The following is a 57,671-nucleotide window of genomic DNA, read 5'->3' as shown; positions in this document are numbered from 1 at the left end:
GATACACAATGATGATTTTAAACATTGGATAGATATAATGGGAGAGGATCCTATTGAAGGTGATAAAAAAATTAGACGAACCGTTTCTCGCCCAAGACCTGGTCATGCTGACTTAAACGGAGCATTGAAATATGGTCATCGCGATATGCGCAATGTACTTGAACGTTCTTCGGCACGTGAAACGGCTGCTCGAGTTGCAGCAGGCGCGGTTGCTAAAACACTTTTAAAGCAGCTGGGAATAGAAATTACAGGCTACGTTAAAGAAATTGCTGGTATCGTAGCAGAAGACAATCTATCAATGACAATGGAAAAGAGAAAATCGACTTCTGAAGAATCACCTGTTCGAACACTTGATAAAAATGTAGAACAGCAGATGATGGATGCGATTGATCAGGCGAAAAAAGAAGGAGATTCAATTGGTGGAGTTGTCGAGGTGTACGTAGAAGGAATGCCTGCTGGGATTGGATCATATGTACATTATGACCGGAAGCTGGATGGCAGAATTGCTGGCAGTGTTATGAGTGTAAATGCTTTTAAAGGGGTTGAGTTTGGCTTAGGCTTTGAGGCAGCCCGAAAAAATGGCAGTAAAGTCCATGACGAAATAGCCTGGAACGAAGATGTTGGCTATTACCGGAAAACAAATCGTTTAGGTGGGTTTGAGGGAGGAATGACAACAGGCATGCCCCTTGTAATCAAGGGAGTAATGAAGCCGATTCCTACCTTGTACAAACCTCTTCAAAGTGTTGACATAGAGACGAAAGAGGCGTTTAATGCAAGTGTTGAGCGCTCAGATTCCTGCGCAGTGCCTGCTGCTTCAGTTGTAGTGGAACATGTTGTTGCGTTTGAACTTGCAAAAGCAATTACCGAGCAATTTCCAAGTGATCAATTTCCAGCTCTACAGAAAGCAGTTGAAGATTATCGTGAAGAAACAAGGTGTTTTTAGTGAAAGCAACAAAAGTAAAATCCGCTTCAAATATCTACCATGTTTATGTAGGTGAAAATATAAGGTATGATTTAAATTCCTATTTGCCAAAAGATTACTCATCTATCTTAATTGTAACTGATGAAATTGTTGCAAAGTTATATCTAGAGGATATAAAGAATAGCTTATCCGATAAGCATGTTCACTCTTCGACAATTCCATATGGTGAAAAATCAAAGAATCTAGATACGTTTTATCAATTGCATACGGATGCAATTGAATGCGGATTAGATAGACAGTCACTTATTATTGCACTTGGTGGTGGAGTAGTTGGTGATGTAGCGGGTTTTGTTGCAGCAACCTATATGCGCGGGATTGATTTTATCCAAATGCCAACGACGATTCTTGCCCATGACAGCAGTGTAGGCGGAAAAGTTGCGATAAATCATGAACAGGGAAAAAATCTGATTGGTAATTTCTATCCCCCTGCTGCGGTTGTCTATGATGTACAAACCCTTCAAACTTTAGACGAAAAAGAAGTAAGATCAGGCTATGCTGAATTGATTAAGGAAGCATTAATAAAGGACGAGGTTTTCTTCCACTCATTATTAGCTTCAGACGTTTCTGTATTAACGAACGATGTCTTAGCTAATCAGTTAAACAGAGGAATTGAAATTAAAGCTTCAATCGTTGAGTTGGATGAGCGTGAATCAGGTATTCGTAAACATTTGAATCTGGGGCACACGTTAGGGCATGCATTAGAATCTATTCTCGGCTATGGAACTCGTACACACGGAGAATTGGTTGCCATTGGATTATTATTTGCCTTACAAGTAAGTGAAAAGCTATTTTCGGTTAAGCTCCCTTATGACCAACTGTTGCAATGGTTAGAAAGAAATTCGTATCCAATACAGTTGACAAATATAAATAAAGAACAAGTACTGAACCGAATGAAATTAGATAAAAAGACAGTGGATACAACAATACAAATGATTCTTTTAAAGGATATCGCTCAACCTGTTGTAGTTAAAATAAGTGACGAGGACATATTGCGTTATCTGGTTTCTTTTTTAAAAGAACTAGAGAAAATTAGCTAACTGAAGAATGGGGGAGTAAGAAATGAATGGAAAACGAATTTTGAAGGAAATGACCCCGTATAAACAAGGAAAACAAATGCATGAAGTGAAAAAAGAATTTGGATTAGAACGAATTGTAAAACTGGCATCAAATGAAAATCCGTTTGGATACTCTAATCAGATAGATAAATACCTTTCAGCTCAATTGCCTTCATTTGACATGTACCCTGATGGATATACATCGGAATTACGTACAGCGGTGGCAAACAAACTGGATGTTAACGAAGATCAACTTATATTTGGTAGTGGAACAGACGAAATTGTTCAAATGGTAGGACGGGCATTCCTTTACCCAGGTGTAAACACAGTAATGCCTGCACCAACATTCCCGCAATATAAGCATAACGCCAGAATTGAGGGAGCAGGAATAAAAGAGGTGCCAACCGTAAATGGTTATCATGATCTCGATGGAATGCTTAACGCAATTGATGATAAAACAAATGTAGTCTGGTTGTGCTCACCAAATAATCCAACAGGAAGTCTAATTCCAAAAGATGATTTTGATGCTTTTATGGAAAAGTGTCCAGAGCGTGTACTTGTTGTTTTAGATGAAGCTTATTATGAGTATGTTGAAAAAAGTTTGCAATCAACTATTTCAGATAGATTTTCGGGCTACAATAATTTACTCGTATTACGTACGTTCTCTAAAGCTTATGGATTGGCAGGTTTACGGATCGGCTATGGGATAGCAGATAAAGCTCTTATTGCAAATTTAGATGTGGTTAGAGGACCGTTTAATACATCGTCCATGGCACAAAAGGCGGCATTGATAGCACTTGATGATGATGAGTTTCTTTTGGATACAACATCGAAGAACAGTAACATAAAGTATAAATTTCAAGAGTTTTTAGATTCGATAGGTTGGCATTATTATGATTCACAAACAAATTTCTTACTTGTTTCTACGCCAAAAAGTGGAGACGAAATATTCCAGCACTTACTGGAAAATGGGTTTATTGTAAGATCTGGTGATGGGCTAAGCTGTCCGAACACGGTACGCATAACAATTGGGAATGAGGATGACATGAAACAACTGCAGGATATTATCTACCAATTACACTTGGATATAAGCAAGGAGAGGTAGTCATGGAAAGAAAAATTCTCGTAATTGGTTTAGGGTTAATCGGGGGCTCACTTGCTAAGAGTATTGGCGAATCAGGCGAGAACCACATAATTGGCTATGATACAAATAAAGAAACGCTTGAATTTGCGCTCATGAATGAGATCATTCATGAGTCTTGTTCCACTATTGCAGATTCCGCTTCAATGGCAGATATTATTATATTGGGTACTCCAATAACAGAAACAATTAAATTTATGAAGCAACTAGATCAACTAACCTTTGATCATGATGTAATTGTTACAGATGTGTCGTCAGTCAAAAAACCAGTCAATGATGTTGCAAAAGCACTAACAAATAAACAAATTAAATTTATTGGCGGTCATCCGATGGCAGGGTCACATAAAAAGGGAATCAAAGCTGCTAAAGGGCATTTATTTGAGAATGCCATATATGTTCTCACTCCTGCTGATGAATGCACTGACCCGATGATAAACTCATTAAAAGCTGTACTAAAAGATACAAAGAGTAACTTTGTAGTGCTGCAAGCAAATGATCATGATGAAATGACTGGAGTTATCTCGCATTTCCCTCATTTGATAGCATCTGCCCTCGTTCATCAGGCCAAGAAGTGGCAGAATACACATTCATTTATCCCAAAGCTTGCAGCTGGTGGGTTTCGGGATATTACTCGCATAGCATCCAGTAACCCTGAACTGTGGCAGGATATCTTTTATCATAATAAAGGAAAAATGATGCACCTGATTGATGACTGGATCATGGAAATGAATGAACTAAAGCTGATGCTCGAACAAAATGATAAAGTAAGTTTAAGCTCTTATTTGCACCAGGCAAAGGATTACCGAGACGGTTTGGGAACAACCAAAAAAGGAGTAATTCCGTCTTTTTATGACTTATATGTTGATATACGAGATCAGACTGGTGCGATTGCGTCTGTTGCTCAATTATTGGCTCAGAAGGAAATCAGTATTAAAAATATGCAAATATTGGAGATACGAGAAGGAATTACTGGCGTTTTACGGTTAAGTGTACCAACAATAGAAGATCAGCAGGAAAGTTATCAATTATTACATAATAACGGATATGAATTGATGCTTGAGAAATAGCGAGAAATAATGAAGGAAGTGAATAGATTTGAAGGATATGAAGTTATCACCTTGTTCAAATGCTCTTAACGGCGAATTGCAAGTCCCAGGAGATAAATCTATATCGCATCGTGCAGTTATTCTTGGTTCACTTGCGAAAGGAACTACAAAAATCACTCATTTTCTAACTGGCGAAGACTGTCAGCGAACTATTAATGCGTTCCGTTTGCTGGGGGTAGAAATTGAGGTAGATAATACAACAGTGCATATCCACAGTAATGGTTTATCTCATTTTAAGGAACCAATCGAACCAATTTACTTTGGGAATTCTGGAACAACTGCCAGACTAATGCTTGGGGTGTTATCCGGCTTGCCATTCTTTACTACTGCTTATGGAGATGCTTCGTTAACATCTCGACCAATGGATCGTGTTATCATCCCCTTAAAACAAATGGGAGCTACTATTGACGGACGAAGAGATGGCAGTTATTTACCATTGGCAATTAAAGGGGGAGGACTGAGCGGAGTCCGATATACCTTACCTGTAAAAAGTGCCCAAGTTAAATCGGCAATATTATTAGCGGGCCTGCTTGCTGATAGAACTACTGAGGTTACTGAACCAACAGCAACCAGAAACCATTCTGAGAAGATGTTGAAAGCTTTTGGGGCGGATATTTCTATAAAAGATACAACGATAACGATTAGAAGCAAGCCCTTGACTGCTATAGATGTATTTGTACCTGGCGATATTTCCTCCGCGGCATTCTTCATGGCAGCTGCCGCAATTGTTCCAGGTAGTAAATTGACCTTGAAGAATGTCGGATTGAATGATACACGTACAGGGGTTATTGATGTATTAAAAGAAATGGGGGCTTCTATATCTATAACAAATAAACAAACAATCAGCGGAGAAGATTCTGGGGATATAACCATCTCCTACCGAAAATTACAAGGGATCGAAATTAAAGGTGATATCATTCCACGTTTAATTGATGAACTTCCGATCATTGCACTTTTGGCTACTCAGGCTGAAGGCGAGACTGTGATAGGTGATGCAGAAGAACTACGATTAAAGGAAACAGATCGAATAGAAGCTGTAGTAGAAGGACTAACCAACATAGGTGGTAACGTGAAGCCAACAAAAGATGGTATGATTATTAAAGGGAATACTGCACTTATTGGCGGGAAAGTTAATTCTTATAATGATCATCGTATTGCTATGATGCATGCGATTGCATCTTTAATAACTCGTGAGGGAGTTATTATTGATGATGTAGCTTCTGTGGCAATTTCATATCCGAATTTCTTTCAGGATCTTAAATCAATAAGTAATTAATATAGAAAAGAATCTGTTTATGTGCAGATTCTTTTCTGTTTGAACAAAAATAGACTTTTCTGTATGATAAAATGCATCAGATAGTTTTGCACGAACAAAAGAGAGGAAGTTCATAGTGGACACCAATATTATGGAAGCCGTTAATTTAATGGAAAATAAGCAATCAGAGAAAGCTATTTCACTCTTGGAAAATTATTTACCAAAAGCTGATGATGAAGAAAAATATACAATTGCAGAACTTTATATTCAGTGGGGTTTTCTAAAAGAGGCAAGTAACGTACTGCAAGAATTACTGCATAAATTCCCAAAGGAAAGCGAAATTAAAGTAATGCTTGCAGATGTATATACGGAACTTGAGAATGATGAAGAGGCAATTAATCTACTTAGTGAAATAGAAGAAGATGATCCAGCATCTGTTCAGAGTATGATTCAGCTGGCAGATCTATATCAGGCGCAGGGTCTTTTTGAAGTAGCAGAACAAAAACTGTTAGTTGCGAAACAATATGAGCCAAATGAGCCGATCATTGACTTTGCTCTAGCTGAATTACTGTTTTCTACCGGTTCATATAAAAATGCTATTACGTATTATGAAAAGATACTGCCTATTACAAATGAAATGGCTAATGTACCAATTAATGACCGTATAGCTGAAGCTTACGCAGCAATAGGGGAATACGAAGTTGCGTTAAGTATCTTTCAAGATATAGATAGTGAGAATCCAGACACAATATTTAAATACGGTTTCACAGCCCTGCATGCCGGTCGACGAGATATAGCAATTAAAGCATGGAAGCAAGTGATTGAACTTGATACCTATTATCATGCTGCATACTACCAATTAGCAAAGGCATATGAAGCAGAAGAAATGCCTAAAGAAGCATACGAAACAGCGAAGCAGGGATTACAGGTTGATGAATTTAATAAGGAACTATATTTCTTTACCGGTTCTTTAGCACACCAATTAAATGAAGATAGTGAAAGTGAAAAATTGGTGCGAGAGGCAATAGCACTTGATCCTGACTATAAAGAAGCAGTTTTATTCTTAATTGAGCTGCTGAAAAAACAAAATAATCAGGAAACAATAGTTGAGCTTATAGTTGAAATTAAAGGAATGGGTGCTAATGACCCACTATATGAATGGGAACTTGCACGAGCATATAATGAAATTGAATCGTATGACAATGCATTAAAACACTATAATGAAGCATATAATAGCTTAAACCAAGACAGTGACTTTCTGAAAGAGTATGGATATTTTCTAACAGAAGAAGGGAGGATGGAAAAAGCAATCCGTATATTTGAAGAATATTTAAATCAACAACCATTAGATGTTGATGTCGAAGAATATATTGCTCGACTAAAACAATCAAGAGAATTATAATATAACAAAAGCGCAATTGCCTGTTCAACGCCGTATGGACTGTGCTAAGCGCTGCGGTTAGGTCCACGTTGTGGCGCAAAGCGGCGGTCTCAGTCCAACTTCCTTTCCTAAAGATAAAGGATACTCGAAGAGCGTAATCTACCACAGGACGTGGTGGTTTATCATAGACACATGGAGGAAAGTCCACTATGCGCTGGCCGGTGAGAACACCACATCGCGTGGTGTTTCCGGCACTAGTACGACGGAGTTGGACGTGGCTAATTTGGAAGGCCAGTTATCCACAGCACTTAAATTTTATAATTTCAAAGACAATAAAAAATATGGATGTTAAGGGAGGTTAGTTTCACGAATGCATACTCCTATTTCCGTGCAGGACAAGAAAAGTTTTATTCAGTGGTTTTTAAATCATTATCAGTTAAAGAAACGTGAAAGTGTTTGGATATTAAATTATTTAATAAATCATAAAAAGATATTATCTAACGTACATTTCGTCCGCGAAGCAAAATTTTGCCCAAGAGGTATTATAATAACCAGCCATTGCTCTGAAGAGGTTCCATTTCGATTTTATAAGAATCAATTAGTAACTACTGATGCAGAAAAATCATTTCATGATATCAGAATGAATCAACATGAGCCCTTATACATCCAATTGAATTTTAAAAAATCTTATCAGAACGTATTATATGCAGCAGTTTTGGTTGAAAATCCATTTATTCCTGATGAGTACTTTATTACTAAAAAAGATCAAGATATTGCAAAACAACTACTGGAGAAATCACTATACGAGTATCAAAAGAATCAATTGCAGGTTAAAATAGATCGTGCCCTTGATGAAAAAGATCAGCAAACTTTTCAGGAGTTGGCAAAAAAACTACATAGACTGGATAGCATGAAATTAAATCAACCTAATTTACAAAGGTAATAGGTTGATTTTTTTTGTTGATCTAAGATAAAATTTAAGTCAGCGACATATTTTTTCCAATATGAAGAAGAATAGATAGCAAGGAAGGGTTGTATACTATGAAATGGACAAAGAAAGATTTACAGCAATATGTCAATGCAAAAGAATATGTGGATACAATAATAGTCCCGCTGTTACCCTTTCAATTATCAAACGAATCTCTACTTGAGAAGGATGCATTTCAGTGCGAGGTATTAATCGCTTTTTCCCAAGAACTTGAAAAAGAACTGACAGGCAGGGTACTGCTTACACCAAATTACCATTATCTTAAATCATCCAAAAGAGAACAGGAAATAAATCGAATAAATTCTTGGATGGATGACATGGAACAACAGCCTTTTAACCATGTTTTTTATGTTACATTTGATTCTACTTGGAAAAAGAATGAGCAAGCACTGAATGGTACTTTAATTTGGCTGCCAGGCATTACAGATGGTACTCTGCAATCAAATGAAATGCATTCCATCATTCGAAGCAATGTTGAACAGGTAAGTGAACTTATTAGATCTTACTGGAAAGATAAGGACTAGGACAATATAATTACTAATTTATCATTAATTTACGAAACTTTTATGTCAAAAAAGATTATTTATTGACCAGATAAACAGTTTGCGCTATTATGGTAATGTCCTAGTAATCTGATTAATATAATCTTGTCCGTGAAAAATGTATAGAGGGGGGAAATTCATGAGCGAAGAGAAGCAGCAAGTATCCCGTCGTCAATTTCTAAATTATACACTAACTGGTGTAGGTGGATTCATGGCAGCAGGTATGCTTGTTCCCATGTTACGTATGGCTGTTGACCCAGTATTACAAGAATCAAGTGCTGGGGATTTGGCAAATGTTAGCTTGGCAGTAGAGGATATTACAAACGAACCACAACGTGTAGATTGGAAGATTAAACAGGTTGATGGCTGGTATGAGTCAGAAGTTACTAAATCCGCATGGGTGTACAAAGATGATAATGGCGATATAGTAGCACTTTCCCCAATTTGTAAGCACCTTGGCTGTGTTGTTTCATGGGAAGGCAGTGAAGACTATCCAAATCAATTTTACTGTCCATGTCATGACGGTCGTTACTACAAGAGTGGCGTAAATGTGCCAAATACACCACCAACAGCGGCATTGGATGTATATGAACATAAAGTTGAAAATGGGATGTTATATCTTGGTATGGCACATCCACGAGGGGAGGCTAAATAGTATATGCTACAGAAAATATATGATTGGATTGATGACCGCGTAGATATTTCGCCTTTGTGGCGTGATATTGCAGACCATGAAGTACCTGAGCATGTTAATCCTGCCCACCATTTCTCAGCTTTTGTTTATTGCTTTGGAGGGTTAACATTTTTCGTTGTCGTTATCCAGATATTATCAGGTATGTTTTTAACGATGTATTATGTACCGGATATCGAAAATGCGTGGAAATCAGTTTATTATTTACAAACGGAAGTTGCGCATGGCCAAATTGTACGAGGCATGCACCACTGGGGTGCCAGTGTCGTTATTGTAATGTTGCTACTACATACACTGCGGGTATTTTTCCAAGGTGCATATAAAAAACCACGTGAACTAAACTGGATAGTTGGGGTTCTTCTATTCTTTGTTATGCTTGGACTTGGTTTTACTGGATATTTATTGCCTTGGGATAATAAAGCCTATTTCGCGACTCAAGTTGGTCTTGAGATAGCAGAACAGGTTCCATTTATGGGAGAACAAATTAAAACTTTACTTGCTGGTGACGCGAATATTGTTGGTGCACAGACACTGACCAGATTCTTTGCCATCCACGTGTTCTTCTTACCAGCTGCCTTGTTCGGTTTAATGGCAGCACACTTTGTATTAATACGAAGACAAGGAATTTCCGGACCACTATAAACAAAAAGGAGGTAAAGCTGTGCATAAGGGTAAAGGAATGAAATTCGTCGGTGATTCACGGATTTCAGCCGAGCGCAAACCAAACATACCAAAAGATTATTCTGAATATCCCGGAAGAACTGAAGCATTTTGGCCCAACTTCTTATTAAAAGAGTGGTTGGCAGGTTCTGTATTTTTAGTTGGCTTTATGTGCTTAACACTTGCGCATCCATCTCCGCTTGAAGGAATGGCTGATCCAACAAATGCAGGTTATATACCTCTGCCAGACTGGTACTTTCTATTCTTATATGAACTTTTAAAATATGAATTTGCTAGTGGACCATTTATTTTGCTGGGTATTTTGGTAATTCCCGGACTAGCATTTGGTGGACTGTTATTGGCACCATTTTTGGATAAAGGGCCAGGCAGACGACCGCACCAACGTCCAATTGCTGTTGGAATGATGTTATTGGGATTAGCTTCTGTTATTTGGCTAACATATGAGTCAGCCTCACATGTTGATTGGGCACAGCGAGCTGAAGCAAATAAACCAATACCACCATCTGAAGTCGAAATTGATAAGCAAGACCCCGGCTATGCAATTTATGAAAAAAATTGTATGACCTGTCATGGCGGGGATTTATCTGGTGGAGCAGCAGCACCACCTTTAATAGGTATTGATCGTTCCGCTGAAGAAATAGCAAAAATTGCTCGTGAAGGTATAGGTTCAATGCCAGCAGATCAATTTACAGGCTCGGATAAAGAATTGAAGAAATTAACTGACTTTATAGTTTCTGTAAATAAACAAGCCAAATAATTTAAGGACACCTTTGCCAAACAGCTGGTGAAGGTGTTTTTTTACTGTAAGGATCGGATCATGTAAAGAAGGGATTCAATATATGTTAAAATATATACTTTTGGATAAGCGTTTTTTGTTAGGTTTATTCATTGTAAACCTACTAGGTACTATTTATGGCTATTATTGGTATCGTTCTCAGCTTTCCATAACACCCGATATTTTTTTAGTGTTTGTTCCGGACAGCCCGACTGCAAGTTTATTCTTTACTGTTTTTTTACTATTTTTTTTATTCAATAGAAATACGCCTTACATAGAAGCTCTGGCAATTATCACGCTTTTTAAGTACGGTATTTGGGCAGTTGCAATGAACCTATTCACGCTTTACGTTGACGGCTCGTTAAGCTGGCAAGGATACATGTTGATGGCCTCACATGGAGGTATGGCAATCCAGGGTTTATTATATGCACCGTTTTACGCCATAAAAGTACGCCATATCATGTTTGCTGCCTTATGGACATTACATAATGATGTGATTGACTATGTGTTTGACATGATGCCGATGTATTCCTCCATTTCAATGTATATGAAAGAAATAGGGTACTTTACTTTTTGGTTAAGCATTTTGTCGATTCTCATAGCGTATAAGTTAACGATAAAACCCGAAAATTCGTTATCATAACCTGTTATATTAAACTATAGCCGCACATACATTAGTGGGAGAAGATGTTATGTGAGGTGAACTCTATGAAGCATAGTCCTTTAGATAAATTTATAATTTCAACGGTCATAGGGGTTTACATTTACTTACAACTAACCAAAACAATAAGTTATGCAAAGCAATTAATTCCAGTTAATAATCAATATATTATGTCAGCTAATAATAATGCAGAAATGATTCCGTTCTACTGGATGGTGACAATTGTTGGTGGGTGTATAGCTATTACATTAACTTATGTAAGTTGGAGAAAATATAAAGGTGAGAAACAGAAACAAAACAAAAGAGATTCAAACAGTTGACTATGTACCCCTTTTTGACTAAAATTGACCATAAGGTATTATATACTTTAATGATGGAGGAATGAACATGCTAGGTGGCCTTGGTGGATATATAATATATATAGCACTGTTAATGATTATCCCAATTTGGGCTCAATCAAAGGTTAAAAAAACGTACAAAAAATATTCAAAAAAAGGGACTTCATCACAAATGACTGGTGCCGAAGTTGCACGTAAAATTTTAAATGATAATGGAATATTTGATGTGAATATAGAGGTAACAAAAGGTGTTTTATCCGATCATTACGATCCTCGTAAAAAAGTGTTAAGACTTTCAAAGGATATATATTATGGTCAGTCGATGGCTTCATCCGCAATTGCAGCTCACGAAGTAGGTCATGCAATACAGGATGCGCAGGATTATGCATTCTTGCGGTTCAGACATGCATTGGTTCCTGCAGCAAGCTTTGGTTCTAAGATGTCGTTTTTCCTAATATTTGCCGGTATTATTTTTACAATGCCTAATATGCTTCTATTCGGAATCATTTTCATGTCTGCTGCGGTGTTATTCCAATTAGTAACACTGCCAGTCGAATTTGATGCATCGAATAGAGCAATGGGGCAATTGGTTTCAACCGGTGTTATTAGAAATAATGAAGAACGTGAAACGAAAAAAGTGTTAAATGCAGCAGCGTTAACATATGTAGCAGCTGCAATGGTAGCTCTTGCTGAACTTATCAGGTTTGTTCTGATTTATACTGCAAGCAGTGAATAACATTGAATTAAATAGTGTAAATATTGAGCATTGGATTGCACAGCAATTCGGTGCTCTTTTTAGTTGCAACGCCTTGCATGGTTTTCAATTTGGTATATAAACTATAAAAACTGAATAAATACTGTTGAATACTGAATAAACATGAATGAAAACTGGATAAACCTGAATGGAAACTGAGTAAACGTTTAATTGGCTATCCAAGGACTGAATAATTGGCAGGAATACTGAATAAAACCTTTCATTGATTTATGGATAGAACTTAAACACTAACCGGCACCTCTCTCCACAACAACAATCGTTTCTCGGCATAAAAAAGTGGCCCCAAAAATCGCTGTTTTGTAAATTTCGTTGCTCTTTACGCATCACAGTTGATATAAAATGCGAACTAACTATGGAGTCGTATTGGAAGCATTTAGTGAGGCTTCCTAACGAACGCAGTTGGAATATACTCGCTTTCCGTGGGCTCACCACGAGCCTCCTCGCTCGCAAAGAACGCTCCCTGTGGGGTCTCTTTGGATCGCTGTCCCACAGGAGTCTCGCATATTCCAACTGCTAGTTTAGTGGTATAAAATCTTTTTTTAAAGTTCTTGTGAGCAAAACCAAGCGTAGGAAATACACGGAGACTCCTGTGGGAGCTTGCGCCTAGATGAGACTACGCAGCGACGTAGGAGCAAGGAGGCTCATCAGCCGCCCACGGAAAGCGTAGTGTATTTCCGAAGCGGTGTCATAGCAGGCAGCAGTTAGTTCGCAGTTTATAGGTTTTGTGTCACAACAATAAACTTTTAGAAAACAGCCTAATAAATTAATTATGCCACTTTTTTGCTTTAGCGTTCGATAATAATAATAGAAGAATTAGTCTTCAATTGGATTTTTATTCTCATCCAATGTAAATCCTTCACCAACTACATCATGAACAGAGCTTACTGCTACAAAGGCGTGGGGGTCTATTGCATTTATAATATTCTTAAGCCGAACAATTTCATTCCTTCCGACTATGCAATATAGAACATCACGATTTTCACCTGTAAAGCTTCCTTTTCCAGATAATACCGTTACTCCACGATCCATTTCTTTATTAATCTTTGTCGCAATAGCCTTACTGTGACTGGAAATTATTGTTGCACCACGAGCTGAGTACGCGCCTTCCTGGATAAAATCAATTACTCGAGCAGCAATATATACAGCTACCAATGTGTACATGCCCTCAACCAATTCAAGAATGGTGAAGACGGAAGTTGTAATAACAACAAAGTCGAAAAGAAACATAGTTTTCCCCATACTCCAGCCTGCATATTTATGGACTAGTCTTGCGATGATATCTACACCGCCCGTTGTACCTCCATAACGAAAGATAATACCTAATCCAACACCGATGAAGACACCGGCAAAGAGTGCCGCAAGTGTCATATCTGATTGCAGATATGTTGGATATGGATTAATTTGAAAAACATACAAAAATACAGATACAGCAAATGTACCAATTATCGTATACAAAAATGTGTTACGTCCAAGAAATTTCCACCCTATGAAAAAGACAGGAATGTTAAGAACAATATTTGTAATAGCCGGATCCCATTCCCATAAAAAATAAAGGAGTAATGTAATACCAGTAAATCCACCTTCTCCTAAGTTATTTTGCATGTTAAAGTGAACAATCCCAAATGAGAAAATCGCTGATCCCAGCAGGATAAATATAATATTTTTTATTTTTAAACCGAAAACCATCTATATAACCTCCAATCCCTTTTATACGTAACATTCTCTTAATACACTTTTACTATTATAGACAATATAGCAGTTAAGAACAATCAAATCAGAAATGCTAATCAGATTAATAATTTGTCAAATGAAGGCCTTTTAGCTAACATGAAAGAAGATTAAACTAATTAGAGGAGTAATTTAATATGACAGCAAAAAGTAAAACATATAGTACAGATGAAATTCAAGCAAGAGTGGATTCATACATTTCTCAATTCAAGGAAGGCTATTTTTCTCCGTTAAGTCTTATGGCAAGATTAACTGAAGAATTAGGAGAAATGGCACGAGAGGTAAACCATTACTATGGTGAAAAGCCTAAAAAGTCATCTGAGACACAGAAGACGATTGAAGATGAACTTGGTGATATCCTATTCGTTCTTACATGTTTTGCAAATTCGCTTGATATAAATATGTCAGAAGCCTTTGACTCATCTATAAGCAAGATAGAATCAAGGGATAAAGATCGCTGGACACACAAAGATTAATTAAACATACAAGTAAACATAACAGGAGGATCCAAGCATGAGTATAAGAGTAATTATTGCCGGCCCTAGAGGGAAAATGGGATCTGAGGCAGTTCATATGGTAAACAATGAGGAATCATTTGAATTGGTTGGATGTCTTGACCGAAAAAATCATGGCAAAAAAGTAAAAGATATTGATAAACTTCCAGATCTGTACGTACCAATCTTTGAAGATCCTGAAGTATGTTTTCAGGAAGTGACTGCAGACGTTTTAATTGATTTAACTGCACCAGATGCAGGGTTTTTACATACAAAACTAGCCTTGCAATACAATATTCGACCAGTAGTCGGTACATCAGGGTTTTCAGCTGAACAAATAAATACCTTGTCTGACTTATCAAGCACGAATAATATTGGTTGTATTATTGCACCTAACTTTGCTGTAGGTGCTGTTCTGATGATGCAATTTGCTAAGACAGCCGCAAAATATTTACCAGATGTAGAGATAATTGAGAAGCATCATGATCAGAAACTAGATGCACCATCTGGTTCGGCCGTTAAAACTGCAGAAATGATTAAGGAGAGCAGGATGAGTAAGCATCAAGGACACCCCGACGAGCGTGAAGTAATGAAAGGTGCTAGAGGAGCAGAAACAGATGGGATTAGAATTCATAGTGTACGTCTGCCAGGGCTTGTTGCCCATCAGGAAGTCGTCTACGGTGGTCCTGGGCAAACGTTAACAATCAAACATGATTCCTATAACCGGCAATCATTTATGGATGGTGTAAAACTATCTGTTAATGAAGTTATGAAGTTAAATAAACTGGTCTATGGATTAGAAAATATACTGGAGTAGTTAAGGGGGATATCAATGAATATCGCATTAATTGCACACGATAAAAAAAAGCAAGACATTATCAACTTTAGTGTTGCATATAAGCATGTTTTACAGGATCATCACTTATATGCAACCGGAACTACCGGAACAAGAATAACCGAAGAGACTGGACTCGATATTCACCGGTTCCAGTCGGGGCCGATTGGAGGGGATCAGCAGATAGGAGCAAAGATAGCAAACAACGAAATGGATGTTGTCATTTTTTTCAGAGATCCTTTAACAGCCCAGCCACACGAGCCAGATGTCAGCGCACTTATGCGTCTTTGTGATGTTCACTTAATTCCCCTTGCAACTAATCTTGCTGCGGCCGAGATTGTTATTCGCGCGTTAGCAAGAGGTGACTTTGAATGGCGTGAAGTTATCAAACAAAATAGACGTGAGGATATGGACAAATGAAAAGGATTGGTATAACATGCTATCCGACTGTAGGTGGTTCAGGGATTATTGCTACCGAACTCGGGATGTTAATGGCAAAACAGGGAAATCAAATTCATTTTATAACGTCCAGTCTGCCGTTCCGGTTAAATAGGGTACATCCTAATATTTATTACCATGAGGTTGAACTAAATCACTATCCAGTTTTTCAATATCCTCCATTTGATCTTGCTTTAGCAAATAAGATGGCTGAAGTGATTGATCAGGAGAAGTTAGACATTCTTCACGTGCACTATGCAATGCCCCATGCCATATGTGCAATTCTCGCAAAAGATATTGCAAAACATGATGTGAAAATTGTAACTACACTGCATGGTACGGATATAACTGTTTTAGGGATTGATCATTCCCTTAAAAAAATGATCAGACATGGCATTGAAAATTCTGATGCTGTTACAGCCGTATCAAATAGTTTAGTGAATCAAACGAAAGAAATGCTTGGTGTGGATAAGAATATCAATGTTATATATAATTTTGTTAACGAAGAAGAATATTATAAAAACGAACTTCCTGGAATTAAGCAGCAATATGGAATCAAACCCGATGAAAAAGTAATCATTCATATCTCGAATTTCCGTAAAGTTAAAAGGGTAGAAGATGTAATTCATACATTCTATAAAGTTCAAGAGTCTATTAAAGCTAAGTTATTACTTGTCGGAGATGGTCCTGAATATTCTGAGGCATATCATCTGGTTGAGGAACTGGGAATAACTGAGCAAGTTCTTTTTCTTGGGAAACAAAAAAAAGTTAGTGATTTAATGTCTATTTCTGATTTAAAATTGCTCATGTCGGAAAAAGAAAGCTTCGGTCTTGTATTATTAGAGGCGATGTCCTGCGAGGTACCGTGTATTGGAACAAATGTAGGGGGAGTACCTGAGGTGATAGAACATAACAATACTGGCTACATTATTGAGTTAGGTGATATTGATAAAGCTGCAGAATATGCAGTTCATCTACTTAAAAATGATCAGCTTTTGGACCGGTTCTCAAAAAATGCATTAGCACATGTCAGAAAAGATTTTTATTCCTATGATATTGTTCAGCAGTATACAGCGTTATATGATGATATAATGAATTTACATTAAATAGAAATAATGGTGATTACAGTGTTACTTACCAAACCCTTTATTGAAGCAAAAGAGTTACTAAATCAGATTGAAAGTCATGCTCATGATGCCTATTTTGTTGGTGGGTGTGTAAGGGATCTATTACTCAAACGCGAGATAGGCGACATTGATATAGCAACCTCTGCACCTCCAAGTGTTATCCAGCAGATTTTTGATAAGGTCATTCCAGTCGGATTGGAGCATGGCACAGTAATTGTACGTTATCGTCATCAGTCGTACGAAGTTACAACTTTTCGAGTTGACGGAAGTTATTCGGACCAACGACATCCTGACACGGTTGAATTTATTCAAACGATTGACCAGGATTTAAAACGCCGTGATTTTACAATTAATGCGCTAGCTATGGATAAACAGGGTAACGTTATTGATTTGTTCGATGGGGTAAGCGATATTGAAAATAAAATAATTAAGACGGTTGGTAATGGCTATGATCGATTTAAGGAAGATCCCTTGCGTATTATTCGCGCGCTGCGATTTTCCAGTCAATTGGGTTTTTCCATCAGTCCCAATACTATAAAAGATATGAAGAAAGTTAAAAGTGAAATCGAGAACATTGCAGTAGAGCGAATAAATAATGAAATATCTAAATTATTCGCTGGGGATTATATTGAAATTGGTTTAAAATATCTTACTAATACAAAGGTATATCAACATTTACCAATCATGAACGAATACCCAAATATTATCGGGCTCCTTCCGAAGAACATGCGGGCTGTACAATCATTCGGTGGAGTTATTGCACTCTTTCATTATTTATACCCGACGATAAGTATTAAAGAATGGGCTGATGAATGGAAATGTTCAAATAAGGTGAAAAATGATGCCTTAATTCTGAACGAAGCTTTACTGCACTTTAAAATTAGCGGATTGAATCGTAAGTTAGTATACTTGCTGCCAACCGAATATTATCAGGTTTTTTCAAAACTAGTGAATATCCTCTTCAAACAAATTGTGTCAATAGATGAAATGGAGGATATACACAGCAGTCTACCGATAAAGTCAAAAAAAGACATGGCAATCACCGGTGATGAAGTCCGTGAATTATTCCCTCAATTAAAAAGTGGGCCATGGATTCGAAATACATTAAACGCGGTAGAGCATGAAGTTTTATCAGGTAATTTGAAGAATAACAAAATGGTTTTAAAGGATTGGATAAAATGGAATCCACACGTAACAGATTAATCGAATTATTAGAAACCAGCGACAAACAGTTTGTGTCTGGACAGCTATTATCCGAAAAACTAAAAATATCCCGAAGTGCTATCTGGAAACATATGAAAGAGCTCGAAAAAGACGGGTATCATATAGAAGGCATATCAAGAAAAGGGTATCGAATTGTGAAATTTCCGGATAAAGTAAGCGAAAACACAATTCAGTGGGGCTTAGGAACTAACTGGCTTGGAAAAAATATAATTCACAAGACTACAACAACCACTACCCAGCAACTTGCCCATCAGGCTGCACAGGATAATGCTGAGCATGGCACTATTGTCATAGCAGATGAACAAACGAAGGGTAAAGGAAGAATGAATCGCCAATGGTATTCCACGAAGGGTAAAGGAATCTGGATGAGTATCATTCTTAGACCAAACGTTCTTCCAATAATGGCACCTCAGCTAACCTTATTATCAGCTACTGTACTTGCTGATGCAATTTCCGAACAAACTGCATTAACACCAAAGATTAAATGGCCAAATGATATATTAATCAATGATCAAAAAACTGCAGGTATTTTAACGGAGATGCAGGCGGAACAAGATCAAATCCAATATGTCGTAATCGGGTTAGGAATAAATGTTAACCAAATAACAGAAGATTTCGATAAAGATATACAAGATAAAGCAACTTCTCTTCATATTCAAACCGGACATAAATGGAATATAAAAGATTTTATTCAGCATGTCCTGAAATCATTTGAAGAATCATATGACGCCTTCATGGAGAATGGATTTCCAGAAGTAAAACAAAAGTGGGAAAGCTACGGCTATAGAATTGGTGAACAAATTAAGATAAAGACATTACATAAAGAATGGAAAGCCGAATTTCTAGGAATTGCTGAAGATGGTGCCCTATTAACGAAAACAGATAAAGATGAAATCAAAAAAATATATTCTGGAGAAATCGAATGGTTTATGAAGGGGGAGGACGATAATGCTAAGTAGACTGGATTTGCAAAAAATGAAACAGGAAGACGAACAAATTACGATGATTACTGCGTATGACTACCCTTCTGCAAAACTGGCTGAGGAAGCTGGAATTGACATGATTTTGGTTGGTGATTCGTTAGGAATGGTGATGTTAGGGTACGATTCCACTGTTAAAGTCACAATGAATGATATGATCCATCATGCCAAAGCTGTGAAGCGTGGGGCAGGAAATACGTTTATTGTAGTGGATATGCCTTTTATGTCATATCATGTTTCATTGGAAGCATCTTTAGAAAATGCCAAACAAATCTTTCAGGAAACAGACGCACAGGCTGTCAAAGTAGAAGGAGCAACAGAAGAAATTCTATTACTCGTACAACGTCTAACAGAAGCTGGTATTCCTGTTGTTGCGCATTTAGGACTAACTCCTCAATCCGTGAATGTACTAGGTGGCTATAAAGTGCAAGGAAAGGATAAAGAAGCTGCTGAAAAGCTGCTTCATGATGCCATACAATTAACGAACTATGGAGCTATCGCCTTAGTACTGGAGTGTGTACCCAAAGAACTTGCTGCAATCGTAACAAATAAAGTTACAGTACCAACAATCGGAATCGGTGCTGGTGTGGATTGTAATGGGCAAGTTCTTGTTTATCATGACATTTTAAAATATGGAGTTGACCGTTTACCAAAATTTGTTAAGTCATTTACCGACTTTAATAAAGCTGGTAAACAAGCTATCGAGTCATATATATCAAATGTTAAGGACAAAACGTTTCCATTAGATGAACATTCATTTAAGATTAAAAATAAAGATTTATTACCAAACAATTCAGAAGGTAGATAATATGAAAATAATACGTTCAAAAGCTGAAATGCAAGAAAAGATGATTAAAATGTCCAAATCTGAAAGCATAGGATTTGTTGCAACTATGGGATATTTTCATGAAGGACATATAGCATTAATGAAGCAGGCAGCAGAAGATAATGATGTTGTCGTTACAAGTATTTTTGTGAACCCACTGCAATTTGGGCCAAAAGAAGATTATGAGCAATACCCGCGCGATGAGGAACAAGATATCCGGCTTGCAGAACAAGCGGGAGTGGATATATTATTTGTTCCGAGTGTACAGGATATGTATCCAACAAAGATGAACATAACATTATCAGTTGAAGAGAGAGCGAATGTTCTATGTGGGCGTTCCCGTCCGGGTCATTTTGAAGGTGTCATAACTGTTTTAACCAAATTATTTAATATAATCCGCCCGAATAAAACATATTTTGGTTTGAAGGATGCCCAGCAAGTGGCAGTAGTCGATGCACTTATAAATGATTTGAATTTTCCTATTCAACTAATTGCGTTACCAACTATTCGCGAGCATGATGGATTGGCAAAGAGCAGCAGAAACGTAAACTTAGACAATGACGAAAGGAACCATGCAGTTTGGCTAAAGAAAGCATTAGATTATGGTCGCCAACTAGTGGTTGACGGAGAGAAAAATCCTGCTATTATTGTAAAAGAGGTAATTGATGTGTTAAACAGAGAAACCTCTGGTACTGTCGATTATGTTGAAATTCTAAGATATCCGGAGTTGCAATCAATCTCTACTATTAAAAATAATGTTGTTTTAGCGGTAGCAGTACAGTTTAAACGGGCAAGATTAATTGATAATATTATTTTTAATGAAAACGGGAAGCTGATGAGGCAATTTTACTAGGGGGCAGTTACATGTTTCGTACTATGATGAAAGCAAAAATACATCGCGCGCGCGTAACGGAAGCGAATTTAAATTATGTAGGCAGTATTACAATAGATCAGAATCTATTGGATCAGGTTGATATGCTGCCACATGAAAAAGTTCAAATCGTCAACAACAACAATGGTGCACGGTTTGAAACATATGTGATACCTGGAGAAAGAGGATCGGGCACTATTTGTCTAAATGGTGCTGCGGCACGTCTTGTCCAACCAAATGACATTGTTATAATTGTTTCGTATGCACTTATTTCAAATGAAGAATTAGCATCATATAAACCAAAAGTTGCCATTATGAATAACAGTAACGGGATTGAGCAACTTATTGAGCAAGAACCACCGCTGACCGAGATGTAATATTTTTGGTTATCAGGTAGAACTCTTATCAGTTTATATGATAAGAGTTTTTTTTACTTATACGGAAACGATAATAAGAAATGTGGTTGTACTATTTAAAGCTAAGTATACATGAGGGATAGGTGGAAGTATGGATAAAAAGTATGTTGTGATTGACCTGGAAACAACAGGTCATTCTCCGGCAGAACATGATAAAATTATTGAGGTTGGAATCGTTGTTATTCAAAATAATGAGATTACTGACGAATTTTCCACCTTTTTCAACCCAAATATGCCAATTCCATCTTTTATTACAAATTTAACTGGTATAACTGATTACGATGTGCAAGAGGCTCCAGTATTTAAAGACAAGGCGCAAAAGATAATAAATTTATTCGATAACAGTTACTTAATTGCCCATAATGTCCCATTCGACTTAGGTTTTTTGAATGAGGAGCTTGCATCGAATGGTTTTAAACAACTTAATAACCCTGTTATCGATACGGTGGAGCTTTCCCGAGTGCTTTACCCACAGGCTCCCAGTTATAAATTAGCACAATTGGCAGAGCATCTCAAAATTATGCATGATAACCCACATCGGGCTTTAGCAGATGCATATGTGACAGCGAAACTGTTTTTAAAACTAAAACAGAAAATAAAAACACTACCCTACGAAACAGTAGTCCATTTGTTAAGTCTGGAAAAGTTGTTAAAGTCAGACATATATTCATTGCTTCAAGAACAAGAGCAAGCACTTGCTTTTTCAGTTTATGAAAATGATGATATCGATTCTTACAAAGGTTTAGCGTTTAAGTCAACAAAAGAAACAAAAACAGTTAATAAAGATATCAATACAGCTTTTGGAAATTTTCTTGATGACATTTATGAGTCTGGCGGTACAATGCAACAACAAATGCGTAAATATGAAAAAAGAAATGGGCAACGTGAGATGTCTGAAACTGTCTACGATGCTTTTCGGATGAAAAAGCACGCATTGATTGAAGCAGAAACCGGAACTGGAAAAACGTTAGCCTACTTAATTCCTGCAATTTATGAGGCGGTGTCGGAGAAAAAGAGAGTCGTTGTCAGTACATATACAACTCAGCTGCAATCTCAGCTGATGGATGAGGAGATTCCTTTAATTCACAATTTGGTTTCCATCCCATTTAAGATAGCACTGCTTAAAGGAAAACAGCATTATATCAGCTTGGAAAAATTTGAACGTGCTTTAGCCTCTGAACAAGCGGATAACTATGATATTACGCTGACTAAGGCAATGATACTTGTTTGGCTGACCGAAACTGTTACAGGAGATATTGATGAGATTCAGTTACCATCAAGCGGTTATTTATTTTACAGAAAAATTTCAACAGATACAGAAGGTTCGATTGATCCGACAAATCCCTGGTTTTCCCGTTCATATTATCAAAAAGCGCGTAAAAGGGCACAGCAGGCAGACATTTTAATTACAAATCATGCATTATTATGTACGGATATGTTTAATGATTACCAATTATTACCTTCCTATGACAAGGCAATTATAGATGAAGCTCATCATTTGGAAGAAACAGCATCAAAACATTACGGCTTAAAGCTTGATTATGTCCACGTGCAATACACACTAACACAAATAGGGGATACAAAAGATGGGAATTGGCTTAGTAAGCTGCTAACAAATGACCCAATTAATCATGAAAGCTTTTTAATGGATGAATGGGATAATATTTATAACAAAGCTAAATATGAAGTTGATGATTTATTTCGCACGTTATTTCAGTATGTTATTGAACAAAAACAAAAGGAAAAGTCATTAAGTGACATCGGCAGAATTCAATATCGCTTTGATGAAGTCAAAGAAAGGTCAGCAGAATGGAAGATTATTCAAGAAATGGCAACCCGATTAACATTCTTTATTAGAGACCTCATTCATTTACTTTCCCAATTAAAACATTCTTTTTTAAAAGTAAAAGATGTTGATAAAAATAATTTGGAAGACCTGACAAGTATTATGGAAGCACTTCAATCAATTATTGATTCACTTGAGCAGTTGTTTCTGATGGATGAGGAGAACAAAAATGTAAAATGGATGGAAATAGAAGCTTATGGGGCAAAAAACGCTGTATATCTATACAGTGAACCAACAGATATGTCCACGTTGCTCTCAAATGATTTCTTCAGTCAAAAAGATAGTATTATACTTACAAGTGCTACACTGACGATGAAAAATTCATTTTCTTTTATTACCAATAGGCTGGGGCTGACGTCTGATCAAACAGAGACAACTAAAATTACTTCTCCATTTTCTTATATGGAACAAGTGCAGTTAATGATCCCGGATGATTTTCCTGATATCAAACATGGTGAGTTGGATGACTTTATTTATTCCACATGTGAGGCTATTTTGTCTTTAGCAGAAATAACAAATGGAAGAATGCTCGTACTGTTTACTTCCTATGATATGCTGAGAAAGTCATACAATTTGTTAAGAGAGACAATTGATATTAATAAATACATGCTGATTGCACAAGGTATTTCAAGCGGAAGCAGATCAAGATTAAAGAAAAATTTTCAAACATTTGATCAGTCCATTTTATTAGGGACCAGTTCCTTCTGGGAAGGTGTTGATATACCTGGTGATGATTTATCATGCCTGATGATTGTACGTCTTCCTTTTCAGCCGCCTAATCATCCAATATATGAGGCGAAAGCGCATCATCTCAAAAAAGAAGGAAGGAATGCGTTTTTTGAATTAGCTTTGCCTAATGCGGTCATTCGTTTCAAACAAGGTTTTGGCAGGTTAATTCGCTCATCAAATGATCGTGGCATTGTATTTGTCTGTGATGCACGTATTATTCAGTCACGCTATGGCAAGTATTTTACAGAGTCAATTCCTTCTGTACCAATCACTTATGAATCCACTCAGACATTAATGGACAAAGCCTGGAAGTGGTTCTAATCAAAAATTCAGACTGCTAAACGCGATATATTCACAAGTAATAGTGATTTCTGTTAAAAAAATATACTGATGCACCGCGAGATACATCAGTATGATATGGTATGATATGGGATAGGAGATTTTGTTGAAATAAATAAAAATAAAACAAATTTACACGGATGCTTGTTATACTATATATTGTCGTTCATCTTATTTATTCAACGTTATTTATAGTGTTCGCAATTAGGAGAAACAGTATGAGTAGTAAAAATTGATAAAACAAGTAGTATTTATTATTGGAGGGAAAATGATGGGTAAATTTGAGCTATCAAATAACGGATATCTATCAGATAAGTTTAAGAAAGTTGAATATATCGTGATACCATCTGATGTGGCCAATGAAGAATAAGCGTATTTCACGACTTAACATACCTGATTGGCTTAAGTGGACTTTTTCTGTACTATTACTCATACTTATTGCTTGTTTTATTTATGGTGTTTACTTATATAATGCTGTACAACAGGATAAAACAGCATCATTTAAAGATATAAAGGATGAAGTAATAGCAGAAACAAAATTACTAACAATTGGTAAAGTAAAACGATTTCATGGTAATAAGGCTTACTATATTGTTTACGGAAAGACGGATAACCATAACCAGAAAATTATTTTTTACCCGTTTAAAAAGAAGAATGCTGAAATAATTAGTGTGAACAAGTCTGAAATAATCTCTGAAGAAACCATTAGGAAAAAGTGGAAAGAATCCTGCAGAAATTGTAATCTTTTTGATATTACTCCAGGATTAGTGGGTGATAAACCTTCATGGGAGATTACGTTTACAGATGATTCAAATCGATACGTTATTGATAATTTATCCATTTATGATGGAACACGTATTGAACAATTTCGTTTTAAACAAATGTTCAAATAGAAAGGTGATTACATGGAATTAGCAAACAGAGTAAAAACATTAACTCCATCATCAACATTGGCTATTACTGCAAAAGCAAAAGAACTAAAAAGTAAGGGTCATGATGTTATTGGCCTTGGAGCAGGAGAACCGGACTTCAATACTCCAGAGTATATAATTAGGGCAGCTGAAAATGCGATGAAAAACGGCTTTACTAAATACACACCATCTGGAGGCATTCTCGACCTTAGAGAGGCGATTGTGAGCAAGTTTAAACTAGATAATGGGTTAGAATACTCAACAGACCAAATAATTGTCACAACCGGTGCAAAACATGCTTTATACACATTATTTCAAGTGTTACTCAATGAAAAAGATGAGGTGGTTGTTCCGGCGCCTTACTGGGTAAGTTATCCAGAACAAATTAAACTGGCCGGCGGGACCCCTGTTGTTGTTAATGCACATGAAAAAAACAATTTCAAACTGACTCCAGAACAATTGGAAGCAGCGATTACACCCAAGACAAAAGCATTTATCTTGAATTCACCAAGTAATCCAACTGGAATGATGTATAATGAAAAAGAATTGCAGGAGTTAGGAGAAGTTTGTTTAAAACACAATATTTTGATTGTTTCAGATGAGATATATGAAAAATTAATCTATACAAGTGATCAACATGTTTCGATTGCTGCTATATCAGATCAGTTAAAACAGCAAACAGTAATTGTAAATGGCGTATCGAAGTCACATGCAATGACAGGTTGGAGAATAGGTTATGCTGCTGGACCAAATGAAATCATTAAGGCAATGACAAATCTTGCATCTCATTCGACTTCAAATCCAACATCAATTGCACAGTATGCAGCGTTAGCAGCGTATGATACAAGAGAAGATCCAAATGCAAGAATGCGTAAACTCTTCAAAGAACGTCTTGAATTATCATTAGAATTATTAAATGATATTCCAGGGATCTCTTGTATTAGACCAAAAGGTGCATTTTATCTGTTCCCAAATGTAATCGAAGCAGTTAAAAGCAATGGATTTGAATCTGTTGATGAATGGGTTACCGCCCTACTTGAAGAGGAAAAAGTTGCTTTGGTACCTGGATCAGGGTTCGGAGCACCAAATAATGTACGTTTATCTTATGCAACATCAATTGATTTATTAGAAGAGGCTACAAAGCGTGTCAAACGTTTTGTGCTGAACCATCAACCAAAGTAATGGAGGTAATTTTCTTGAAGACAACGATTTCGCAAGTACCAAAATATGAAGGACAAGCAGTAACTATTGGAGCATGGCTTTCAAACAAACGATCCAGTGGTAAAATTGCTTTCTTGCAACTTAGAGATGGAACTGGTTTCATGCAAGCCGTAGTTGCAAAAAATGATGTGGCAGAAGAGACATTTCAACTTGCCAAGAACATGACGCAGGAATCTTCTATGTACGTAACAGGGAATATTGTAGAAGATAAAAGATCCCCATTTGGGTATGAGATGCAGGTTAGTGATATCGAATTAATTCAAGAAGCTGTTGATTATCCAATAACTCCAAAAGAACATGGTACAGAATTTTTAATGGATCACCGTCACCTATGGCTGCGTTCAAAGCGCCAACATGCTGTTATGAAAATAAGAAACGAAATTATACGTGCCACATACCAATATTTTAATGAAAATGGTTATGTAAAGGTCGATCCTCCAATTTTAACTGGCGCTTCAGCGGAAGGTACTACAGAGTTGTTCCATACGCAGTATTTTGATGAAGAAGCTTACTTATCACAAAGTGGTCAGTTATATTTGGAAGCAGCAGCAATGGCACTGGGAAAAGTATTCTCATTCGGACCAACATTCCGTGCAGAGAAATCTAAAACCAGAAGACATTTAATTGAATTCTGGATGATTGAACCAGAGATGGCATTTATGGATCATGATGATAGTTTAGAGGTGCAAGAACAGTATGTGAGTTTTGTTGTTCAATCAGTCCTTGCAAATTGTAAACTCGAATTGGATACACTTGAAAGAGATACATCCAAACTTGAAAAAATCAAAGCACCCTTTCCAAGAATCAGTTATGATGATGCTGTAGAAATGTTGAAGGATAAAGGTTTTGATGATGTTGAATGGGGTGTTGATTTTGGTGCCCCGCATGAGACAGCTATTGCTGAAAGTTTCGATAAACCAGTTTTCATTACAAATTATCCAGCTGAAATAAAAGCATTTTATATGAAACCAGATCCAGAAAGATCAGACGTTGTTTTATGTGCAGATCTAATCGCTCCAGAAGGGTATGGGGAAATTATTGGTGGTTCTCAGCGTATTGATGATTTGGAATTGATGAAACAGCGCTATGAAGAACATAATCTATCCGGGCCCGCTTACAAATGGTATTTGGAATTACGTCAATATGGAAGTGTGCCACACTCAGGATTTGGCTTAGGGCTTGAAAGAACAGTTGCATGGCTTTCTGGTGTAGAACATGTGCGAGAGACAATTCCATTCCCTAGATTATTAAACCGGTTGTATCCTTAATTAACGAGTTATAACGCAAGCTATTGATTCAAGACAGTTAATAAATTGTAATATCCCTTGCAGATTGGATGGCAAGGGATTTTATAATCTGGACAAAATAAATCCATGCTATACTGGGAAATGAGGTGTTACACATAATGAAGAAATCCATTTCATTTCAGGATATACTAACAAATCAATTACAAATACCTATAAAATTACTCGACGACTATACATCATTAGGTCTTGATGAAAAAGAAATCATGCTTATTTTACAAATACTTCGTTTCATGCAGGATAATAATGACTTTCCTACCCCTTATGACCTAGCATCACATTTAACTTTTGATGAAAAGGAATGTGCAAATATTTTAAGAAAGCTTATCCAAAAAAACTTTTTGTCAATAGAACAATTGAAAAATGAACAGGACCAATTAAGTGAAGTATACAGCTTAAACCCACTGTGGGAAAAATTATTTACAGAGGAAGAAGAGAAAGTAAGTACACAAGAAGATGGTACTATCTTTATCTTATTTGAACAGGAATTTGGCAGACCATTGTCTCCGTTTGAAATCGAAATGATAAATACCTGGTTGGATGCAGATGAACTTAAACCAGCCTTAATTAAAGCTGCATTGCGAGAGTCTGTACTAATGGCTAAGTTAAATTTTAAATATATCGATCGAATTCTTCGAGACTGGCAAAAGAAAGGAATCCATACTGTAGAACAAGCTCGAAAAGCCAGTAAATCCTTTCATCAAAACCAAGCACAAACACAAAAACAAACGGATACCAATAAGAAACGAGATACATCTTTTTATTATAATTGGCTTGATGGGGAGGACAATTAAATGCTAAATAAAAATCAAGTAAATTACTGTTTAGATGTGATGAAGGAAATGTATCCTCAAGCTGAGTGTGAACTTCGTCACTCCAATCCATTTGAATTGGTGATAGCTGTTTTATTATCTGCACAATGCACTGATGTACTTGTAAACAAAGTAACGGAACCTTTGTTTAGGAAATATAAAACACCAGAAGATTATTTAGCTGTCTCATTGGAAGAATTGCAAAAGGATATAAAATCAATTGGCTTATATCGAAATAAGGCAAAAAATATTCGAAAGCTATGCCAAATGCTGATTGATGATTATGGCGGGGAAGTACCTAAAACAAAAACTGAATTGATGAAGCTTGCAGGAGTAGGAAGAAAAACTGCAAATGTAGTAGCTTCTGTTGCATTTAGAGAACCAGCGATAGCAGTAGATACACATGTAGAGCGTGTTGCCAAAAGACTGGCAATTTGCCGATGGAAAGATTCTGTACTGGAAGTCGAACAGACGCTAATGAAAAAGGTTCCAAAAGATGAATGGGCTGATACACATCACAGAATGATTTTTTTTGGCAGATATCACTGTAAAGCGAGAAATCCACAATGTCCAGAATGTCCGTTACTGGAACTTTGCAGGGAAGGGCAGAAACGGATGAAAAAGGCTGAAATGATTGATTAACAAACATAATAGAACATTAAAAGAGGCAACCTTCATTGATGAAGGTTGCCTCTTTAACTAATTAGTTATTTTGTTCATCATCGGTGCTACCGTCACTACCGGTACCGGTACCACCACCTCCGCCATTTTCTGGTTCGTTAGAGTTACCTTCCACAGTAGCTTGAGTACTGCTCGAGTCGCCTCTGACACCCTGATTAGCACCATTCTGACCAATAGGTGTAACGGTAATAGTGTAAGACCCTGGCGGTGCATCTTCAATCACAATACCCATAGATTCAACAGTTTGCCTATTAACTTCACTGCCATCCTGTGTAACAACTACTTCATAACGTGCAGGCGGTCCCTTATAACCCCAAGACACATCAACATTCGAGCCGGACACTGAAGCACTTAGATTACTAACCGGTGGTATATTGCCTTCACCATCTTCTCCTTCGTCACCTTCATTTTCCTCTTCTTCTTCCTTAGGGACTTTAACAGTTGTAGTTTTCGGTTCACTTGAGTTTGCTTCTGTTTTATTACTAACAGCAACAACCTGAATTTCGTACTCTGAACCAGGTTCTACATTTGAAATTTCAATTGATGTTTCTTCAGTTGAAGACAGATTTTGCATTTCTCCACCATCAACACTTGCACTCACTTCAAATGAGACATCCTCATCTGAATTATATTTCCATTCAGCTTGTATAGTACTGGATTCTTTATCAAAAGTAGCCTCCAGACCCTTGACAGGATCTAACTGATCGTATTTTTCAGATGTTTTAGTCGGTTCATTGCCTTTAACAAACAGCTCTGTCACAATTTCCGAATCTGGTGTGAAGTCGCTTGGAAGTTTAGCTGGTCTTGAACCTTCTTCAACAGCAACCTCTACGACAGAATCTGGTTTCGTAAAGTCAGGCGTATCTTTATCTTTAGATAACTCTGCCATCGTATTTTTAAATAATGCATGGGGAATTTTTGTGTTTGAAATTCCTATATCATTATTATCGTAGCCGGTCCAAATGGAAATAGTATAATTCGTACTGTAACCGCTAAACCAAGAATCTGGTGGCCCATCCACACCCTCACGGTTAGTTGTACCGGTTTTACCTGCTACTGGCAAACCAGGAACATTTGCTTGTTCACCAGTTCCCTCTGTGATAACTGTTTTCAACATATCCGTAATCATATATGCCGTATAATCAGACATTGCTGGTTTTGGTTCCGGTTTTAGATTTACAGTTTTACCACTTTCCGGAAATTCAACTTTTGTAACAGCATATGGCTCATTATAAATTCCTTCATTTGCAAAAGCACGGTATGCTCCAGCTAATTTCGTAGGATTCGTACCTGAGGACCCACCAATGGAATCGGTTAATTGTATTTTCTCATTTTCAAAGTTTATACCTAAGCCATTTGCAAACTCTTTTGCTGTACCTCTGCCAACTTCTTCAAAAGTTTTAACGGCAGGAACATTCAAGGATTGCTGTAATGCATAGCGCATTGATACCCAGCCGTAATAATGACCATTACCAACCCATGTATTAATTTGATCATCAGTACCTTCAATATCATAAGGACCATCATCATTTAACTGATGGTATGTTGACCACTGTTTGTTTTCAATTGCGGGACCGTAGTCAACTATAGGTTTGAATGTTGAACCAGGCTGACGACTTATATCAGTGGCATAGTTATAGCCATCATTTTCAAGACCACCACGTGCGCCGCCAATAGCGCGAATCGCACCTGTTTTCGTATCCAATACGGTCATGCCTGCCTGTAATCTGACCTTATCACCATCAGGATCATCTGGGTTTGTAACTGGTTCTGGATAATTGATTGGGTTACCCTCTTTATCAGATAATAAGAATTCAACGTATTCTTGTGCATCTGTATCGATTGTCGTATAAACTTTTAGCCCGTCAGTATAAATATCTGCGCCATCCATTTTCTGCTTAACTTCTTTACGCACTTTTTGCAAAAAGGCTTCATACGGTGAAGAATCTGAACTATCTTTGTTCAGTAATGACGGAATATCTGTTTTACTTGCTTTGTCAGCTTCCTTCTGGGATATTTTCCCATGCTGTACCATTAGACTCAACACCGTATTCATCCGTTCTTTCATTAATTCAGGGTTTTTGAACGGATTGTATGCTGATGGCCGCTGTGGCAGTCCAGCTAGTATTGCAGCTTCTGGCAATGTCAATTTGCTTAAATCAGTTTTTCCAAAATAGACTTCAGCGGCTTTTGCAACACCATAAGCACCATTACCATAATAAATTTTGTTTAAATACATTTCTAAAATTTGCTGTTTAGAATAATCCTGCTCCAGCTGCAATGCTAACCACATTTCCTGGACTTTAAGACTAATTTTCTTCTCAGGCGACAGGAAAGACTTTTCGACAACTTGCTGGGTAATCGTACTTGCACCCTCAGAACCAAAGCCATCGGTTATGTTGGCTATGACAGCCCCTCCGATACGCCAAATATCGATACCTGGGTGATCATAGTATCTGGAGTCCTCTGTAGCAAGTACGGCATCCTCTAACACATCAGGAATTTCATTATAATCGATTTTTGTGCGTTGTTCTGCACCCAGATCAGCAAAGAGGTTTCCGTCTTTATCATAAATCTTTGATGAAAACGGGACAGATAGTTTGGATGCATCAATTTCTGGTGCTGTGGCAATATAATACGTAAATAGTGCACCAACACCTACACCGATAGCTAGCATTGCTATACCGGTTATCAATAATATTTTTTTCCATAACGGTTTCTTTTTTGATTGTTTTTGCTTTCTTCTTGCTGTACGAGACTGGCCTTTCTCTGCCATAACTCATCTTCCTCCAATCTAAAAATAGAGCTTATCTATAACTGCTAAATAGTTTACTCTTGCTTGATAGTGAAAAGGAATTAAATATCCTTCACTTTTTATTGTGTCATATGGAATTGATTTTCTTCCATTATCAAACTGATAATCCCAAAATGAGAAAAGGGATTCAGCTGGCAGATAATATGTTTCATTATATACTGTAAAACGAATAATTAAAAAGCTAATACCTCCATGTTTAATTATCGATTTCATATGTTTTATCTGATGTTCATGCATATTGGACATTGGAAATCGCGTTTTATTTTTTGTTTCCTTCGCCTCAAAGTCAATATACCTACATTTATAAATACCATTATAATCTGTTGTTGATGCTTGTTTAAAATAGCCCTCGGTAATAACTGCGGCACTCCTTTTGGGATAATGTACATTAACAATTTGAATTGGTGTAGGCTTCTTATGAATAATTGCCTTATCAGTATCCAGGTAGAAGGTGTTCGTTGTATTTATATCCTCCTCAAGCGTCATGCCTCTGTTGCTATAGCCCTGTTTAGAAGGCTGCTGTTGTACATTATTTCTTTGTCCATTTGGATAATTCATTATTTTCCCCCTTGCATATTTAAATATCATATCAAAAATTTCATAAGATGATAACTACAAATTAATTAGACTTCAGAAAGTGGGTGTTATTATGAATTTGAAACAAAGAAATTATAATTACCTCCATTATATTATAAACAAAACAAATCAGCATAACGTTGATAATATTTCCCGAACAAAGGCATATCAAAACTTTTATATGGAGTTCTCTGAGATACAATGGGCATTCATTGCAAGTATGGTTTCCCGGAATGCCGGATGGAATATGACTGACTTATACTTATCCCCATTCCAAAATATTCTCACAAACAATGAAGTTCAGCGGCTTTTCATGACCTATGAACGGGCAAACTGGTTAATTTTTTCTGATGCGTATCCTCAATTACTAGTCTATAAACTATCAATAAACTTAAACAGACCAATGTTCCATCTATTGCCTGAACTCCATGTATCACAATTTATGGTTCGGGAATGGAATCATTACTGGAAAAATAATGATCAGGAAAGACTTATGATTGCCTTAATTATTAATGAACAAAACGTAATTCAAAAACCAGTTATTCAACAGTCTTACTTTAAGTATCATATATTTTTACGTCTTCCATACCTTTTACAAGACTTTTTGTTTATGAATGCGATTATACTTCCAACAATGTCAGGTCGTCTATATGGAGCATTAGTACATGACTTCACTAATTTAACAAAACGTATAACCCTTGGAAAACGTATTTCTTCCACTATTTTTCAGCCAAAGATATATAATCATCTGCTTGAATTTGCTAAGTCAACTGAGCATACAGGGTCTCGCAGAGATTATGAACAATTTATCGGTAAAAAATTTGAGAAAAGTCCTATATTACGTACTGCCTACCCAGTAATCACTCATCAGGATATTATTCGAAAGGATTGGTTTGTTAAAGGGGGGATGAAGAAAAAGTGGTTGAAAACTCCATCACACGGATTAACAGCAGATGTCAGTCATTCTTTCTATAGAAAGAGGAAATTGCTTTATGCCTATTACCACTTAAGAAATAGTATTAAATAGAAAAGGGCCTGTATAATACAAACCCTTTTCTAGAATATTATGTTGATGGACGGTTTGGACCATCTAACTTTTTATCCCCTGTATGATTCCGCTTCTTTTCCCGGCTATTTTCTGCTTTTTGTTGGGATTTCTTTTTTACCATAATGATACCTCCTTTTTTTTAGTTTGGCTGTTTATCAGCGAAACTACACTTGTTTTGCCATTTTTCTTCTAGTTTTGTCGAAGGGGGAGGGATGTTTATTTTTTTCTCGAAAAAGTACCTATAACTTTTAAAAAGGGTGGTTATTATGTCAATTATTAAAGATATGAATCAAAAAGTTCATGGAATAGATAAAAGGAAGTTCAGAAATTCGATCGGAGATTTAGCAGATCAATTAAGATTGATTGAACAAAAAATCACGATGGGAACTGATAACAGCATAGACTTTAATTACCAGGAGCAGCAAAAAGAGGTTAATCGCGTGTATTCATCTGTCCAAAAGATAACGAAAAGAAAAAAGAGAAATACTGATAAGCTTGTAATGTCGAATTATTCCTCTAAAGCTAAAAAAAGATTATCCTAATATGTGCTAATTCAAATTAGTAATGATAAAATATACTTGTTAGAAAATATCTTTAAAAAGGCAGGACAATTTTTATGGAATTAGAATTACAGACAAAGCAATTTAAAGAACATCTAGATAAATTAAAAGAAAGATATGAAGAAAATAACCCTCCCGAGAATAAAAAGGATAAACAGTTTTTCCTGATGGTAAAGGAATATACAACACCTATACATGCATTGCTAGAGGAATGGGAAGAGAAGACACTTCAAGTTGTAAAGGATCGTAAGGTCAACATCCATCCACAGCAAGTAACATCTACACGTGAAAATATGGAGCTATTAATAATGCATAGTTTCTACATCGATGCAAAGCGGAAACGATATATGGAACTGAATCATTCCGTTCACTATGTACTGGATCAATTATTAAGAGAACTTCGTATGTGAAAACTTTACAAGCCCATGTTTTTCTTTTATAATTATCTTCCACTTAACGTGAAGGGGGAAATAAGGTATGAGTGAAATAGAATTAATTCAAGAAGCAATTACTATTCGAAATAAGGCATATGTTCCATACTCAAAATTCCCTGTAGGCGCTGCATTGTTAACCAAAACAGGTAAAATATATACAGGTTGCAATATTGAGAATGCGGCATATCCTGTAAGTTGCTGTGCCGAACGAGTAGCGATCTTTAAAGCAATTGCGGATGGTGAGAGTGATTTCAAAGAAATGGCAGTCGTTGCTGATACTAAACGGCCAGTCCCTCCCTGTGGTTCATGTCGACAGGTGATGAGTGAATTTTTTGATGAGAAACTGACAATACATTTGACTAATTTACATAATAATATTAAAACCGTTACGATGGATGAACTATTGCCTTTTTCTTTTCAGCCGGAAGATTTAACAGAAAAATACTAAAAGTGGAGCTGTTATATCAGCTTCACTTTTTTTGAATTTAAGAGGTATAAATACTTTCTTACTGCCTTGATTTTCTAACATTTAAATAACCCAAAAGACAAGTTCACCTAATAATGTTATACTATGATAAAGGAAGAAATTGTGCATAAATTAAGAGGACAAACAATACAATTAAAATTGACATTTACTTACTAATTATTAAAAGCGTTAAAAACAATTCGAAAAGTATGAGGTGACTTTAAATGAATACAAACCGTATACAGCTCAATGGTAAAGAAATTTTGGAAAAAGAGTTTAAAACAGCAATGCGTGGCTACCACCAGGAGGAAGTTGATGAGTTTCTTGATACAGTTATTCAGGACTATGAAGCATATGAGCAGGAAATCGAGAAATTAAGGCAGGAAAACGATCGTCTAAGAAAACAATCAGATCAAACAAGAACCAGAACTGCAGCAACACCAAATCACCAAGTAAATTATGATATCTTAAAACGCTTATCCAACCTGGAGAAATCAGTGTTTGGTAAAAAATACGCTGATTCATAAATTTAGTTTTATTTACCAATGATGTAAGCTTGTTAATATGTTATAATTTAAATAGCCAAAATGTTGGATACTCACGTAATCGCTGTATATTTAGTATGCAGAGGAAAGTCCATGCTCACACAGACTGAGATGTTTGTAGTGTTCGTGCCTGACGAAATCATAAGTCAGGATAACCTTATTGGTTAATGGCAGTGAAACGTCCTAACTCTTATGATATGGATTAATACACTTGAAAGTGCCACAGTGACGTAGTCGGATTGGAAACATTCCGAGTGGAACGCGGTAAACCCCACGAGTGAGCAACCCAAATATTGGTAGGGGCATCCTTGATTAGGGAAATTGAACCGAAAAAGGGACAAGTAATTTATATTGCTTGTAGATAGATGATTACGACCAACGTACAAGGTTGACCACCGTTTGAGTACATTGGAACAGAACATGGCTTACTGAGTATTCAATGGTCTATACGTAACGAACAAACCTTTCTGATTGTCTCAACTAGGAAGGTTTTTTGTTGTGGAAGAAACTATAATAAGAATTCACTTTGGTAACGTAAAATGTATGCATAAACCTTGAAGGGATAAGAAAGGCTGAAGATACACTACTTATTGACTTTGGATCAATGGTACACATTTGATATAAAATTCGAACTAACACGGGAAAATGGTTGAGTGCTATGACACCGCTTCGGAAATACACTACGCGCACCTAGGGCGGCTGATGAGTCTCCTTGCTCCTACGTCGCTGCGTAGTCTCATCTAGGCCTTTGCTACCACAGGAGTCTCCGTGTATTTCCTCCGCTGGATTGTGTATTACAATCCTAGAAATAAACAAATGTTGTTGTGATGGGTAAGAGAAACTTTAAAACATTTAAATTAACAACTCCAAGGAACGCGCAGTTCTTTATAAATCCAACTGCAGGCTAATACTCCCTTTCACCGACCTGGATACCAAGGCGACATCTGCTCAATCTGACGTTTTACAGTTTCTTCTTAGTCACGGGCATCCTCGTGACGCTAAGAGCGCTTCTCCGGGGTCTTAAGGCACGTACTAAGTTCCCTTTGGCTAAGAGGCAATGTCACGATAAACATTGATTAATTTACAGGATATAGTGAGAGTAAAACCTAGCGAAGGAAATACATGGAGACTCCTGCGGGAAAAGCAACAGCTGAAGATCCCGCAGGAAGCGTTTTTTGCTTCCGAGGAAGCTGAAGCGTTGCCCGCGGAAAGCGAAATGTATTTCCGAAGTGGTGTCATAGCACTCAAGTATCTTTCCGCACTATGTCGCATTTTATATCTTATAGGTACGAAAAACTTTTATCAATGTTGTCAAGGCAACAAGTATAAACGTTTTGAAATTTTCAAAATAGCTGTTTGAGCTTTGTTCTATAGATGCGAAAGTTGAGTAATTCTAGACTTAGTTTTCTATTAGTAATTTTAAAATGATATGGTAAACTATAACTAATTCTTGGAAATGAAAGGACTAAATTTATGGCACAAGAGGTAACATTAATTGCAACAGCTGCTATGGGACTTGAGTCTTTAGTAGCAAATGAAGTAAAACAGCTCGGCTATGAAGTAGAAGTTGAAAACGGTAAAGTTATCTTTCAAGCACCAGTGTCTGCAATCCCCAGGTGTAACTTGTGGTTACGAACAGGGGATCGTGTGAAACTGAAGGTAGGTGTATTCAAGGCATCTACATTCGATGAATTATTTGAGTCAACAAAGGCTTTGCCATGGGAACAATTTATTATGGAAGATGGTAAGTTTCCTGTTTCAGGTAAGTCTGTAAAATCTACATTATATAGTGTTCCTGACTGCCAGGCTATCGTAAAAAAAGCAATAGCTGAACGATTGAAATTAAAATATGGTGTTGCTTCAACGATGCCGGAATCTGGCTCTTTATACAAAGTAGAAGTTGCGATCTATAAGGATGAAGCAATACTAACATTAGATACATCAGGGGCTGGTTTACATAAAAGAGGATATCGTGTTGGACAGGGTGAAGCCCCACTAAAGGAAACAATGGCTGCAGCACTCTTAAAGCTAACAAATTGGAAGCCTGAGCAACCTTTAATTGATCCATTTTGCGGATCTGGTACGATACCGATTGAAGCAGCATTGATCGGTCAAAATATTGCTCCTGGGTTTAATCGTGAATTTGCTTCTGAAAACTGGCCATTCGTTAAAGACCAGTATTGGGAAGAAGCCTTTCAAGAGGCAGAAGATAAGGCAAACTATGATCAATATTTAGATATCACGGGATCGGATATTGACCATAATATGATCAAAATTGCTAATGATAACGCAAAGGAAGCTGGATTAGGTGATCTGATTTCATGGAAACAGATGCAAGTTAAGGATTTGTCTTTACGAAAAGAAAATGGGTATATCGTAGGTAATCCGCCATATGGCCAACGAATTGGGGATCAGGAAGGCGCAGCAAAGTTATATCAGGATTTGGGCAATATAATGAAACAGCATCCAACTTGGAGTGTATATATATTAACTGCGTATGAGGCGTTTGAAAAAGAATACGGACAAAAGGCTACTAAAAAAAGGAAACTATTCAACGGGTTCATCCAAACAAATTATTATCAGTATTTTGGCAAGAGATAGGAGTGGGAATACAATTTGGATAGTATAGAGCAAGCTGAAAAGGACTTTAAAGAATTATTAAATGAACTAGATGTTTATCGTGAAGCAATCACCCTAACACAATGGGATATGCGTACAAAAATTCCTGAAAAGGGAGTAGATCAACGCTCGGAAGTGATTGGTTTTTTATCCGAGAAAGTCCATCTACTTGAAACATCAGAAAAGATAAAGTATTTTATTGATCTATTAAAAGACAGCACTGAAGATGAAATTATTAGGAAAACTGTGAAAGAATGCGAAGAGATTTATGAAAGAAACCGAAAAATACCCAAAGATGAATTCAAGGAATATGTAATGCTTCAATCTAAATCAGAGTCCGTTTGGCAGGAAGCACGTCAGACAGATAACTTCTCCCTGTTTCAACCATATCTGGAGAAGTTAGTTGAATATAATCAAAGGTTTGCAGCATATTGGGGTTATGAAGATAATATCTATGATGCTTTATTACATAATTATGAACCTGGCGTTACAACTGCTACGCTTGATAAAGTATTCCCTGAAGTTAGAAAGTCCCTATCTTCATTATTAAACAAAATTAACCAAAGCAACAGAAAGCCGGATCCAACTGTTTTAATGGGTCATTTTCCTAAAAAAGACCAGGAAGACTTCTCTATTAAAATCTTAGAGCAAATGGGCTATGATTTTTCTTCTGGACGTCTTGATGAGACGGTACACCCATTTGCCATCGCGCTAAATATGAATGATGTACGTATAACGACACGTTATGATGAGGATGATTTTCGGTCAGCTGTCTTTGGTACAATCCATGAAGGTGGGCATGCCTTATACGAGCAGAACATTAGCAAAAAATTAGCTAACACACCGTTAGCAACCGGCACTTCCATGGGTATTCATGAATCGCAGTCACTGTTTTGGGAAAACTTTGTTGGCCGGAATAAAGCTTTTTGGGATAGTAATTACGAATTATTTCAGTCATATGCACCAACCCATTTTCAGCAGCTTCCACTGGATGATTTTTATTGTGCTGTTAATGAAGTGAAACCATCATTAATTCGAATTGAGGCAGATGAGTTAACATATTCACTTCATATTATGATTCGATATGAATTAGAAAAGGCATTAATTAACGACGAAATTAGTGTTAGTGATCTACCACATCTTTGGAACAAGAAAATGGAGGACTACCTAGGGATAAAACCACCAACGGATAGAGAGGGGGTCTTACAGGATATTCATTGGTCAGGAGGTGATTTCGGTTATTTCCCTTCTTATGCATTAGGTTATATGTATGCAGCGCAGTTTCATAACACAATGAAGACCGAAATGAATCTTGATGAATTAATTCGAAATAATCAGTTTGATCAAATACGCAATTGGCTGACAGAAAACATTCACCAATATGGCAAAATGAAGGAACCTCTTGAAATAATTGAGGATGTAACAAAGGAAAAATTAAATCCGGATTACCTAGTGGACTATTTAACGAAAAAATACAGCAAGATTTATAAACTTTAGTATGCAAAAAACAGGGGAGAGGTCCCCTGTTTTTTTGTTATAGCGGTTAAGAAAGCATTCCATTCTTACTGCATAATTGCAACTAATGCTTCGCATGAAGCCAGCTTTTCTAATCAGTTATTTCCAACTGGCCAACCAAACGGTGGTGAACCAGGAGGTGAATGCTGAATAATCTTTATAAAGGAATGGTATATGCAAATAGAATTAATGCTATTGTAAATCCTATCCAAAGTTTCCAATTTCCTAGGAACTAATTGTTCAATAACAGCTGATATCAAAGGGCTTAAAGGGATTAGAAGCAATATGTCTATAAAAGTTATGAATAATGTGTGAAGAAACTGTTATATTTTTGTGTAAACGAAACAAACTAACCTAAAAAGGTGAGTCCATGTCGTTTATATGTTCAGTTGGATTAGGTATTCCTGCAAATGAATTATCTCAGTCTTCAGTTAAAAATCTGGTCAGGGACATTTTTACATACTCTGAAAAACAATTATCCAGATTATTACCTGTATTTGACCATGCAATAATTGATAAAAGACAGTTTGTAGTGGGGGAGGATTGGTTTAAAGAAGAACATTCATTTCAAGAAAAAAATGATTTATATCATAAAAACGCTATAAGTTATTCATTACAGGCAATGGATGCATGTCTAACTAATAAAGAATTTCTTGAACAAGATATTCCGTATGAAGCGATTGATTTAATTATTTTTGTATCCAGTACTGGAATTGTTACTCCCTCGTTAGATACATATTTAATGAATGAACGGCCAATCCGGGAAGATGTTTCTAGGATGCCATTATGGGGACTGGGGTGTGCTGGAGGAGCAATAGGAATTTCCCGGGCCTTTGACTGGCTTACAGCCCATCCTGAAAAAACTGCGCTTATTGTATCATGCGAGCTATGCAGTCTAACATTTCAAAAAGACGATAATCAAAAAAGCAACTTAATTGGTACAGCTCTGTTTGGAGATGGAGTGAGTGCTGCGTTGTTAGTTGGTGAACGGTCAGAATATCTAGCTTCAGTCAAAGAAGTTAAGCCACAGATCAAATGTACAAGCTCAGCGACTATGAAGAACAGCAATTCAGTGATGGGATGGAATATTACCAATGATGGATTAGAAGTAGTTTTTTCAAAAAGTATTCCAGCACTAGTGCAGACATTCTGGAGGAAGCATATTTTATCATTTTTGCAAGATAATATAATATACAAAAATGAAATACATTCAATTATTGCACACCCTGGAGGTAAAAAGGTATTAGAAGCTATGGAAGTTGTTCTACAGGTCCCGCAAGAAAAGTTTAAACATTCGTATCGTGTACTTAAAAATCATGGAAACATGTCATCAGCAACCGTTTTTTATGTGCTGCATGAATGGTTAAAAGAAGAGATTCCTAAAAATGAAAAAAGCATATTATCAGCTTTAGGGCCAGGCTTTAGTTCAGAATTACTAATATTGGAGTGGAATGAAAGATGACAACATGGATGTGGCTATTTATAATTGCAGTTATTGCACAAAGGTTGGTAGAGCTTAACATTGCCAGGCGTAATGAAAGGTGGATGAAAGATAGGGGAGGTATTGAAAAAGGGGAGAAGCACTATAAATGGTTTATATGGCTTCATAGCATCTTCTTTTTGTCGATGATTTTTGAAGCGGTTTTGAATCAAAGCAATATTGGTATAAATTATCTTTTAATCACTATATTTTTATTAACACAACTAGGAAGAATATGGTGTATTCATACTTTAGGTAAATTCTGGAATACGAAAGTTATTGTTCTGCCAGGGGTTTCGCTGATTAAAAAAGGGCCATATAAATACGTGAAACATCCTAACTATATTATTGTTGCTATAGAATTATTTGTAATTCCCTTCCTTGTTGGAGCATATTTAACTGCATTTGTATTTCCGCTTCTGCATGTTCTTCTATTAAAAATAAGAATTCCACGTGAAGAAAAGGCATTAACAAAAGCAACTTTATAAAACAATAGAGGATAGCAGATCTGCTACCCTCTTTAGGCTTATTTTTTATGCAGTTTTTTAGCAATATACATAAATGGTGTATCAATTAGTGCTACTGCAAATTTAATTATATACGTGGTAAAGAAAATTTCCAGCCAAACAGAAGTAGGATATTCACCATAAAATGCAATTGTACAGAAAACAGCTGTATCAAGGAGCTGACTGATAACTGTACTTCCATTGTTACGAATCCACAAATTTTTATCTGAAGGAAACAATTTACGGAGTTTGTCATAAATCCAAACATCGAAATATTGACTAATAGCATAAGCTGCAAGACTTCCTGCAGCAACACGTGGAATCATTCCAAAAATTGTTGCAAGTGATTCATGAGCAATATCGTCTGATCCAGGTTCGAATACAAGTACAATCTGCATCATAATAGTCATGGTTATTAGAGTGGAGAATCCCAGCCACACAGCTTTTTTTGCATCCTTCTTACCGTACTTTTCATTTAAAATGTCTGTTGCAAGGTATGCTGTGCCATAAATGATATTACCCAATGTCGCAGTTAGCCCAAATAGCTCAACAGTTTCCAGCACCTGAATATTTGCAATTACAGTTGCCATTCCTATCCAGGCAAAAAGCCCCATTTTTCCAAACAACCGGTAAAACAGCAATAATAATGAAAAGTTAACAAGTGCAAACAATACCCAGATTATTTCATTTGGCATCATAATAAATTCCTCCTTAGTTTTGATAACGCGGGAGTTTGCGAACCGCGATTAAACGACAGGATTCATTATACGTATTTAGTGTTTGAGAAGCAAGGGTGAGAACATGAAGTGTACCGGACATATTTGAATGCTGCCTTCTTGGATGGGCATTAGTAGACAGTTATTTGGTGTGGATAATAATGGTGTTAAAACCAAAAAAAGCGGTAATCTTTTTCAGATTACCGCTCTATATATTGTTGAGTTATTTTTTAGTTACATTAGCAGCTTGTGGGCCACGTTCGCCTTCTACAATTTCAAAAGAAACTTCTTGACCTTCTTCTAAAGTTTTGAAGCCTTCTTCTTGGATAGCAGAATAATGTACAAATACATCATTTCCTTCTTCCAATTGAATAAAACCATAACCTTTTTCTGCGTTGAACCATTTTACTACTCCGTTTTCCATGTAAATAAATCCTCCTAAAAGCTTTCACGTAAAACGTGTTAATACAAAGCAGATAAATGAATATTAAAAAAAGACACCCTTTTATAGAAGGTAGGATCACTAGTACATCCACTTCTATAGAAGTTGCCTGTCGTTAATGAATCCATACATCTTCTTTGCTTATGTCTAATATAGCCCATTTTAGTCTTTCCGTCAAGGATATAGGCGTAATAAAGTCAATTTTTTTTAAACAAATCAAACATAGTTATGTTTCTTAGTTGTATATTGTAAACGCTTTAAATCTTCAAAAGTAATGTGAAAATAATGATAAATACGTTACACTATATATTGAGAGGAGGAATATATATGAAATCAGATATTGAGATAGCTCAGCAAGCCGAACTAAGACCAATTAGTGAAATTGCCACAGGACTAGGTTTAACTGAAGAAGATTGGGAACCACATGGTCATACTAAAGCAAAGTTGTCTGATTCTTTATTAGACAATTTAAAAGATAAACCAGAAGGTAAGATTATACTGGTAACATCAATCAATCCAACTCCTGCTGGGGAAGGGAAATCGACTGTTACTGTTGGGTTAGGACAAGCACTTACAAAATTAGACAAAAAAGGGATTATTGCATTGCGAGAACCGTCAATGGGACCTGTTATGGGAATGAAGGGTGGAGCAGCAGGTGGGGGATATTCGCAGGTGCTGCCAATGGAAGATATTAATTTACATTTTACAGGTGATTTACATGCAATAACAAGTGCAAATAATGCGTTATCAGCCATGATTGATAACCACATACATCGGGGAAACGAATTAAACATAGACCCCCGTCGGATCGAATGGAAACGAGTAATGGACATGAATGACCGAGTATTGCGTCAAATAGTAGTCGGCTTAGGGGGACCTTTACGGGGAGTTCCAAGAGAAGACGGATTTACCATTACGGTAGCCTCAGAAATAATGGCTATTTTATGTTTAGCAACAAATCTTGAAGATCTGAAAGGAAGAGTCGCAAGAATAGTTATTGGCTATACATATAATGAAGAGCCAGTAACAGTCAGAGACTTAAAAGTAGAAGGCGCTATTACTCTGTTACTAAAAGATGCCATTAAACCCAACATGGTTCAAACCATTGAAAATACACCAGCAATTATTCATGGTGGTCCTTTTGCAAATATTGCACATGGCTGCAATAGTATAATGGCCACAAAAATTGCGGCTAAGCTAGGGGATTATGTTGTAACTGAAGCAGGATTTGGTGCAGACCTTGGTGCCGAAAAGTTTCTTGATATTAAATCCCGTGCTGGCAACTTTGAAACCGATGTGGTCGTAATTGTTGCAACAGTCCGTGCACTAAAAATGCATGGAGGAGTCGCAAAAGACAATTTGACTGTCGAGAATCTTGAGGCACTAAAAGCAGGAATGGAAAATTTAAAAAAACATATAGAAACCATTGAAAAATTTGGATTGCCCTTTGTCGTTTCCATTAATAAATTTCCAGCAGACACACAAAATGAGATTGACTTTATTAAAACATGGTGTGAATCCAAAGATTTTGAAGTTGCACTAAGTGATGTTTGGGCTAAAGGCGGAGCCGGAGGTATTGAGCTCGCTGAAAAAGTAATTGAAAAGGCTAACTCTCATGAAAGGAATTTCAAACGTATCTATGAATTGGATGAAACGTTGGAAGCAAAGATTAGAAAAGTAGCAACAGATGTTTATGGCGCTGATGATATAGAATTGTCACAAAAAGCCAAAAAACAGCTTGCGTTCTATGAAAAACAAGGATGGGGAGATCTTCCAGTATGTATGGCTAAAACACAATATTCTTTATCTGATGACCCTTCCTTGGTAGGCAGACCTAAAGGTTTCACTGTTATGATTAGAGAACTAAGGCCATCAATTGGAGCAGGTTTTATTGTTGTGTTAACAGGCGATATGATGACAATGCCTGGTTTGCCCAAAGAACCAGCTGCACTGAAAATGGATGTTGCTGAAGATGGTAAAATCGTGGGATTATTTTAATGAACAATACGGAAAAATTAGATGCTATCCGGTTATATATATACAATATTTTTTCCAATGATACCTCTGGTCATGATTACTATCATATGAAACGGGTAGCTAAAATGGCAAAAACCATTGCAGAGCAAGAGGGAGCAAATCAATTTATAGCAGAAGCTGCAGCATGGATACATGATGTTGGTGACCGAAAGCTATTTGCAAATAGTTCAAATGAAATAAACAAATTAAATGAATTTTTACTGACAATAAATTGTACTTCAGATCAATTAAAGCAGATTAAGGCGGCTGTTAGAGATGTATCGTTCAGTAAAGGAAGAATTCCTGTGACACAGGAAGGTAAAATTGTTCAGGATGCAGACCGGTTGGATGCAATAGGAGCTATTGGCATTGCACGAACTTTTGCATATGGCGGTTCAAAGGAACAGCCAATATGGGACAACAACACTAAAGATAATACATCAGTTCAGCATTTTTATGATAAACTGCTAACGCTCAAAGATTTGATGCACACCTCTAGTGCAAAAGAAATTGCTGAAGAACGACACAACTTTATGGAAAATTATTTGAATCAATTTTTTCAGGAATGGTAATTTGATCGAGAAGTATTAATAGTCGAGCAGAACAATTCTACTCGACTTTTAATATGTTATTCACTTACTGTTTCTTTTTTTACCCTGCCACTGTCCAAAAGCCAATTATGCTGAAATATTTCTGTCACAGCTAGTAGAGCACCGGTCAAAACAGCTCCCAAAAAAGTTACTTCCGTATCTGCAAATAACATCGCTCCAAAGTAGACTATTAATGTTGAAGCAACAAAATCCATGAAAGTACTTAACCAATTTGTTTCTTCACGTAACATAATTCTCTCCATAAAATATCCTACAAAAGCTAACACAACCCCTAGTATAATTGGCTGATACCAGTACCCAAAGTCTACATTTGGAAAGATCCATGCAGCTAAAAACAAACCAATTGGACATACAAGTAGCTTTACAACTAATCCTGTCATAATAACCCACCTTTACGGCTTAATACAGATAGTATTAATAATAAAGGCAGAATCTATTCAGTTGTGGCGAATCTAAGTAATTACTTTACTCTCCTTGCACCTAAATATCTTTGATCCCAATACGAAGTACTTAACTTACTTATCTCTACTCCACGTGATTCGCCAGCATGAATAAATTTTCCATCACCAATATATATTCCCATGTGCGATGGTCCTGGTTTATACGTCTCAAAAAAGACCAGATCTCCAACAGAGGGACTATTAACATGTTGGGTGAAATTCCATGCATCACTTACAGTTCGTGGCATGACAATGTTTTGCGTTTTAAATATATATTGAATAAACCCACTGCAATCAAAACCTCCAGGTGACTCACCACCCCAAACATATGGGGTGCCAATTTGCGCATATGCCGCATCAATTGCTCCTGAAAAATTTGTGCTTGTAACTTCGACCTTTTTTGCCTCTTGTGTTTTCTCTTTTACTTCCTGTTTAGCCTTTTGTTCAATGTTCTGTTCATTATTTCCGTCTTTTTTATACAAGGCTGTTAGCGACGATTCTGTTACTTGTTCTGTTTCATCAATCAGTTCTAATCCGTGTTCTTCTTCAGCAATTTCTAATGCTTTTTTAGTAAGTGGACCATAAATTCCATCTATCTCTCCCTCATAATAACCAAAGTATTGTAAAGCATGTTGGGCAATCTTTACATCGTCACTTTGCATCCCAGGATAGATGGATTCAGACATTTTGTTAATTTGTTCCATATACTTTTGCTTTTCTTTATTAATAATAGTGGTTAAGGTTTTTATATCTGCTTGGCCGTTAATTGTTATGTTATTGTCTTCCTGAAACTTTTTTAAAGCATGTTCGGTTAAAACTGTAAAGTCACCGTTAATTTCATCATCATAGTAGGATAATTTGTTTAATTTATGTTGTAGAACACGAACTGACTCTCCGTGCTCTCCATATTGTAAATGCTCCGCTTCAAGTAACTGCTTATTTTGAAGGACAGGATATGCATCAACATAGAAAGCAAACGGCTGACTTAACACGTAGCTATATAGAACAGATTGTTTAACTACATGTTCTACAGTACCATTCAGCATACAAATATCCCCTTTCTTGGCTGCTAAGTAAGTATAAATACCTGCTTACTGCATACGTGAAACTAATACTTTCCCATTAAAGATTGGTGATAAGCCAAGTTTTCTAATGTGGCTCTTCTTAACAGATTTATGTCGATTTAATGTTGAATATGCCCCAGCCAGTTTACGTTTGTGTTACAATAAATTAAATTATAATGATGTAGAATCATAATTATATTATGATTGATATATGGAGGGGTATAAATGCTGAAAGGTGAACAAGCATATTTGGATTTGTGTAAACACGTACTTGAAAATGGTACTAAAAAGGAAGATCGGACAAACACCGGTACATATTCAATTTTCGGTCATCAAATGCGTTTTGATTTAAGTGAAGGATTCCCACTCCTTACAACTAAAAAAGTTCCATTTCGTTTAATTTCCAGTGAATTGTTGTGGTTTATTAAAGGAGATACGAACATTCGTTATTTACTCAAAAACAATAATAACATCTGGAATGAATGGGCTTTTAAAAAGTGGATAGAGAGCAGTGATTACGACGGACCTGATATGACTGACTTTGGAAATCGCAGTCAGCAGGATGCTCAATTTAATCTTATTTATCAAGAACAAATGAAGAACTTTAAAGAAAAGGTACTTTATAATGATGACTTTGCAAATAAATTTGGTGATTTAGGTTCGGTTTATGGGAAACAATGGCGTGATTGGAAAACATCCCAAAACGATACAATAGATCAGTTAAAGGAAGTTATTGAATCCATTCGCAACAAACCGGATTCAAGAAGACACATCATTTCGGCTTGGAATCCTGAAGATGTTCCGAATATGGCATTGCCGCCATGTCACACACTATTTCAATTTTATGTAGCTGATGGTAAGCTTTCGTGTCAGCTTTATCAGCGTAGCGCAGATATATTTTTGGGTGTACCATTCAACATAGCAAGTTATGCGTTATTAACCTACTTAATTGCCCACGAATGCAACCTTGAAGTAGGTGAGTTTATCCATACACTAGGTGATGCACATATTTATACAAACCATGTTGAACAAATAAAAACGCAGCTTGGCCGTGATTTAAGAACATTACCAAAACTTAAGATAAATCAGGAGAAAAATTCGATTTTCGATTTTGAATTATCCGATTTTGAATTAACTGATTATAATCCACATCCTGCAATTAAAGCACCTATCGCAGTCTAAATTTTAAAGGGGGCAAATAGTACATGATATCATTACTTGTAGCTATGGATAGCAACCAAACGATCGGAGCAGAGAACGGTTTACCATGGCGATTGCCAAATGATTTGAAGTTTTTTAAGGAAAAATCCACTGGAAATACAATCATTATGGGACGAAAAACATATGAATCGATGGGAAGACCATTACCAAACCGCAAAAATGTGGTGATTACGCGACAGCAAATTGATTTTCCTGATGAAGTTGATGTAATTGATAATATAGAGGTGATACGGGAATGGAATAAAGAGAACCCAGAGCAAGAATTTTTCGTGATTGGGGGAGGCATTATTTTTGACCAGATAATGCCATATGCAGACAGGATGTATATTACCTGGATTGAAGAGACGTTCAAAGGGGATACATATTTCCCAGAATTCTCACAGGAAGATTGGAATTTAACATCTGAAGTAAAAGGAGAGAAGAACGAGAAAAACCCTTATGATTATTATTTTCTGCAATATGATCGTAAACGATAGGTAGTGTTTATTATGAATATTTCTGGAGTTGTACTTTCAGGTGGAAAATCGTCCCGAATGGGAACAAATAAATCTCTCTTAACATTGGAAGGGAAACCAGTCATTGAACATATTACAAATGAACTTCAATTAGTAAGTCACACTGTTTCAGTAATCTCTAACACTCCGTCATCTTTTGATTTTCTAAATCTTGATTTGTATAAGGACAGATATCTAAATCTAGGTCCGCTTGCCGGTCTGGAGTCAGCTATTTATCATATCGATGCTGATGTATATATCTGTGCAGCTTGCGATATGCCATTTATTCATAAGGATGTGTACGATTATTTGTTACACTCATTAGGTGATTTTGATGCTGTGATTCCAATTTATAATGAAAAAATGCATCCATTGTCAGGAATTTATACCAGTAACGTCTTACCTGAGATACAGCAGCTATTAGCGAATGACCAGCTAAAAGTTAGGGAATTATTTGACCATATAAATGTCAAATATGTCCGAGATTTCGGGGGTATTCCAGAATACATATTGACTAGGCATTTTTTTAATATGAACTATCCAAATCAATATGAAGAGGCAAAACGAGAATCTCTTTAACGAATGCAAGTTTTTCTAAAGTTGTTAAACAAGAGAAATTCATGTTAAACTATATACGTTTACATAAACTATGTCTATTATGTGTATTTTTCTTTTTTGGATATACGGCATTGTCCAAATATATTATAATATAATCAATCATACAAAGAAGGTGTTACGATGTTATCAAGTATAGGATTCCCAGGTCTTATTCTTATTCTGATTATTGCTTTGGTTATTTTTGGGCCGAAGAAATTACCCGAAATTGGTAAGGCAGCAGGTAATACACTGCGTGAATTTAAGAATTCAGCACGTGATTTAACAAGTGATGTTTCGGATGAGGTAAAAGAAACAAAAAGTATCGTTAAAGGTGAAGAAAGCAAATAATCTTGCGGAGTGATTATGAATGATTGGAAATATTGGCATTCCTGGATTAATTTTAATTCTTGTGATTGCTTTAATCGTTTTCGGGCCGTCAAAACTACCTGAAATCGGCAAAGCTGTTGGAAGTTCTTTAAAGGAATTCAAAAATGCAACAAAAGATATTGTCTCAGATGATGATTCCAGTAAAAGTGATAAATCATCAAAAAAATAATTGGCTTATTGAAGGTGTAGGGGAAAGTACCTTACATCTTCTTTTGCGCTTGAGTGCTGGGGAGTGAAGTAATGTCTGAAGAACAACAATTTGAGAATGAAAAAGAAATGAACCTTGTAGGACATTTATCAGAATTAAGAAATAGGCTTATTGTTACAGCAGTTTTTTTCATTATTTTATTTGTTATCGGATTTATATATGTTGAGGATATGTATGATTTCTTTACAAAAAGCCTGGATTTCACCTTAAACATTACAGGAATGACCGATATTGTTTCGGTTTATATTACATTGGCAGGTTTGGTGGCTATCATTGGTACATTACCCTTGCTTTGTTTACAAATTTGGCTGTTTATCAGACCAGGTTTAACTAAAGCTGAGCAAAGAGCATCATTATTATACATACCAGCTATTTTCTTATTGTTTACAGGCGGTTTATCTTTTGGGTATGTTATTTTCGTGAATTTAATTGTACCTTTTTTATTATCTCTAAATAATGGTATGTTTAATGAAATATTTACTTACGATAGATATTTCAAACTTTTATTTCGTATAGTCATACCTTTTGCACTTTTATTTGAAATACCGATTGTATCAATGTTCCTTACAAGTTTGGGAATTCTAACGCCAGAATTTATGCGTAAAACTAGAAAATATGCCTATCTTATCCTTGTTATAGTGGGAGCAATCATTACCCCGCCAGACTTTGTATTGCAAATCGTAGTGGCGATACCTTTAATCGTTTTATATGAGATCAGTATTTATCTGTCTGGAATTGTTTATCGAAAAAAAATTAAAAAGCATCAAGAGTTTATGGAGAATAATGAGGTGTAAACTATGCGATCATTCTATCATTATATGATGACACATCGGGGAAAGAAAAAAGCCGACGATGAGAGTCGACTTGCTGATTGGATCTTTTACGATCATGATTTCCCGAAGCATTCAACAGATTATGATGAGATTAGCAATTATTTAGAATGGAACAGCCCATTTGCCAACGCTCTATCTGTGTTTGATCAACTATGGGATATTTATACAACAAAAAACATTGATTAGGCTGAGGTATAAAACTTCTGCTTTAAAGACGAGTAATAACAGGATAGGATGTTTAGAACGTTTATTTTCGTGGTTTATATAAACTGCGAAGTACTTTTTAAAGAATTTGAGTTCTATTATGCCGCTCCGGAAATACACTTCGCGTAATACTTTCGTAACTGCAAAATAAATCCGAACTAATTCGAATTCTAGTTTAAGAATTTTGGAACCTAGTTCGGATTTTACGTTGACTAAACACTTTTGTCTAAGCCACTTATCTAATCGTAATGGATAATATATCATTAAATGGTATCGTTATCTGAGTAGAATCAGTTAATTGCAAGATGACATTATTCGTTTGACTATCTAATTTAAAGATTACTCCAATATGGTCGAAGACTGTGCCATCTGAATATATGGATACTGAAACCGTTGACCCGCGTTCAAAAGCTTCCAATATTTGAGTGTTAAGCATCTCTATTTCTTGTGAATCCAGCACAGGCTTTGTCATTCGGTAATCATCCTGCCACATATCCTGAAGAAGTTTAACGTGTTCTGGAAGCATCAGGGAAACCCACTTAATCGTACCTCGATCTTTTGACATTACAATCACCTCACATTTATTATATGCAAACACATGTTCTTATTCAACTAAAAGTATCTAATTAGTGATAAACTGACCATATGAGGGGGAAAGGAATATGAAAATACTACATACAGCGGATTGGCATCTGGGGAAAATTGTAAATAGCGTTCACATGACAGAGGAACAGGATTATGTACTCCAGCAATTAGTCGATATTATCAATACAGAAAAGCCGGATGTCATAATAATTGCCGGTGATCTGTATGATCGTGCAGTACCACCGAAAGAAGCAGTTGAACTATTAAATAGAACTTTAACCAAAATTATTCAGGATTTTAAAATACCTATACTTGCAATAGCGGGAAATCATGATAGTCCAGATCGTCTTGAATTCGGAAATCAGCTATTCCGTTCACAGCAACTGTATATTGAATCAAAGTTAACAACTGCGTTAGAACCAATTGTTATTCAGGATAAATCAGGTCCAGTAAATTTTCATTTAATCCCATATTTAGAGCCTGCAGAAGTTCGGGCCTTTTTTGACGATGAGGCCATCTATTCTCACCAATCAGCAATGGAAGCAATTGTAAGTAAAATCGAACAAGAAAATGACATGAATGAGAGACACGTCTTTATTGGACACGCATTTTTAGCTGGGGGAATGGAGTCAGATTCGGAAGAACGATTGTCAATGGTTGGTGGAAGCCCTTATATTGACACAACGTTATTCCAAAATTTTTCATATGTAGCTTTAGGACACTTACATCAGGCACAACGTGTAATGAATGATACAATCAGATATAGTGGGTCTATTCTAAAGTATTCATTTTCTGAAGCTAAACACAAAAAGTCTGTAACAATGGTCGATCTTGATAATCATGGAGAAATTAAATTATCACTTATACCACTTGTCCCTAAGCATGATATGAATGTAATTGAAGGATACTTTGAGCAATTGATTAATAATCCGATCGAAAAAAGTAATGATTACTTACATATACGTTTACTGGATGAGGGGCAGATTATTGATCCAATGAATAAGTTGCGAAAAGTATATCCAAATATATTGCGTCTTGAACGTGTCATGCGAACATCCGAAAATGGCTTACTTGATTTAAAGCAAATTCGAAAAAAACAAACACAATCACATACAGAGCTGTTTGCCTCGTTTTATGAAGAGATTAAAGGAGAAGCAATATCTGAATTGAGCAAACAGCAAGTAGAAAAAATTGTAACATCATTACTGGAAAAAGAAAGAAGGGAATAATGTGCGCGCGATATCACTTAGTCTTACCGCTTTTGGACCATATTGGAATAAACAGGTAATCAATTTTAATGAGCTGGGCGGAGAATCAGTATTTTTAATAACTGGCCCAACAGGAGCAGGTAAAACAACTATATTTGATGCGATTTGTTTTGCGCTTTACGGTCGTGCGAGTGGATCTGACCGTGATCAGGACACCCTCAGAAGCCACTTTGCAAGTATTGACGAACCAACAGAAGTAAGATTTCGATTCATTTTAAATCAAAAGGAATACGAGGTAATCCGAAACCCGAAACAATTAAAGAGAAAGGAACGTGGCGAAGGATATACTGATGAACCTGCAAAAGCGGTTCTATACGAAATTATTAATGATGAAAGGCGTTTGATTAGCTCACGGGTTAAAGAAGTAAGTGAATCATTGGAGGAAAAGCTTGGCTTTGATTACGAACAGTTCCGTAAAATGATTCTAATACCACAAGGAGAATTTCGAAAACTGATATCAGAAAATAGTAAAGAACGTGAAGCTATATTACAGAAAATCTTTCAGACCTATTTTTATGAACAGATCACCGAACAGCTAAGAGAACAATCAAAAGACTTAAAAGATAAAATTAATAACCTGGATCAATTGATTCAACAAGAATTAGCAAAAATTGAATGGACTGCAATTGAGCTTAATGAAACGGATAATATTGATCAGGTGATGCAAAAACTGACGCAGGAAATAGCATCTCTTAAAGACCAGCAAGCTGAAAGTGAAAAGTTAAAGGATATCAGGACACAAGAATTAAAGGAAGCTCAGAATAATCTGCATAAAGGAAAACTACTTGAAGATAAGTACCGTGAATTAGAATTCCTTAAAAAGGAAAAGGATGATCTGAATCAGCGAGCAGGTGAAATAGAACAAAAGAAACACAAATTAAAGCAAGCAATAAATGCACAAAAAATCCAGCCTTTTGAAGAACAAAGCATTGCACGTAAAAAGGAATGGCAGGAACAGCAAAATCAATTGACCAAACAGCACGAAAAAGTACTAAAAATAAAAAAAGAGTATGACACTATTGCTGCTCAATATAATGAAGAAGCAGAAAAGGAAGGTGATCGTGAACAACTTAAAGAAACAATTAAAAAAGCCAATGAACAGATGAATCAAATAAAAATCTATCAGGAAGAGGAAACTAATGCAGTAAATTTAAGAAAATCAACTGATAATCATAAAGAAGAACTCGGTAAGCTGAAGGAAAAACTAACCACAAGGGATAACAGGATAGAACAAATTGAAAATAAACTAAATGATGAGCAAGAAGTAACAAAAGCATACTATTCGAAAAGAACCGAAGTGGAAAAAGCACATCAAGTGGTGGATAAAATTACTGAACTGGAAAAAGAAAATAAGTATCTGCAGAAATTACGAGCGAATTATAAATCAGTTCATTCCAAGTATAATGACATGCAGAAAGAAATTGAACAATTACGGATAAACTATAACGAATTGGAAGCCAAGCAAAGGGAACATTATGCTGCGTTAATGGCCCAGCAATTGCAAGACAATTCACCATGTCCAGTATGCGGTTCATTTGATCACCCTCACAAGGCAAAAGCGCATGAAGAACTAGTGTTTATGGATGAACTTGATCAACTTCAGGAAAAGCTCCAGCAAAAAGAAAAAGAGTTCGCTGCATACCAAACAACATACACGGATTCTAAATCTAAAGGTCAAAGCCAAAGGGCAACCGTAAATAAACTTTTTGAAGAACTTAATGAAGAATTACAAAGCGCAGAGCAGAATGAAATCGATAAAAAGTTAAGTATATGGAAAGAAAAAATTAAAGCGTTAACCCTGGAACAAAATCAAATACAAAAAAATATGGAAGAACAAAAGCAGTTAAAAACGGAAAGAACGCTGTTAAAACAAGAATACAAAGAATTTAAACAAACGTTTGATCAATTAACTGAAAATTTTCAAAAAAACAGTGCATCATTAGCCAAATGCGAAGCTCGTTTAGATGAAATAGCAAAGCATTTGCCACAAGACATTGATGATTTTGACAGCTTCCAGAGGAAGGTTTCACACGATAAAGAAACTTATCAGGCATGGTTAACCAAATGGGAAACAACGAAGAATGAATTCCAGAAATCACAAGAATTATTACAGAAGGAAAAAACAATTCTTGAACAGCAAAAAGAATTCGAGAAAAATACGAAAAATAATTATGATATCCAATATAATCTTTTTGCAGAATCTGTTGAAGAGAACGGATTTAAAACAATTGAGGAATTTGAAGAAAGTAAGTTACCCTCTGATTATATGACACAAATCGAGCAGGACATTAAAGCACATGAGAATAAAACGGAACAAATTAACTATCGGTTAAAAGAATTAGAGGATCAAACTAAAGAAACAACTCGACCTGATCTGAACATGTTCGAAGAGATAGCAGATAGAAAGCAAACAGAGCTGCAGACGATTCATGATAACCTACACACACTGGGTACAAGAATAAAATATAATCATCAGATAAAAACAGCTATAAATGAAAAAATAAACATTCAGAAACAGCTATCCAAAGAATATTATGAGATTGGAGAACTAGCTGAGTTAGCACATGGTAATAACCAGTTAAGACTTTCTTTTGAACGCTATGTGCTAGCATCCTTCTTAGACGAGATTTTACTTCAATCAAACATAAGACTGGATAAAATGACAGAGCATCGCTATCAGCTTATTCGAAGTGGACAAGTTGCTAAACGCGGAGCACAAAGTGGGTTAGACTTAGAAGTACTTGATCATCATACAGGGCGGCAGCGCTCTGTAAGAACATTGTCTGGAGGTGAAGGTTTCAAGGCAGCACTGTGTTTAGCACTTGGACTTGCTGATGTTGTCCAGTCTCACGCAGGTGGGGTGCAACTTGATACGTTATTTATCGATGAAGGATTTGGAACGTTAGACGATGTTTCTTTACAGCAGGCTATAGACTGTCTAAAAGATTTACAGGACAGCAATCGATTGCTGGGGATTATCTCACACGTACCTCACTTGAAAAGTGAAATTCATGCAAAACTTCAAATATCTCCATCAAACCAAGGTTCTGAATTGGAATTTTCATTTGGATAGATGAAATAGATACAGACGGCATCCGCATTTATTCGTCAAAAACCGCAATATTTATGTAACTTTATGTAGTAACATGCGGTTGCCCAGGAAATAATAAGGGGAAATGGTTGATATTTCATGAAATTGTCAATAGTAGGATGCCTTTATTACTTTCTTATCGCTTATACTTATAATATAAGAATAAGAAAGAAGGGGATAATATGTTTACGGCAATTGTATTTGGTATTATTCTAACAGGAACAATTGGATTTATTATTGCAGCCGAAGTAGCAGAGTAACCAGATTTCCAAGCCCTTACCAATTTTGGTTAGGGCTTTTTTAGATAAATAATGATGACTGCCTACACCCTTTAGAAATTATTACGTACAATAATCTAGAAAATTGTTTTGAAGGGGAGAATAACATGGTATGGCCTATACAACCGCAACAGCCTAGTAATCATATCTTGCAAAGTCGCGCGGGGTTCCAGGGTGGCCCGCAACAATCACAGATGCACCAATTGATGCATCGGTTCTTACCACCACAATATGCTCAAAATTTGTTGTCCCCAGACCGCATTGGCAGTATTACACAAAAATTAAACAATATACAGCAAGTTTTAAAGATTGTTCAATCTACAGCTCCGATCGTACAACAATATGCTCCAATAGCTAAGAATCTTCCAATGATGCTCAAGTTAATGAAAGCACTAAACGAGGATGATGATACGAAAAGTCAGATTGAAAGTGAAGAAGAAACCAGGAGCATAGAATCTAATAATAAACACCATGAACAGGTGAAAAATAATGAAAATACCTCCAGAAGAAATACTGGTCAATCCACACCAAAGTTATATATTTAACTATTCAAGGCAGACAACTTGATTTTTATTGTTAAAAACGAAAAAATAGGGTTAAGATAACTTTGTACGAAATGGAGGTATAATAATGACTAATCATAGTGAATTAGCAACTTTTGCTGGAGGATGCTTTTGGTGTATGGTAGAACCATTTGATGAGCGCCCGGGTATCATCAATATCGTGTCGGGTTATACAGGAGGATATACTGAGAACCCCACATATGAACAAGTATGCTCAGACACAACAGGACATGTGGAAGCAGTCCAAATAACATTTAATCCAGAAATAATGTCATACAAAGAACTTGTTACTATTTTCTGGCAGCAGATAGATCCAACTGATGCAGGTGGCCAGTTTAATGATAGAGGGGAATCTTATCAGACAGCTATTTTTTATCATAATGATAAGCAAAAGCAAATTGCAGAACAATCAAAACAAAAACTGGATCAAAGTGGAAAGTTTTCAAAACCAGTAATCACCCCTATCATACCTGCAAAAACTTTTTATGAGGCAGAAGATGAACACCAGAATTATTATAAGAAACAATCATTTCATTATAAATTATATAAAAAAGGTTCCGGAAGGGAAGATTTCATTAAGAGAAATTGGCAGCAAACTCCTGATAAAGACAAACTAAAAGAACAATTAACTCCTATTCAATATAGTGTTACTCAGGAAAATGCTACCGAGCGACCATTTGATAATGAGTATTGGGATAATGAAGAAGAGGGTATTTATGTGGACATTGTATCAGGTGAAGTATTATTTTCTTCACATGACAAATTTGACGCGGCCTGCGGGTGGCCAAGCTTCACCAAACCGGTTGATCCGCATCAGTTAAATGAAGAAACAGATACTTCACATGGAATGATTCGGACCGAAGTTAGAAGTAAAAATGCTGATTCACATCTGGGGCATCTGTTTGATGATGGTCCAAAAGATAAAGGTGGTATGCG

The 57,671-nt window shown here is 36.4% G+C and carries 59 protein-coding genes, 1 other RNA gene and 1 pseudogene (2 of these 61 cut by a window edge); 53 read left to right on the top strand and 8 right to left on the bottom strand.

Annotated features, from left to right (window positions below):
- From aroC to ACE1TG_RS14665, 14 genes and pseudogenes are all read left to right on the top strand, one after another.
- Positions 1–943 carry the 3' portion of a chorismate synthase gene (aroC, locus tag ACE1TG_RS14730; RefSeq protein ID WP_375053165.1) on the top strand. Its footprint begins 224 nt before the window's first position, so only the last 943 of its 1,167 coding nucleotides appear in the window; its start codon lies beyond the left edge, outside the window; it ends in the stop codon at positions 941–943.
- On the top strand, positions 943–2,019 hold the full coding sequence (aroB, locus tag ACE1TG_RS14725) for a 3-dehydroquinate synthase (protein WP_375053164.1): 1,077 nt from the start codon (positions 943–945) through the stop codon (positions 2,017–2,019). Before aroC ends, aroB begins: the two co-directional genes overlap by 1 nt.
- A 22-nt stretch (positions 2,020–2,041) precedes the next feature.
- Positions 2,042–3,142 carry a histidinol-phosphate transaminase gene (gene hisC / locus ACE1TG_RS14720; protein ID WP_375053163.1) on the top strand — a complete coding sequence of 367 codons (1,101 nt, stop codon included), beginning with the start codon at positions 2,042–2,044 and terminating at the stop codon, positions 3,140–3,142.
- Positions 3,143–3,144: 2 nt separating this feature from the next.
- The gene (locus ACE1TG_RS14715; RefSeq protein WP_375053162.1) at positions 3,145–4,245 is read left to right on the top strand and encodes a prephenate dehydrogenase; all 1,101 of its coding nucleotides are present in this window, start codon (positions 3,145–3,147) and stop codon (positions 4,243–4,245) included.
- Between the two features lie 28 nt (positions 4,246–4,273).
- Positions 4,274–5,560, top strand: coding sequence for a 3-phosphoshikimate 1-carboxyvinyltransferase (aroA, locus tag ACE1TG_RS14710; protein ID WP_375053161.1), 1,287 nt, complete (start codon positions 4,274–4,276; stop codon positions 5,558–5,560).
- Between the two features lie 130 nt (positions 5,561–5,690).
- Positions 5,691–6,941 (top strand): tetratricopeptide repeat protein, encoded by a 1,251-nt coding sequence (locus ACE1TG_RS14705; RefSeq protein ID WP_375053160.1) that lies wholly within the window; start codon positions 5,691–5,693, stop codon positions 6,939–6,941.
- Between the two features lie 349 nt (positions 6,942–7,290).
- Positions 7,291–7,863 (top strand): ReoY family proteolytic degradation factor, encoded by a 573-nt coding sequence (locus ACE1TG_RS14700; protein WP_375053159.1) that lies wholly within the window; start codon positions 7,291–7,293, stop codon positions 7,861–7,863.
- A 98-nt stretch (positions 7,864–7,961) separates the two neighbouring features.
- Complete coding sequence (locus ACE1TG_RS14695; RefSeq protein ID WP_375053158.1) at positions 7,962–8,432, top strand: DUF2487 family protein; 471 nt, start codon at positions 7,962–7,964, stop codon at positions 8,430–8,432.
- 157 nt (positions 8,433–8,589) lie between these two features.
- Positions 8,590–9,105: a QcrA and Rieske domain-containing protein gene (locus ACE1TG_RS14690; protein WP_375053157.1), complete on the top strand. Its 516-nt coding sequence runs from the start codon at positions 8,590–8,592 to the stop codon at positions 9,103–9,105.
- A gap of 3 nt (positions 9,106–9,108) precedes the next feature.
- Positions 9,109–9,783: a menaquinol-cytochrome c reductase cytochrome b subunit gene (gene qcrB / locus ACE1TG_RS14685; protein WP_375053156.1), complete on the top strand. Its 675-nt coding sequence runs from the start codon at positions 9,109–9,111 to the stop codon at positions 9,781–9,783.
- Positions 9,784–9,802: 19 nt separating this feature from the next.
- Positions 9,803–10,579, top strand: a complete 777-nt coding sequence (locus ACE1TG_RS14680) for a menaquinol-cytochrome c reductase cytochrome b/c subunit (RefSeq protein WP_375053155.1) — start codon at positions 9,803–9,805, stop codon at positions 10,577–10,579.
- A gap of 82 nt (positions 10,580–10,661) precedes the next feature.
- Positions 10,662–11,240 carry a lipoprotein heptaprenylglyceryl N-acetyltransferase LhaT gene (gene lhaT, locus ACE1TG_RS14675; protein WP_375053154.1) on the top strand — a complete coding sequence of 193 codons (579 nt, stop codon included), beginning with the start codon at positions 10,662–10,664 and terminating at the stop codon, positions 11,238–11,240.
- 227 nt (positions 11,241–11,467) lie between these two features.
- Positions 11,468–11,578 (top strand): annotated as a pseudogene (locus tag ACE1TG_RS14670) (sporulation protein YpjB); the annotation flags it as partial.
- A 67-nt stretch (positions 11,579–11,645) separates the two neighbouring features.
- Positions 11,646–12,332 carry a zinc metallopeptidase gene (locus ACE1TG_RS14665; RefSeq protein ID WP_375053153.1) on the top strand — a complete coding sequence of 229 codons (687 nt, stop codon included), beginning with the start codon at positions 11,646–11,648 and terminating at the stop codon, positions 12,330–12,332.
- Positions 12,333–13,184: 852 nt separating this feature from the next.
- Here the strand turns inward: ACE1TG_RS14665 and ACE1TG_RS14660 are convergent.
- Positions 13,185–14,057: a YitT family protein gene (locus tag ACE1TG_RS14660; RefSeq protein WP_375053152.1), complete on the bottom strand. Its 873-nt coding sequence runs from the start codon at positions 14,055–14,057 to the stop codon at positions 13,185–13,187.
- A 179-nt stretch (positions 14,058–14,236) separates the two neighbouring features.
- Between ACE1TG_RS14660 and ACE1TG_RS14655 the strand changes: the two genes are divergently transcribed.
- The 16 genes from ACE1TG_RS14655 to nth all read left to right on the top strand — a co-directional run bounded on the left by ACE1TG_RS14655 (position 14,237) and on the right by nth (position 29,114).
- Entirely contained in the window at positions 14,237–14,575 is a 339-nt protein-coding gene (locus ACE1TG_RS14655; RefSeq protein WP_375053150.1) for a nucleotide pyrophosphohydrolase, read from the top strand.
- Positions 14,576–14,612: 37 nt separating this feature from the next.
- Complete coding sequence (dapB, locus tag ACE1TG_RS14650; protein ID WP_375053149.1) at positions 14,613–15,410, top strand: 4-hydroxy-tetrahydrodipicolinate reductase; 798 nt, start codon at positions 14,613–14,615, stop codon at positions 15,408–15,410.
- A gap of 15 nt (positions 15,411–15,425) precedes the next feature.
- A complete protein-coding gene (mgsA, locus tag ACE1TG_RS14645) occupies positions 15,426–15,848 on the top strand; it encodes a methylglyoxal synthase (RefSeq protein ID WP_375053148.1) in 423 nt (140 codons plus the stop codon).
- A complete protein-coding gene (gene bshA, locus ACE1TG_RS14640; protein ID WP_375053147.1) occupies positions 15,845–16,972 on the top strand; it encodes an N-acetyl-alpha-D-glucosaminyl L-malate synthase BshA in 1,128 nt (375 codons plus the stop codon). The genes mgsA and bshA overlap by 4 nt, the downstream gene beginning before the upstream one ends.
- A gap of 9 nt (positions 16,973–16,981) precedes the next feature.
- Positions 16,982–18,196: a CCA tRNA nucleotidyltransferase gene (locus tag ACE1TG_RS14635; protein WP_375053146.1), complete on the top strand. Its 1,215-nt coding sequence runs from the start codon at positions 16,982–16,984 to the stop codon at positions 18,194–18,196.
- Positions 18,172–19,176: a biotin--[acetyl-CoA-carboxylase] ligase gene (locus ACE1TG_RS14630; RefSeq protein WP_375053145.1), complete on the top strand. Its 1,005-nt coding sequence runs from the start codon at positions 18,172–18,174 to the stop codon at positions 19,174–19,176. Before ACE1TG_RS14635 ends, ACE1TG_RS14630 begins: the two co-directional genes overlap by 25 nt.
- Positions 19,166–20,005: a 3-methyl-2-oxobutanoate hydroxymethyltransferase gene (gene panB / locus ACE1TG_RS14625; RefSeq protein ID WP_375053144.1), complete on the top strand. Its 840-nt coding sequence runs from the start codon at positions 19,166–19,168 to the stop codon at positions 20,003–20,005. The genes ACE1TG_RS14630 and panB overlap by 11 nt, the downstream gene beginning before the upstream one ends.
- Position 20,006: 1 nt before the next feature.
- Positions 20,007–20,876 carry a pantoate--beta-alanine ligase gene (panC, locus tag ACE1TG_RS14620; protein ID WP_375053143.1) on the top strand — a complete coding sequence of 290 codons (870 nt, stop codon included), beginning with the start codon at positions 20,007–20,009 and terminating at the stop codon, positions 20,874–20,876.
- Positions 20,877–20,887: 11 nt separating this feature from the next.
- Complete coding sequence (gene panD, locus ACE1TG_RS14615) at positions 20,888–21,271, top strand: aspartate 1-decarboxylase (protein WP_375053142.1); 384 nt, start codon at positions 20,888–20,890, stop codon at positions 21,269–21,271.
- Positions 21,272–21,401: 130 nt separating this feature from the next.
- Positions 21,402–24,206 carry an ATP-dependent DNA helicase DinG gene (gene dinG / locus ACE1TG_RS14610; protein WP_375053141.1) on the top strand — a complete coding sequence of 935 codons (2,805 nt, stop codon included), beginning with the start codon at positions 21,402–21,404 and terminating at the stop codon, positions 24,204–24,206.
- A gap of 250 nt (positions 24,207–24,456) precedes the next feature.
- Entirely contained in the window at positions 24,457–24,594 is a 138-nt protein-coding gene (locus ACE1TG_RS14605; protein WP_375053140.1) for a hypothetical protein, read from the top strand.
- Complete coding sequence (locus ACE1TG_RS14600; protein ID WP_375053139.1) at positions 24,584–25,117, top strand: cell wall elongation regulator TseB-like domain-containing protein; 534 nt, start codon at positions 24,584–24,586, stop codon at positions 25,115–25,117. The genes ACE1TG_RS14605 and ACE1TG_RS14600 overlap by 11 nt, the downstream gene beginning before the upstream one ends.
- Positions 25,118–25,129: 12 nt before the next feature.
- Positions 25,130–26,317: a pyridoxal phosphate-dependent aminotransferase gene (locus ACE1TG_RS14595; RefSeq protein WP_375053138.1), complete on the top strand. Its 1,188-nt coding sequence runs from the start codon at positions 25,130–25,132 to the stop codon at positions 26,315–26,317.
- Positions 26,318–26,331: 14 nt separating this feature from the next.
- Positions 26,332–27,624: an asparagine--tRNA ligase gene (gene asnS, locus ACE1TG_RS14590; protein WP_375053137.1), complete on the top strand. Its 1,293-nt coding sequence runs from the start codon at positions 26,332–26,334 to the stop codon at positions 27,622–27,624.
- Positions 27,625–27,761: 137 nt separating this feature from the next.
- On the top strand, positions 27,762–28,454 hold the full coding sequence (locus ACE1TG_RS14585) for a DnaD domain-containing protein (RefSeq protein ID WP_375053135.1): 693 nt from the start codon (positions 27,762–27,764) through the stop codon (positions 28,452–28,454).
- A complete protein-coding gene (nth, locus tag ACE1TG_RS14580) occupies positions 28,455–29,114 on the top strand; it encodes an endonuclease III (RefSeq protein WP_375053134.1) in 660 nt (219 codons plus the stop codon).
- A 61-nt stretch (positions 29,115–29,175) separates the two neighbouring features.
- On the opposite strand, the gene ACE1TG_RS14575 is transcribed toward nth, so the two are convergent.
- Positions 29,176–31,929: a PBP1A family penicillin-binding protein gene (locus ACE1TG_RS14575; protein ID WP_375053133.1), complete on the bottom strand. Its 2,754-nt coding sequence runs from the start codon at positions 31,927–31,929 to the stop codon at positions 29,176–29,178.
- An 18-nt stretch (positions 31,930–31,947) separates the two neighbouring features.
- The gene (gene recU, locus ACE1TG_RS14570) at positions 31,948–32,556 is read right to left on the bottom strand and encodes a Holliday junction resolvase RecU (RefSeq protein ID WP_375053132.1); all 609 of its coding nucleotides are present in this window, start codon (positions 32,554–32,556) and stop codon (positions 31,948–31,950) included.
- Positions 32,557–32,617: 61 nt separating this feature from the next.
- Between recU and ACE1TG_RS14565 the strand changes: the two genes are divergently transcribed.
- The 10 genes from ACE1TG_RS14565 (at position 32,618) to ACE1TG_RS14520 (ending at position 41,699) form a co-directional block, all read left to right on the top strand.
- Positions 32,618–33,571 (top strand): DUF2515 family protein, encoded by a 954-nt coding sequence (locus tag ACE1TG_RS14565; protein WP_375053131.1) that lies wholly within the window; start codon positions 32,618–32,620, stop codon positions 33,569–33,571.
- A 287-nt stretch (positions 33,572–33,858) separates the two neighbouring features.
- Complete coding sequence (locus ACE1TG_RS14560) at positions 33,859–34,134, top strand: hypothetical protein (RefSeq protein ID WP_375053130.1); 276 nt, start codon at positions 33,859–33,861, stop codon at positions 34,132–34,134.
- A gap of 74 nt (positions 34,135–34,208) precedes the next feature.
- The gene (locus tag ACE1TG_RS14555) at positions 34,209–34,562 is read left to right on the top strand and encodes a DUF1798 family protein (protein WP_375053129.1); all 354 of its coding nucleotides are present in this window, start codon (positions 34,209–34,211) and stop codon (positions 34,560–34,562) included.
- A gap of 67 nt (positions 34,563–34,629) precedes the next feature.
- Entirely contained in the window at positions 34,630–35,034 is a 405-nt protein-coding gene (locus ACE1TG_RS14550; RefSeq protein WP_375053128.1) for a cytidine deaminase, read from the top strand.
- Between the two features lie 242 nt (positions 35,035–35,276).
- Positions 35,277–35,579 (top strand): cell division regulator GpsB, encoded by a 303-nt coding sequence (gene gpsB, locus ACE1TG_RS14545; protein WP_375053127.1) that lies wholly within the window; start codon positions 35,277–35,279, stop codon positions 35,577–35,579.
- A 67-nt stretch (positions 35,580–35,646) separates the two neighbouring features.
- Positions 35,647–36,030: RNase P RNA component class B (gene rnpB, locus ACE1TG_RS14540), an RNA gene on the top strand.
- Between the two features lie 1,040 nt (positions 36,031–37,070).
- On the top strand, positions 37,071–38,198 hold the full coding sequence (locus ACE1TG_RS14535; RefSeq protein ID WP_375053126.1) for a THUMP domain-containing class I SAM-dependent RNA methyltransferase: 1,128 nt from the start codon (positions 37,071–37,073) through the stop codon (positions 38,196–38,198).
- 24 nt (positions 38,199–38,222) lie between these two features.
- Entirely contained in the window at positions 38,223–39,713 is a 1,491-nt protein-coding gene (locus ACE1TG_RS14530; protein ID WP_375053182.1) for a carboxypeptidase M32, read from the top strand.
- A 388-nt stretch (positions 39,714–40,101) separates the two neighbouring features.
- Positions 40,102–41,193, top strand: coding sequence for a type III polyketide synthase (locus ACE1TG_RS14525; RefSeq protein WP_375053125.1), 1,092 nt, complete (start codon positions 40,102–40,104; stop codon positions 41,191–41,193).
- Positions 41,190–41,699, top strand: coding sequence for an isoprenylcysteine carboxyl methyltransferase family protein (locus tag ACE1TG_RS14520; protein ID WP_375053124.1), 510 nt, complete (start codon positions 41,190–41,192; stop codon positions 41,697–41,699). Before ACE1TG_RS14525 ends, ACE1TG_RS14520 begins: the two co-directional genes overlap by 4 nt.
- Before the next feature lie 38 nt (positions 41,700–41,737).
- Here the strand turns inward: ACE1TG_RS14520 and ACE1TG_RS14515 are convergent, their stop codons facing one another.
- Together ACE1TG_RS14515 and ACE1TG_RS14510 are read right to left on the bottom strand one after the other, a co-directional pair.
- On the bottom strand, positions 41,738–42,412 hold the full coding sequence (locus ACE1TG_RS14515) for a queuosine precursor transporter (protein ID WP_375053181.1): 675 nt from the start codon (positions 42,410–42,412) through the stop codon (positions 41,738–41,740).
- Positions 42,413–42,656: 244 nt separating this feature from the next.
- A complete protein-coding gene (locus ACE1TG_RS14510; RefSeq protein ID WP_375053123.1) occupies positions 42,657–42,857 on the bottom strand; it encodes a cold-shock protein in 201 nt (66 codons plus the stop codon).
- Between the two features lie 345 nt (positions 42,858–43,202).
- Here ACE1TG_RS14510 and ACE1TG_RS14505 point away from each other — a divergent pair, with 345 nt between their 5' ends.
- Complete coding sequence (locus ACE1TG_RS14505) at positions 43,203–44,873, top strand: formate--tetrahydrofolate ligase (protein ID WP_375053122.1); 1,671 nt, start codon at positions 43,203–43,205, stop codon at positions 44,871–44,873.
- Positions 44,873–45,463, top strand: coding sequence for an HD domain-containing protein (locus tag ACE1TG_RS14500; RefSeq protein ID WP_375053121.1), 591 nt, complete (start codon positions 44,873–44,875; stop codon positions 45,461–45,463). The genes ACE1TG_RS14505 and ACE1TG_RS14500 overlap by 1 nt, the downstream gene beginning before the upstream one ends.
- 56 nt (positions 45,464–45,519) lie before the next feature.
- On the opposite strand, the gene ACE1TG_RS14495 is transcribed toward ACE1TG_RS14500, so the two are convergent.
- On the bottom strand, positions 45,520–45,882 hold the full coding sequence (locus tag ACE1TG_RS14495; RefSeq protein ID WP_375053120.1) for a DUF2512 family protein: 363 nt from the start codon (positions 45,880–45,882) through the stop codon (positions 45,520–45,522).
- 80 nt (positions 45,883–45,962) lie between these two features.
- Positions 45,963–46,988 carry a C40 family peptidase gene (locus ACE1TG_RS14490; RefSeq protein ID WP_375053119.1) on the bottom strand — a complete coding sequence of 342 codons (1,026 nt, stop codon included), beginning with the start codon at positions 46,986–46,988 and terminating at the stop codon, positions 45,963–45,965.
- A 243-nt stretch (positions 46,989–47,231) separates the two neighbouring features.
- On the opposite strand from ACE1TG_RS14490, the gene ACE1TG_RS14485 reads away from it, so the two are divergent.
- The 7 genes from ACE1TG_RS14485 to ACE1TG_RS14455 all read left to right on the top strand — a co-directional run bounded on the left by ACE1TG_RS14485 (position 47,232) and on the right by ACE1TG_RS14455 (position 50,932).
- Positions 47,232–48,188, top strand: a complete 957-nt coding sequence (locus tag ACE1TG_RS14485; protein WP_375053118.1) for a thymidylate synthase — start codon at positions 47,232–47,234, stop codon at positions 48,186–48,188.
- 23 nt (positions 48,189–48,211) lie between these two features.
- On the top strand, positions 48,212–48,703 hold the full coding sequence (locus tag ACE1TG_RS14480; protein WP_375053117.1) for a dihydrofolate reductase: 492 nt from the start codon (positions 48,212–48,214) through the stop codon (positions 48,701–48,703).
- Positions 48,704–48,715: 12 nt separating this feature from the next.
- The gene (gene mobA, locus ACE1TG_RS14475) at positions 48,716–49,300 is read left to right on the top strand and encodes a molybdenum cofactor guanylyltransferase (protein ID WP_375053116.1); all 585 of its coding nucleotides are present in this window, start codon (positions 48,716–48,718) and stop codon (positions 49,298–49,300) included.
- A gap of 159 nt (positions 49,301–49,459) precedes the next feature.
- On the top strand, positions 49,460–49,666 hold the full coding sequence (locus ACE1TG_RS14470) for a twin-arginine translocase TatA/TatE family subunit (RefSeq protein ID WP_375053115.1): 207 nt from the start codon (positions 49,460–49,462) through the stop codon (positions 49,664–49,666).
- A gap of 19 nt (positions 49,667–49,685) precedes the next feature.
- Entirely contained in the window at positions 49,686–49,874 is a 189-nt protein-coding gene (tatA, locus tag ACE1TG_RS14465; RefSeq protein ID WP_375053114.1) for a twin-arginine translocase TatA/TatE family subunit, read from the top strand.
- Positions 49,875–49,945: 71 nt separating this feature from the next.
- Positions 49,946–50,707 (top strand): twin-arginine translocase subunit TatC, encoded by a 762-nt coding sequence (gene tatC / locus ACE1TG_RS14460; protein ID WP_375053113.1) that lies wholly within the window; start codon positions 49,946–49,948, stop codon positions 50,705–50,707.
- 3 nt (positions 50,708–50,710) lie between these two features.
- Positions 50,711–50,932: a YozE family protein gene (locus tag ACE1TG_RS14455; protein WP_375053112.1), complete on the top strand. Its 222-nt coding sequence runs from the start codon at positions 50,711–50,713 to the stop codon at positions 50,930–50,932.
- Between the two features lie 253 nt (positions 50,933–51,185).
- Here the strand turns inward: ACE1TG_RS14455 and ACE1TG_RS14450 are convergent, their stop codons facing one another.
- A complete protein-coding gene (locus ACE1TG_RS14450) occupies positions 51,186–51,515 on the bottom strand; it encodes a YolD-like family protein (protein WP_375053111.1) in 330 nt (109 codons plus the stop codon).
- Between the two features lie 97 nt (positions 51,516–51,612).
- On the opposite strand from ACE1TG_RS14450, the gene ACE1TG_RS14445 reads away from it, so the two are divergent.
- The 4 genes from ACE1TG_RS14445 to msrA form a co-directional block, all read left to right on the top strand.
- Positions 51,613–52,764 carry an exonuclease SbcCD subunit D gene (locus tag ACE1TG_RS14445; RefSeq protein WP_375053110.1) on the top strand — a complete coding sequence of 384 codons (1,152 nt, stop codon included), beginning with the start codon at positions 51,613–51,615 and terminating at the stop codon, positions 52,762–52,764.
- A gap of 1 nt (position 52,765) precedes the next feature.
- Positions 52,766–55,876, top strand: coding sequence for an AAA family ATPase (locus ACE1TG_RS14440; protein WP_375053109.1), 3,111 nt, complete (start codon positions 52,766–52,768; stop codon positions 55,874–55,876).
- A 403-nt stretch (positions 55,877–56,279) separates the two neighbouring features.
- A complete protein-coding gene (vrrA, locus tag ACE1TG_RS14435) occupies positions 56,280–56,717 on the top strand; it encodes a VrrA/YqfQ family protein (protein ID WP_375053108.1) in 438 nt (145 codons plus the stop codon).
- Positions 56,718–56,802: 85 nt separating this feature from the next.
- Positions 56,803–57,671 carry the 5' portion of a peptide-methionine (S)-S-oxide reductase MsrA gene (gene msrA / locus ACE1TG_RS14430; RefSeq protein WP_375053107.1) on the top strand. The gene runs 91 nt beyond the window's last position, so only the first 869 of its 960 coding nucleotides appear in the window; it begins with the start codon at positions 56,803–56,805; its stop codon lies off the right edge, out of view.

It is taken from the genome of Virgibacillus sp. JSM 102003 (genome assembly GCF_041949995.1).
Taxonomy (GTDB): domain Bacteria; phylum Bacillota; class Bacilli; order Bacillales; family Amphibacillaceae; genus Lentibacillus.
This window is presented reverse-complemented; position numbering and strand designations above follow the sequence as displayed.

Excerpts from the sequence above, each read along its gene's own strand:
- hisC (WP_375053163.1), top strand. The coding sequence starts at position 2,042 with ATGAATGGAAAACGAATTTTGAAGGAAATGACCCCGTATAAACAAGGA.
- ACE1TG_RS14715 (WP_375053162.1), top strand. The coding sequence starts at position 3,145 with ATGGAAAGAAAAATTCTCGTAATTGGTTTAGGGTTAATCGGGGGCTCA.
- ACE1TG_RS14705 (WP_375053160.1), top strand. The coding sequence starts at position 5,691 with ATGGAAGCCGTTAATTTAATGGAAAATAAGCAATCAGAGAAAGCTATT.
- ACE1TG_RS14700 (WP_375053159.1), top strand. The coding sequence starts at position 7,291 with ATGCATACTCCTATTTCCGTGCAGGACAAGAAAAGTTTTATTCAGTGG.
- ACE1TG_RS14695 (WP_375053158.1), top strand. The coding sequence starts at position 7,962 with ATGAAATGGACAAAGAAAGATTTACAGCAATATGTCAATGCAAAAGAA.
- ACE1TG_RS14690 (WP_375053157.1), top strand. The coding sequence starts at position 8,590 with ATGAGCGAAGAGAAGCAGCAAGTATCCCGTCGTCAATTTCTAAATTAT.
- qcrB (WP_375053156.1), top strand. The coding sequence starts at position 9,109 with ATGCTACAGAAAATATATGATTGGATTGATGACCGCGTAGATATTTCG.
- lhaT (WP_375053154.1), top strand. The coding sequence starts at position 10,662 with ATGTTAAAATATATACTTTTGGATAAGCGTTTTTTGTTAGGTTTATTC.
- ACE1TG_RS14665 (WP_375053153.1), top strand. The coding sequence starts at position 11,646 with ATGCTAGGTGGCCTTGGTGGATATATAATATATATAGCACTGTTAATG.
- ACE1TG_RS14660 (WP_375053152.1), bottom strand. The coding sequence starts at position 14,057 with ATGGTTTTCGGTTTAAAAATAAAAAATATTATATTTATCCTGCTGGGA.
- ACE1TG_RS14655 (WP_375053150.1), top strand. The coding sequence starts at position 14,237 with ATGACAGCAAAAAGTAAAACATATAGTACAGATGAAATTCAAGCAAGA.
- dapB (WP_375053149.1), top strand. The coding sequence starts at position 14,613 with ATGAGTATAAGAGTAATTATTGCCGGCCCTAGAGGGAAAATGGGATCT.
- mgsA (WP_375053148.1), top strand. The coding sequence starts at position 15,426 with ATGAATATCGCATTAATTGCACACGATAAAAAAAAGCAAGACATTATC.
- bshA (WP_375053147.1), top strand. The coding sequence starts at position 15,845 with ATGAAAAGGATTGGTATAACATGCTATCCGACTGTAGGTGGTTCAGGG.
- ACE1TG_RS14635 (WP_375053146.1), top strand. The coding sequence starts at position 16,982 with ATGGTGATTACAGTGTTACTTACCAAACCCTTTATTGAAGCAAAAGAG.
- ACE1TG_RS14630 (WP_375053145.1), top strand. The coding sequence starts at position 18,172 with ATGGAATCCACACGTAACAGATTAATCGAATTATTAGAAACCAGCGAC.
- panB (WP_375053144.1), top strand. The coding sequence starts at position 19,166 with ATGCTAAGTAGACTGGATTTGCAAAAAATGAAACAGGAAGACGAACAA.
- panC (WP_375053143.1), top strand. The coding sequence starts at position 20,007 with ATGAAAATAATACGTTCAAAAGCTGAAATGCAAGAAAAGATGATTAAA.
- panD (WP_375053142.1), top strand. The coding sequence starts at position 20,888 with ATGTTTCGTACTATGATGAAAGCAAAAATACATCGCGCGCGCGTAACG.
- dinG (WP_375053141.1), top strand. The coding sequence starts at position 21,402 with ATGGATAAAAAGTATGTTGTGATTGACCTGGAAACAACAGGTCATTCT.
- ACE1TG_RS14600 (WP_375053139.1), top strand. The coding sequence starts at position 24,584 with ATGAAGAATAAGCGTATTTCACGACTTAACATACCTGATTGGCTTAAG.
- ACE1TG_RS14595 (WP_375053138.1), top strand. The coding sequence starts at position 25,130 with ATGGAATTAGCAAACAGAGTAAAAACATTAACTCCATCATCAACATTG.
- ACE1TG_RS14585 (WP_375053135.1), top strand. The coding sequence starts at position 27,762 with ATGAAGAAATCCATTTCATTTCAGGATATACTAACAAATCAATTACAA.
- nth (WP_375053134.1), top strand. The coding sequence starts at position 28,455 with ATGCTAAATAAAAATCAAGTAAATTACTGTTTAGATGTGATGAAGGAA.
- ACE1TG_RS14575 (WP_375053133.1), bottom strand. The coding sequence starts at position 31,929 with ATGGCAGAGAAAGGCCAGTCTCGTACAGCAAGAAGAAAGCAAAAACAA.
- recU (WP_375053132.1), bottom strand. The coding sequence starts at position 32,556 with ATGATATTTAAATATGCAAGGGGGAAAATAATGAATTATCCAAATGGA.
- ACE1TG_RS14565 (WP_375053131.1), top strand. The coding sequence starts at position 32,618 with ATGAATTTGAAACAAAGAAATTATAATTACCTCCATTATATTATAAAC.
- ACE1TG_RS14560 (WP_375053130.1), top strand. The coding sequence starts at position 33,859 with ATGTCAATTATTAAAGATATGAATCAAAAAGTTCATGGAATAGATAAA.
- ACE1TG_RS14555 (WP_375053129.1), top strand. The coding sequence starts at position 34,209 with ATGGAATTAGAATTACAGACAAAGCAATTTAAAGAACATCTAGATAAA.
- ACE1TG_RS14550 (WP_375053128.1), top strand. The coding sequence starts at position 34,630 with ATGAGTGAAATAGAATTAATTCAAGAAGCAATTACTATTCGAAATAAG.
- gpsB (WP_375053127.1), top strand. The coding sequence starts at position 35,277 with ATGAATACAAACCGTATACAGCTCAATGGTAAAGAAATTTTGGAAAAA.
- ACE1TG_RS14535 (WP_375053126.1), top strand. The coding sequence starts at position 37,071 with ATGGCACAAGAGGTAACATTAATTGCAACAGCTGCTATGGGACTTGAG.
- ACE1TG_RS14525 (WP_375053125.1), top strand. The coding sequence starts at position 40,102 with ATGTCGTTTATATGTTCAGTTGGATTAGGTATTCCTGCAAATGAATTA.
- ACE1TG_RS14520 (WP_375053124.1), top strand. The coding sequence starts at position 41,190 with ATGACAACATGGATGTGGCTATTTATAATTGCAGTTATTGCACAAAGG.
- ACE1TG_RS14515 (WP_375053181.1), bottom strand. The coding sequence starts at position 42,412 with ATGCCAAATGAAATAATCTGGGTATTGTTTGCACTTGTTAACTTTTCA.
- ACE1TG_RS14510 (WP_375053123.1), bottom strand. The coding sequence starts at position 42,857 with ATGGAAAACGGAGTAGTAAAATGGTTCAACGCAGAAAAAGGTTATGGT.
- ACE1TG_RS14505 (WP_375053122.1), top strand. The coding sequence starts at position 43,203 with ATGAAATCAGATATTGAGATAGCTCAGCAAGCCGAACTAAGACCAATT.
- ACE1TG_RS14500 (WP_375053121.1), top strand. The coding sequence starts at position 44,873 with ATGAACAATACGGAAAAATTAGATGCTATCCGGTTATATATATACAAT.
- ACE1TG_RS14495 (WP_375053120.1), bottom strand. The coding sequence starts at position 45,882 with ATGACAGGATTAGTTGTAAAGCTACTTGTATGTCCAATTGGTTTGTTT.
- ACE1TG_RS14490 (WP_375053119.1), bottom strand. The coding sequence starts at position 46,988 with ATGCTGAATGGTACTGTAGAACATGTAGTTAAACAATCTGTTCTATAT.
- ACE1TG_RS14485 (WP_375053118.1), top strand. The coding sequence starts at position 47,232 with ATGCTGAAAGGTGAACAAGCATATTTGGATTTGTGTAAACACGTACTT.
- ACE1TG_RS14480 (WP_375053117.1), top strand. The coding sequence starts at position 48,212 with ATGATATCATTACTTGTAGCTATGGATAGCAACCAAACGATCGGAGCA.
- mobA (WP_375053116.1), top strand. The coding sequence starts at position 48,716 with ATGAATATTTCTGGAGTTGTACTTTCAGGTGGAAAATCGTCCCGAATG.
- ACE1TG_RS14470 (WP_375053115.1), top strand. The coding sequence starts at position 49,460 with ATGTTATCAAGTATAGGATTCCCAGGTCTTATTCTTATTCTGATTATT.
- tatA (WP_375053114.1), top strand. The coding sequence starts at position 49,686 with ATGATTGGAAATATTGGCATTCCTGGATTAATTTTAATTCTTGTGATT.
- tatC (WP_375053113.1), top strand. The coding sequence starts at position 49,946 with ATGTCTGAAGAACAACAATTTGAGAATGAAAAAGAAATGAACCTTGTA.
- ACE1TG_RS14455 (WP_375053112.1), top strand. The coding sequence starts at position 50,711 with ATGCGATCATTCTATCATTATATGATGACACATCGGGGAAAGAAAAAA.
- ACE1TG_RS14450 (WP_375053111.1), bottom strand. The coding sequence starts at position 51,515 with ATGTCAAAAGATCGAGGTACGATTAAGTGGGTTTCCCTGATGCTTCCA.
- ACE1TG_RS14445 (WP_375053110.1), top strand. The coding sequence starts at position 51,613 with ATGAAAATACTACATACAGCGGATTGGCATCTGGGGAAAATTGTAAAT.
- vrrA (WP_375053108.1), top strand. The coding sequence starts at position 56,280 with ATGGTATGGCCTATACAACCGCAACAGCCTAGTAATCATATCTTGCAA.